Raw genomic sequence first — 57,671 nt, 5'->3', positions numbered from 1 at the left:
GGGCAGCTTGGCCACGGCTTTTTCCCACATGGGTAAGTCACCGTGACGTTTGCGATCAAGCCCATTGGCAAGTTGCTCGGGGAGTTTGGCAAGCCAATCGGTTAGCTCCTGATCAAGAAAAGCCTGGTAGAGCATGCGGTGGTCGTCGGGCAAAGGCGTATTGGAGTGTGCCACCTTAACTCTCCTTGAAGGCGATCATGGACGCAAAATTCAGGTACTGAAACCAGGTGAGCGAGCGCGCAAACCCGGCTTTTTTTAGCCGCGCGTGATGCGCTTCGAGCGTATCAGGCACGAGCACGTTCTCAAGCGCGGTGCGTTTCTGGCTGATTTCTAAATCGCTGTAGCCGTTAGCGCGTTTGAAATCATGATAGCGTTCGACGCGCCAGGCATTGTCGCGTTCGTCAAGGTCGACGGTCTTCTCCGAGAGTACCAGCACGCCGCCGGGTTCCAGAGCGTGATAGAGCGTGGCGAGGAGGGCGTCGCGATCTTCCGGGGGAAGAAACTGCAGCGTGAAGTTGAGAATGATCATGCCCGATGGCGCGTAATCAAGCTCCCGAATATCGGCTTCTTGCACCTGCATGGCGTGCTCAGGGCACTCTTCACGAAAGGTCTGCCGCGCGCGCTCGACCATGGCCGGGGAAAGGTCCACCCCGGTGTAGCGAAACGCCTCAGGCGGCAAAGCGCCCGCGAGTGCAAGGCCCGAGGCGCCCAGCGAACAGCCTAGATCATACACGTGCGCACCGTGGCGTAAATGGCGCTGCGCAATGAGGCTTAGCATGCCCAGAATTTGCCCGTAACCGGGCACTGAACGACGGATCATGTCAGGGAAACAGGCCACTACCTGCTCATCGAAGGAAAAGCGCGCGACACGATCAAGGGGTGTGGAAAAGATAGCGTCGCGGTAAGATGCATCACTCATGGGGCAAGCCGGGTTCATCGCAAAAAGAGGGCCATAGTTTACGCGCCCTGCGGGAAGCAGAACAGGCCCGGCCGCACAGCACGACGCCACAGGAGAGGGCACATGGCATCCGCAACATCCACCGCAACACCCACGACTCGCGATAGACTGCCGGCCTGGCAAGCGCTTAAGCGCCATGCCGAGACGCAAAAAAAAGTGCATGTAAAGACGCTTTTTGCGCGTGACCCTAATCGCTTTAACACCTTCACGCGTGATGTCGCGGGGCTGACGCTGGATCTTTCCAAGCAGCGGTGGGATGCAGAGACACTCCAGCAGTTGCTCGCGTTAGCAGAAGAGTCGGCGGTGCCAGAGGCGATCACTGCGTTACTTAGCGGCCAACGGGTGAATACCAGCGAAGACCGCCCGGCGCTGCATACGGCATTGCGCTTGCCTAAAGCGGCGACGCTCAAGGTAGACGGTGAGGACGTGGTGGCGGCGGTCCATGAAAGCCTTCAACAGATGGAAGCGTTGGTGGTCCGCCTTCACGCCGGGCAGTGGCGGGGAGCGACCGGCAAACCCATTAAGGATGTGGTGAACCTGGGGGTGGGCGGCTCGGACCTGGGGCCGCTGATGGTCACGCACGCGCTGGCGGATTTTCGCCCCGCCGATGTGTATCCGGTGGAAGTGCATTTTGCCTCGACCATGGACGGCTCGCAGCTGGCTGACTACTTAAGCCGCTTCAACCCCGAAACGACGCTCTTTGTGCTGTCGTCGAAATCGTTCACTACGATCGATACGCTTTCTAACGCCAACACGGCGCGGGACTGGCTATTGGCGCAGCTGACGCGCCAAGGCGCGACGCCGATTAGCGCCGAGCTGGTGGTGCGCCAGCACTTTATCGGCGTCTCCGCCTGCCCGGAAAAGATGAACGAATGGGGCATTGCCAGCGCGCATCAGCTCCGCTTTTGGGAGTGGGTCGGCGGGCGTTACTCGCTCTGGGGCACCATCGGCTTGCCGATTGCGCTGGTGATTGGTATGGCAAATTTCCGCGAACTGCTTGCCGGCGCCCATACCATGGATCGTCATTTCCAAGAGGCGCCACTTGCCGATAACGTGCCGGTGCTACTGGCCTTGGCGGGTATCTGGAATGTCAATTTTCTTGATATTCGCGCCCATTCGATTTTGCCTTATGACGGGCGACTGGAATATTTCGCCGCCTACCTTGAGCAGTTGGAAATGGAGTCCAACGGTAAGTCCGTGACGCGCCAGGGCCAAGCAATTGATTATTCCACCTGCCCGGTACTGTGGGGGCAACTCGGCCCTAACGCGCAGCACGCGTTCTATCAATTACTGCACCAAGGCACGCAACCGGTGGAATGCGATTTCATCGCGCCGCTTAAGCGTTACGATGACGTGGCAGACCCCGAAACCCGCCGGCATTTGAAATCACAGCATAAGCTTGCACTGGCCAACTGTTTTGCCCAGTCACGGGTGCTGATGTTGGGTGACGACGCGATAGACGACGATGGTCCACGCCCGGCTCACAAGCGTTATCGCGGCAACCAGCCGTCTTCCACGGTGCTGCTTGACCAGCTTACGCCCGCCACGCTCGGTGCGCTGATTGCGCTTTACGAGCACAAAGTCTTTGTGCAAGCGGTAATCTGGGACATCAACCCGTTCGATCAATGGGGCGTGGAGTTGGGTAAGAAAATCGCCACCGATACGCACAAAATCCTCGACCACGAAGGCAGCCTTGATCCCATGGACACCTCAACACGCGGCTTGATAGAAGCGTTTTGGGCGGTCGAGAAAGATAGTTGATAGCGCTGATTGATAATCTGAGTAGATAGTTCTGGTAGATAGCCCTGGTCGTCAGGGTGGGTGGATATACAGCTGTTTGCTTTTCCGCTATCCTATCTGCCTTTTGCTCGCTTTGACCCTTCAGGAAACGACGCGACATGAACCAGTTTGATGCCTCTCAGTATGGCGCCAGTTCCATCGAAGTCTTGTCGGGGCTTGAGCCGGTGCGCAAACGTCCCGGCATGTACACCGACACCTCGCGGCCTAACCACCTCGCGCAAGAAGTGATTGATAACAGTGTCGATGAGGCGCTGGCAGGCCACGCCAACGCCATTACGGTGGTGCTGTTAAGCGACGGTGCGATCGAAGTAGAGGATAACGGCCGCGGGATGCCCATCGACATGCACCCCGAGCACGGTGTGTCGGGCGTGGAGTTGATCTTTACCAAGCTTCACTCGGGAGGGAAATTCTCCGCCACCAGTTACCGTTTCTCCGGCGGCCTACACGGCGTCGGGGTGTCGGTGGTTAACGCGCTATCACGCCGGTTAGATGTCGAAGTCACCCGCGACGGTGCACGCCATGGCATGGCTTTCGAATTTGGTGAAAAAGTTGAAGAGTTGCACCCTATCGGCAAGGCGCCCAAGCGCACCACTGGCACGTTGGTGCGTTTCTGGCCCGATGAGAGCTACTTCGATAGCCCTAAACTCTCGATTAGCCGCTTAAAACACCTGCTCCGCGCCAAAGCGGTGCTGTGCCCCGGGCTTGCCGTCACGCTGGTGGAGACCGATGGTACCAAGACCGAATGGGCCTATGCTGATGGCTTGCGCGACTACCTGGCTGAATCGACCGATGGCTATGAGGTGCTGCCCAGCGAGCCGTTTGTCGGCCACTTTAGCGACGATGAACACGGCGTTGATTGGGCCATTCAGTGGCTGCCTGAAGGCGGCGAAGCGCTGATGGAAAGCTACGTCAACCTGATACCCACGCCGCAAGGCGGCACCCACGTCAACGGCTTTCGCGCCGGGCTCTTAGAGGCGCTGCGCGAGTTTTGCGAATACCGAAGCCTGTTACCTCGCGGGATCAAACTCACCGCTGATGACCTCTGGGAACGGGTATCATTCGTGCTCTCGGTGAAAATGCTTGACCCGCAGTTTGCCGGGCAAACCAAAGAGCGCCTCTCCTCGCGCACCATTGCCGGCTTTGTTTCCGGCGTGGTGAAAGATGCTTTCTCACTGTGGCTCAACCATCATATCGACCAGGCCGAAGCCTTGGCTGAACTGGTGATTAGCTCGGCCCAACAGCGCCAGAAAAAGGCCAAAAAAGTCGCCCGCAAGAAAGTGACCTCGGGGCCTGCGCTACCCGGTAAGCTTGCGGACTGCTCGGGCCAAGACCCGGCACAGAGCGAGCTATTCCTGGTGGAGGGTGATTCGGCAGGCGGCAGTGCCAAGCAGGCACGTAACCGCGAAACCCAGGCGATTTTGCCCCTGCGCGGTAAGATTCTGAACACCTGGGAAGTCGACTCCCACGATATCTACAGCTCCCAGGAAGTCCACGATATCGCCGTGGCTATTGGCGCCGACCCCGGTAGCGCAGATCTGGAGAAGCTGCGTTACCACAAGCTTTGTATTCTCGCCGATGCCGACTCTGACGGCCTGCATATTGCCACGCTCTTGTGCGCGCTGTTCGTCAAACACTTCCCAAGTCTCGTCGACGCGGGCCATGTGTATGTCGCCATGCCGCCGCTTTATCGCATCGACTTGGGTAAGGAAGTCCACTATGCCTTGGACGAGAGCGAGAAAGCGGCGATTCTTAAGCAGCTTGCCAAAAAGCGCGGCACGCCGAATGTTCAGCGTTTCAAAGGCCTGGGCGAAATGAGCCCGCTGCAGCTGCGTGAAACCACCATGGCGGTGGAAACCCGCCGCCTAGTGCAACTAACGCGTGATGAAGGCGACGGCACTCAAGAAATGATGGACATGCTGCTGGCCAAAAAGCGCGCCGGTGATCGCAAAAAGTGGCTGGAAGATTACGGCAATCTCGCGGATATCGAGGTGTAGTTAAAAGCTGACAAAACGTTAAAAGGCGTTGTTCAATAGATGTGTGCATTTGCCTAAAGTTGATTGTAAGTTTTCATACACAATAAAAACGCAATAAATATACATTCAAAGGGGGAGGGGTGTGATTAACACGATATCTCGACAGTTAACGCTGTCTGCGGTGGTGCTAACGCTATTAATGGGCATAGGCATTTACGGCGTCATGGCATGGAGAGGCCAGCCGCTCGTTATCGATGCAAGCGAGGCGTTGATAGAGCGTACTGGGGACTCGATTGTAAATGCGCTCAATGGGCAATTAGCCAGGGTCGAGGGCAATACCTCGAGCTTGGCGGCCTTGGCTGAGTCTCTACCGCGTGAAGAAGCCATTTACCATGAGGCTTTGCCCAACGTGGTTGATGATAATGGCAATGCAACGATTGCCGGCGGTGGTATTTGGCCAGAACCCGGTGCATTTTCACCGGATGTTGAGCGCTATAGCTTCTTCTGGGCACGCAATGCCCAGGGAGAGCTGGAGTTCTTGGATGATTATAACGCAAGCAATATGGCGCCTTATCACGATGAAGCATGGTATAGCAGTGCTCGCGATGCGACGCCGGGGCAGTGCGTATGGTCCGCCGCCTATCGTGACCCGACGACTGGCGTTGCGATGGTGACTTGTAGCGTGCCTTATTACATCGATAATGCTTTTGCAGGCGTGGCCACGATTGATATGCAGCTGGATGGTGTTGCCTCGTTTCTCGCTGAAAACGGCGCCAGCACGGGTGGCTATGCCTTTGTGCTGGATAAAGACAACAACGTGATTAATTTTCCTGGCGTAGAGCAAGCGTCGGACGAGATGCAGGGCCTGGGTGATGCCGTGCGTGACATGCCCTGGCTGCAGCCTGTTGTAGAGGCCGTTGAAGCTGGTCGGGAACAGGCTAGCGTAGAAACGGCAGGTGTATTAGACAAGCCTGCGGCAATTCGCTTGTTCGATATGCCGGACACAGGCTGGACGCTTGGTTTGGTAACGCCGAGCGAGCAGGTAACGGCCTTGGCGCGTACTTTAACGCGTGACTTGCTGGTCTTCATTTTACCGCTGTTGGCGCTACTACTTGCGCTGGGCTGGTGGGGCGGACGTATGTTGTTGCGCCAGATTCGCAGCACTACTAGGCAAATTGACCAACTGGGCCAGGGTGGATCCAGTCGTGAGCTGACCATTTACCGCGACGATGAAATCGGTGAACTCCGCAGGGCTGTTAACCGCTATGCAGATAAGTTGCAGCGCCTGTTTGGCGACGTGCGCGGTGTGGCGGAAGCCATCGCCAGCGAATCAACCGAAATTGCGGCGGGCAATACCGAGCTTTCTAGTCGTACCGAGCAGCAAGCGGCTTCTCTGCAAGAGACCTCTTCCACAATGGAAGAGATGGCCACTACGGTGAAGCAAAATGCTGATAATGCTCAAGAGGCGGATCAGCGAGTGAAAGAGTCAGCGGAAAAAGTGAGGCAAGGCGGAAAGCAAGTATCGCAACTCGCGCAATCCATGGAGGCGATCAACGAAAGTTCTGTTGAAGTCTCTTCGATTGTTGATGTGATTGAAAATATCGCCTTTCAAACCAATATCCTGGCGCTCAATGCCTCGGTAGAGGCAGCGCGTGCTGGTGAGCATGGGCGTGGCTTTGCCGTAGTGGCAAGCGAAGTGCGTGAGCTGGCGTCACGCAGCGCCACTTCTGCCAGAAACATTAATGGGCTGATTAAAACCACCTCCGAGCAGATCAAGACAGGCAGTGGCTACGCTCAAGCGGCTGAATCCGCCATGAAAGACATTGTGGTGGCGATAGAAGAGGTTACCGCGCGTATTAGCGAAATCAGCCAAGCGTCTGGCGAGCAGACCAACGGTATTGACGAGATCAACCGGGCGGTAACGCAGATGGATTCGGTGACGCAACAAAATTCTGGCTTGGTCAGTGAAGCGGCGAGTGCTACCAAGGAACTGTCGTTACAGGCTCAGCGCCTAAAAGGCCTCATTGATGAGTTTCACGGTAGCTCTCAAGAAGGGTCACCAGCGGCTGCCCTGTCTAATGCATCAAACGAATCGAACGCATCAAACGAAAGATATCAATTAACATAGTGAGCCATATTAAGTGGCCGCGTGTCCGCTTCTCAACCGCCCCGACTGGGGCGGTTTTGTTGTTAAGGTAGGATATGATCGACATGGACATTCAAGTTGCGGAGGGCGACGTCGAGCGCCTCTCCCTGCGTGATTACACCGAAAAAGCGTACCTTGACTACTCGATGTACGTGATTTTAGATCGCGCCTTGCCCAACATTGGTGATGGCATGAAACCCGTGCAGCGACGCATTGTTTACGCCATGCGGGAGCTGGCGCTGAATGCCAACGCCAAGTACAAAAAGTCAGCGCGCACCGTCGGCGACGTGCTGGGTAAATTCCACCCTCACGGCGACAGCGCCTGTTATGAAGCCATGGTGCTGATGGCACAGCCGTTTAGTTATCGTTACCCGCTGGTAGATGGCCAAGGTAACTGGGGTAGCCCCGACGACCCCAAATCATTTGCGGCCATGCGCTACACTGAGGCAAAGCTATCTAAGTTTGCTGAGGTGTTGTTAAGTGAGCTGGGCCAAGGCACCGTCGACTGGACGCCTAATTTTGACGGCACCATGCAAGAGCCCGTGGTGTTGCCCGCGCGTCTTCCCCATGTGTTACTCAACGGCGGTAGCGGGATTGCCGTGGGCATGGCCACCGATATCCCGCCCCACAATGTGGCGGAAGTGGTCGAAGCGACCTGCCATCTGCTTAGAAACCCCGATGCCACCACTGCTGATTTAATGGAATTTGTACCCGGGCCGGATTTCCCCACCGACGCGGAAATTATTACCCCGCCAGCGGATCTGCGTAAGCTCTACGAATCCGGCCGGGGGTCGGTCAAGATGCGCGCGCGCTACATACGCGAAGAAGCCAATATCGTGATTACCGCGCTGCCGTATCAGGTCAGCGGCGCTAAAGTGCTTGAGCAGATCGCCGCCCAAATGCAGGCCAAAAAGCTGCCCATGGTGGCCGATCTTCGCGATGAATCGACCCACGAAGAGCCTACGCGTCTCGTGATTGAGCCGCGCTCTAGCCGTGTGGATGTGGAATCGATGATGGCGCATCTGTTCGCCACCACAGATTTAGAGAAAAGCGCGCGCGTGAACATGAACGTGATCGGCCTGGATGGCCGCCCGCGCGTTATGCCGCTTCCCGACATGCTTAGCGAGTGGTTACGCTTTCGCCGCGCCACGGTGCGACGCCGCCTAGAGCACCGGCTAGGCAAGGTCGAAGACCGGCTGCATATCCTGGAAGGCTTACTGATCGCCTACCTTGATCTGGATGAAGTGATCCGCATCATCCGCGAAGAGGACGAACCCAAGCCGGCGCTTATTGCAGCCTTTGGGCTGTCTGATCGTCAAGCCGAGGCGATTTTAGAGCTGCGCCTGCGCCATCTTGCCAAGCTCGAAGAGATGAAAATTCGCGGCGAGCAGGACGAACTGGAGAAAGAACGCAAGCAGTTACAAAATCTATTAGGTAGCGAAGCGAAGCTCACCACCTTGATCGAGAAAGAAATTCGCGCGGCAGGCAAAGAGCACGGCGATGAGCGACGCTCACCGCTGGTCGAACGCCAAGAGTCCAAAGCGCTTTCCGAAGTAGAGCTTCTGGGCGCTGACCCGATTACCGTCGTGCTGTCGGAAAAAGGCTGGGTACGTGCCGCCAAAGGCCACGATATCGACCCCGAAGGGCTCTCCTATAAAGCCGGGGATCGTTTCCACCTCGCTACCCGGGGTAAAACCAATCAGCCGTTGGTACTGTTGGACGATACCGGGCGCGCTTATACGCTGAGCGCACATAATCTACCCAGCGCCAGAGGGCAGGGCGAGCCGGTCACCGGGCGTGTCAACGTGGCTGCTGGTGCAAAAATGGCGGGGGTAATGCTGGCTCCGCCTGAGAGTCGTTTTGTGCTTGCCTCAGACGGCGGCTACGGTTTTGTCGCCAAACTCGGCGAGCTGACGGGTAAGAATAAAGCCGGTAAAGGCGTGCTCTCAGTGCCCAAAGGGTGCAGCGTAATGGCGCCGGTGGCCGTGCCTGACGGCGATGATATATGGGTGGCCACGGTGTCCAACGAAGGACGCCTGCTACTCTTTGCCCTTGATCAACTGCCCGAAATGGCTAAGGGTAAAGGTAACAAAATGCTTGATATACCCGGCCCGCGGGCGGCCCGGCGAGAAGAATTTGTCCGCGATATGACCCTATTAAGCGGCGATAACGCGTTGGTGATTTACTCGGGCAAGCGCAAGCTCACCCTCAAAGCAAGCGATCTAGCCTACTATCGCAGCGAGCGTGGGCGGCGCGGTAGCAAACTGCCACGTGGTTTCCAGAAGGTTGATCGATTAGAGGCGGGAGAATAATCCATGAAACGCTGTTTAATTCGCGCCACCGGCGTGGCACGCCCAGGGCAGCTCGCTGCGCTTGGAAAAGCGCTGGCTAAAAGTGGTGCACGCCTTTTGGATATCAACCAGAGCGTGACGTTCGGCATGCTGTCGCTAGAAGCACTGGTGGGGCTGGATCACGACAGCGCCTTGGAAGCTACGCTGTCTGAGGCGGGTGATGCACTGGGGCTAGATGTGCAGGCGATCACCGTCAGCGCCGAGGATTACCACCGCTGGAGCGTAGAAGCGAGCCAACCACGTTTAATTTTGACGCTCTTAGCGCCGCGCCTGCCCGCAGGCATTCTCGCCGAAGTGGGCGGCCTAACCGCTGAATTCGGCTTGACCGTGGAGCTGATTCATCGCCTTTCTGGACGTGAACCCCTAGATGGCGAGGCACCCGTTCACGGCGCCTGCGTGGAGTGCTGGCTGCGCGGTGGAGAAACCAACCTGGAAGCACTGCGCGAAAAAGCCCTGGCGCTAGGCGCGCAGCACGGGGTGGATATCGCCCTGCAGGAAGACTCCATATGGCGCCGTCACCGCCGCTTAGTCTGCTTCGATATGGATTCGACGCTAATTCAAACCGAAGTGATTGACGAGCTGGCGCGTCGCCACGGCGTGGGCGAGGAAGTGGCCGAAGTGACGGAGCGAGCTATGCGCGGCGAACTTGATTTTCAGGAGAGCTTCCGCGAACGCATGAGCAAACTGGCAGGGCTGGATGAGTCGGTGCTGGCGGAGATCGCGGCTAACCTACCGCTGATGGATGGTGTTGAGCGGCTGATGGTGAACCTCAAACATCTGGGGTATCGCACGGCGATTATTTCCGGTGGCTTTACTTACTTTGCCCGCCATCTGCAAGAAACACTGGGCTTTGATGAAATTCATGCCAATGAGTTGGTGATCGAGAACGGCAAGGTGACTGGCGAGGTGCAAACGCCGATTATCGATGCTGAACGCAAAGCCGAGTTGCTGGAGCAGATCGCCCTGCGGGAAGGGCTCACGCTAGATCAAGCCATTGCCGTGGGCGATGGAGCCAACGATTTAAAAATGCTGGCCCAGGCAGGGCTTGGTATTGCCTTTCGCGCCAAGCCGATGGTGCGCGCCCAGGCGCGACAAGCGATCTCCACGCTGGGCATTGATGCCGTGCTGTATTTAATCGGCTATCGCCAGATCGATTTGCTGGATTAATACGCAACCGAGCGCTTCACTATCTTTGCCCAAGCGCTCATTTCAGGCCCTGCAGGTTCAACCGTGGCCTTTGTCGGGGTGCGGTACCGGTTTTTGGGCCACTTCTTCTTCGCGCAACTCCACTGGGTCGCCTTCGGTAATGTCAATATGATGTAACTGCATGTGCAGCCCGGCCTTGGAAAGCAAGTGCGCGCTCACTGGGGCGGTGATAAACAGAAATAGTGTGATCAACAATTCCTGAATATCGGGCTTGCCGTCCTGGCTCCAAAAAAAGAGCGTTGAGGCAATCAGCATGCAGCCGATCCCCAGCGTGGTGGCTTTTGTCGGGCCGTGAAGACGCATATAAAAATCGCGCAGGTGCACCATCCCCATTGAGCCAATAAACAGAAAAATTCCGCCGGCGATAAGCAGCACTGAGGCCAGCACTTCAACGAACCAAGACATAATTACTCCTGCATTTACTCGATGATGTCGCCGCGCAAAATGTATTTGCATACCGCTACCGTGCTGATAAAGCCCAGCATGGCGATTAAAAGCGCCGACTCAAAGTAGGTTTTAGTGTTTAGCCATAGCCCTAACAGTACGATAAGGGCGATGGAGTTGATGTACATGGTATCGAGTGCCAGCACGCGGTCGGGCAAATCAGGCCCTACCGTGAGCCGGTAAAGGTTAAACAGCAGCGCCATGATGACAAGTGCTAGCGTGATATAAAGCGCAACGGTCAGCATTCGTAAATCTCCTTCAGCGGTTGCTCATAGCGCTGACGGATATGCTGGATCAGCGTCTCTTCGTCGTCCACATCAAGGGCATGAATCAGAAGCGATTTACCGTCCATGCGCAAGTTGGCCGACACGGTGCCCGGCGTTAGGCTGATGGTGCTGGCCAGTAGCGTGATCGTGAAACGATCCTCCACCATCAGCGGGTACTCAATAAAGTGCGGGCGTAGTTTGCGCCACGGATTGGCGATTAAGTAAGCGACTTCAAAATTGGCAACCACAATATCTTTGAGGACGCGTAGAGCAAAACGCAGCAGCAATAACGGCTTGCGAATGTGAGGTCTCGCATCCCAAAAACGGTGAGTGAGAAGGGGGATCGCAATCGCCAGCGCACCGCCGAGTACGATTTGGCCAAACGCCGTACTGCGGACTAAAAGCAGCCAAACGAAAAGCAGCAACAGGGATAAAACCGGCGTAGGTAACCACGGGCGCGAGGCAATCATGGGGTATCTCCTGCGTCATGCAACAGCGTTTGAATCAGTGGCTGCGGGTCGGCAAGCTGAGCGGCAGTGGCTTGAGTGTATTCACTCACTGGCCCGGCAAAAATAACCATCAGTGGCGCTGCACTCATTAGCCAAATCACCGCAAACCATTGCTGGCGTGGGAGTACCTTGCCGCTTGCGTTACCGCGATGACTGCGCCAAAAAAGCGTTGAGCCTGCGCGGGAAAGGGCAATCAACGCGGCCAAACTGGACAGCAACACCAGTGGCCAGAGCCATAAGCGCTGATCTCCCTCGGCGGCATTGAGCATTAACGCTTTACCCAGAGCGCCGGAAAACGGCGGAACGCCTGCCACCGCAATGGCGCCGACGAAGAACATAAGCGCTAGCCCGGCGCCTTGTATCATCGGGCGTCCACGTACTAAGCGAGTGCTCGTTTTACCCCGCTGCTGGCCGATCATCTCCGCGAGCAGAAAGAGGGCACCGGTAATCAGCGTGGTATGGATCAGATAATAGAGCAGTGCTGATACCGCTTGCGGCGTTCGCATGCCGATACCAACGAGTAGGGTGCCCACCGAGACCAAGACAAGATACGCCACCAACAAGCGCAAATCTCGCGCGGCGAGGACGCTTACGCCGGCAATGGCAAGGGTTGCCAGCCCAAACCACCACACCCACGGCTGCTCTAGTGCGGAGAGACTCCCCGCTTGATCGCTGAAAATTAGCGAGTAGACGCGCAAAATAGCGTAAATGCCGACTTTTGTCATGACCGCAAACAGGGCTGCCACTGGTGCAGGGGCTGATGCGTAGGCGCGCGGCAGCCAGAAATAGAGCGGTAAAATGGCGGCTTTCAAACCAAAGACAACCAGCAGCATCAATGCGCCCGCTGTGACGAGCCCCTCACGCTCGGCAGGTAGATCGCCTATACGCTGAGCCATATCCGCCATATTGAGCGTACCAGTAGCGCCGTACAAAATACCTACCGCAATCAAAAATAGCGACGAGCCCGCTAGGTTTAAAACAACATAGTGCACGCTGGCTTGAATTCTGGCTTTGCCGCCGCCGTGCAGCAGCAGTGCGTAAGAGGCCAGCAATAGTACTTCAAAAAAGACAAACAGGTTAAACAAATCACCGGTTAAAAAGGCACCGTTGATGCCCATTAGCTGCCACTGAAACAGGCCGTGAAAATTGCTGCCCTTTTCGTCGTCACCCGCGCAGGCAAAGACGACGGCCCCAACGGCAAGAATCGAAGTAACCAGCAGCATTAAAGCGGATAAGCGATCCAGCACCAAAGCAATGCCAAACGGCGGTTGCCAATCACCCAATGCATAGTAGGTGATCTCGCCGCCGGCCGCTTTAGTGACCAGAGCGATGGAAGCGAGTAGCAAAAGCACGGTAGCAACAACGCTGACCCAACGCTTATAGCGCACTAAACCTTGGCGTTGATAGAGCAATAAAATGCCTGCGATTAGCGGTAAGACCACAGGGAGAACAATAAGGTGTTGAGTCATTCGCGAATTTCCTTTTTGCCGTCCACATGGTCATTGCCCGCTTCACTGCGCGCACGCATGGCCAAAATCACCACAAAGGCGGTCATGGCGAAGCCAATCACGATGGCGGTGAGCACAAGCGCTTGTGGTAAGGGGTCGGCAAAGTGGCCATCTCGGTTAGCTAGGGCGGCGCCATCGGTGGTTAAACCGCCCATGGAAAAGAGAAATAGGTTCACGGCATACGAGAGTAACGTAAGGCCAACAACAACGGGGAAGGTGCGCCCGCGCAAGGTGAGGTAAAGTCCGCAGGCAGTTAACACCCCAGTGGTTATGGCGTATAGCATTTCCATTAGCGCGCCTCCTTATTGGGCTTGGGTGTGTCTGCCTCTTTTTCAGATGGTTCAAGCATGGGGCGGTGTGGCGTGGTGACCTTGCCAAGATTGGCGAGGATCATCAGCGTGGCACCGACCACCGCGAGATACACCCCAAGATCAAATAGCAGCGCGCTCGCCAGCTCGAACGTACCAATCAACGGCAGTGTGACGTAGCTAAACGCTGAGGTTAGGAACGGATAGCCAAACAGCCAGCTACCCAGCCCGGTGAGCGTGGCAATGGCCACCCCGACAACGGCTACGGGTTGGAAGGGGAAGTTTAGCCTGTCTTGTGCCCATTCCACGCCACGAGCCATGTAAAGCAAAATGAGCGCCACGGCCGTGATAAGCCCGGCAATAAAGCCACCCCCCGGCAGGTTATGCCCACGCAGGAAAATAAACGCTGACACGAGCAGCGCCAAAGGCAATAGCGCCATGGAAATCGAGGTCAAAATTGCCGGGTAGCGATCCGGCGACCAAACGCGGCCTTCGCCGTCACTGTGCGGAATGAAAAGCCGTAAGCGGTTGAGTAGCTTGAATATCGCGAGGCCAGCCAGGGCCAGTACCGTAATCTCACCCAACGTATCGAAACCGCGGAAATCGACCAGGATCACGTTAACGACGTTATAGCCGCCGCCACCCGGTTTGCTATTTTCGATAAAGAAATCAGATATTGATAGCGTCTCACGGGTTAACACCGCGTAGTTGAGACTCGCCACGACAAGCCCAAGCGCGCTTGCGAGCAAAATATCGCGCACGTTACGCAGTGGGCTCGATTCCTGAGGGGTTTTTTGCGGCAGGAAAAAGAGCGCTAGCATCAGCAAAATCATCGTGACCACTTCCACTGACAGCTGTGTCAACGCCAGATCGGGAGCCGAGAAGCGGGCAAAGGTCAGTGCGACAAAAAGGCCAACGACCGATAGCATTAGCAGTGATATCAAGCGATAACGATGCGTCGCTGCGGTGGCGAGGCCGCCGAATATCAGCATGCCAGCGCCGAGCAGCGCCATTGCGTCTACGGGTTGATTACCCAATGTGCCGGTGAGGTCAGTGATTTGGGCAAGGCCGATCACCCCCATCACAAAGGCAGAAAATAGCAAGAGCCCCATGTAGCGCTGAAGGGAGTTACCCTCGACCACGGCAACACAGCGTTCGGCCCAGTAGCCCAATACCACGATCGCGCGCTCAAACGTACGGCGTGCATCGACGCCGACAAAAGTTTGCGTAAATTGGCGTAAATCGCTGTGGCGCCAGTACATAACGGTGCCGAATACCAGCGCCGCGATGCTCATCATCAAGGGCAGATTAACGCCATGCCAAATAGAGAGATAAAAATCAAACGACTCGCCGAGCACGGCTTGAGTCGCTAAATCGAGCAGGCCCGTGGCCATTAGGCCGGGTAATATCCCAACAACGACACAAAGTACTACCAAAATTTCGACCGGCAAGCGCATCAGGTGCGGCGGTTCGTGGGGCGTTTTTGGCGGCGCTTTGCGCGCGGGCTTGTAGAAGACGGCGTAAACCAAGCGCAGCGAGTAGGCAACCGACAAAATACCGCCGAGAGTTGCCAAAGCGGGCAGTAGCCAGCTGAGCCCGCCGAGGACCGGCGTGGCCACCGTCTCGGTGAAGAACATCTCTTTCGACAAAAAGCCGTTAAATAGCGGCACTCCCGCCATGGCGGCCGCGGCAAGCGTGGTTAAAAGGGCCGTGACGGGCATGGTTTTCTTCAAGCCGCCGAGCTGTTTCAGCTCGCGCGTGCCCGTTTCATGGTCGATGATACCCGCGCTCATAAAGAGAGCTGCTTTAAACGTGGCATGATTCAAGATATGAAACAGCGCGGCGACCACCGCCATGGGGCTGCCAATGCCGAGCAGGACAGTGATTAGCCCTAAATGGCTGACGGTGGAAAAGGCCAAAATGCCTTTAAGGTCGGTTTTAAACAGGGCAAACCAGGCCCCGTAAAGAAGCGTCGCAGTACCCACCAGGGACACAATCACGGTCCAGAGCTCGCTGCCGGCAATGGCCGGATGTAGGCGCGCCATCAAGAAAATACCGGCTTTCACCATGGTGGCAGAATGGAGGTACGCGGAAACAGGCGTGGGCGCTGCCATGGCATGAGGCAGCCAGAACTGAAAGGGGAACTGCGCGGATTTGGTAAAAGCCCCCAGCAGTACCAGAACAAGCATGACAGGGTAGCGCGGGTCGGCGAGAATAGCGTCGCCGCTGGCCAGCACCACATTCAGATCGAAACTCCCCGCGATATCGCCGAGCAGCAAAAAGCCGGCGAGCAGGGCAAGGCCACCCGCGCCGGTGACGGTGAGCGCCATCCTCGCACCTTTGCGTGCTTCGCTTAGGTGTGACCAAAAGCCAATCAGCAAGAATGAGGAGAGGCTGGTTAGTTCCCAGAAAAGCCAAAGCAGAATCAAGTTGTCGGACATCGCAATGCCGACCATGGACGCCATGAATAGCAGCAAGTACGCGTAGAAGCGACCATACGGCTCTTCAGGGCTTAAGTAGAAGTGGGCATAAAGTAAAATGAGTAGCCCAATACCTAATATCAGCAGATTGAAGAGCAGCGTGAGCCCATCAAGCCGCAAGGCAAGTTCGAGCCCGAGTTCAGGCAGCCAAGCGGCCGAGAACCGCAGCGTTTCGCCGTCCAGCAAGGCTGGAACTTGGCTTAGCGTTAGCAGCAGGGCAATCGCAGGTACAATGGCGGTCAGGCAAGTGCACAGTGCGCGCTCACGCTGTCCAAGTAGCGCCGGCACCACAACGCCCAGCAGAGGCAGTAAGGCTATCCACAGCAGTATCATGGGAGGCATCCAATGAAAATGTCTAAAGTCGCATTGCACCGCTTTCAAATGCGATGCAGCGAAGTAGGATACAGCAGTCAGGTTAAGAGAGTATCAGCTCTGTAGAGATTTTGAAGATTTCGCTATTTAACGCCGTTCCCCGGAGAAGAGACGTAAAAAACATGAGTGAACCGTTCAATACCTGGCAGTCGCGCCTAGAAGCGTTGCGTTCCAATAAGATTTTTGAAGGGGTGGTGATCGCGATTATCGTGATTTCTGCCTTGGTTATCGGCGCTAAAACTTATGAAGAGACGTCACGTTTTGAACAATGGCTGATGTATTTAGATGTCGGCGTGACGGTGTTCTTCTTGGTGGAAATATTGATCCGCATGGCGGCCGAGCGTGATCTGCGAAGCTTTTTTAAGCGCGGCTGGAACGTATTTGATTTCGTGATCGTCACGGCAAGCTTGATCCCTCTGGATGACTCGGAGATGGTGCTGCTGGCGCGACTGTTGCGTATTTTTCGTGTGCTGCGTTTGGTATCGATGATTCCTGAGCTTCAAATGCTGCTTGTCGCGCTGGTGAAGTCGATCCCGCGGATGGGGTATGTGGCGCTTTTGATGTTTATTATTTTCTATATATACGCCGCGTTCGGCAGTTTCTTGTTCGCTGAGGTGGATGAGTTTTTGTGGGGCAATATCGCGACCGCCATGCTCACTCTATTTCGTATTGCTACGTTTGAAGATTGGACGGACGTGATGTATGCCACGCAAGAGGTGTATGCGTGGAGCTGGATTTACTACCTCACTTTCATCTTTTTGACCGCCTTTATTTTTCTCAACATGATGATCGGTATTGTCCTGGACGTGATGCAAAAAGAGAGCGATAAGCAGGCGTTAGAAAATGGCGAAGGCGATACCGCAGAACTCCACAATATGCACGACGATATTCGCCGACTCCAAACCCAGTTGGATCGCATGGAAGCGTCACTGAGCGCCTCACAAACACACGAAACGCCAAAGAGCATTGACAAACAGAGCCCAGACTGATTTTCTAGAGACATGAAAACACCTTTGATGCACCTCGCACTAGACCTACGACTACTTAGCGCCCGCCTCTGAAATTTCAGGGTCGGGCAATGCTGAATGCTTCTGGCATTGTCGTGCGTTTATTATTGCGAGGTCGTCATGGTTTCAAACGTTATCTACCCCCAAACATCTCAGTGCTGCTGCCGTTGTGTATTTGACGCGACACGAAGCTGTGCGAGTATTATTTGCGCCCCTTGGCCGTTCACGGCAAAGGGGCGTTTTTTGTTCCAGGAGAGCCGCTATGATGTTGTCTGATCCCGCCCAAAAATACCGTCCCTTTGTGGCCGTTGACCTGCCTGATCGCCAATGGCCAAATCGTCGTATCGAGAAAGCACCGATCTGGACCAGCGTTGATCTGCGCGATGGCAATCAGTCGTTGATCGATCCGATGGATCACGAGCGCAAACAGCGGCTTTTCGACCTGTTAGTTAACGTCGGTTTTAAAGAGATTGAGGTGGGTTTTCCTTCTGCCTCGCAAACCGATTTTGACTTTGTGCGCGCGCTGATTGAGCAAGACAAAATTCCCGACGATGTGACCATTCAAGTGTTGACCCAAGCGCGTCCACACTTGATTGAGCGCACCTTCGAAGCGCTAAAGGGCGCCAAAAACGCGATTGTTCACGTTTATAATGCCACCGACCCGATGTTTCGCCGCGTGGTTTTCCAGGTGAACAAAGACGAATGTGTCAAAATTGCGATGGATGCCACACGCCAGATTCGTGAGCTGATGGATGCGAACCCGGAAACCAACTGGACGTTCCAGTACTCGCCGGAGCTTTTTACCACCACGGAGATGGATTTTGCCGTGGAAATCGTCGAAGCGGTAATGGATACCTATGCGCCGAGCGTTGATAACCGCATGATCGTCAATTTGCCCGCGACGGTAGAGGTGGCAACGCCCAATAACTATGCTGACCAGATCGAGTGGTTCTGCCGAAACGTCAAAAGCCGCGATACGCTGATCGTTAGCGTTCACCCGCACAATGACCGCGGGACTGGCGTGGCTGCTGCAGAACTGACGCTGATGGCTGGCGCTGATCGGGTAGAAGGCACGTTATTTGGCAATGGCGAGCGGACGGGGAACGTGGATATCGTCACCTTGGCGATGAATCTGTATACCCAAGGCGTGCCTCCGGAACTCGATTTCTCCAACATTACACCGGTTATGCGAGAAGTAGAGTACTGCAACCAGCTGCCTGTGCATCCGCGCCATCCTTACGTGGGCGATTTGGTGTTCACCGCCTTCTCCGGCTCCCACCAGGATGCGATCAAAAAAGGCATGGCGGATCGCCGCGCCAACCCTGATGCGGTGTGGGATGTGCCCTACCTTCCCATTGATCCGCTTGATGTAGGACGCAGCTACGAGGCGGTGATCCGAGTCAACAGTCAGTCGGGTAAAGGTGGCGTTTCCTACTTGTTAGAGCAAGAGCACGGCATTGAGCTGCCGCGCCGCCTGTCCATTGAGTTTAGCCAGGTCGTGCAGGAAGTGGCTGACCGTACCGGCAAAGAAATCACCTCGCAGATGATCTACCAAGCGTTTGCTGACGAGTACCTGGAGCAGACTTCGCCGTTTGCGCTGATCAACCACCGCCTCTCGTCCGAGCCGGATAGCCCCAAGGTGACTCTAGAAGCGGTGATTGAGGAGAATGGCGAGCGCCAAACCCTGCAAGGTGAAGGTAACGGCCCGTTGGCGGCGTTTATTAAAGCGCTGGCGGCCGCTGGCCACGATGTGGAAATTATCGACTACCACGAGCACTCTCGCGGCCAAGGTGCAGATGCGGAAGCCATCGCCTATGTGGAAGTACGCATTAATGGTGAAGCTATCTTTGGCGTTGGCACCGATGAGAGTATTACCAGTGCCTCCATGAAGGGCGTGCTCAGCGCTATTAATCGTCATCACTCTACCCAAGCGCCTGCAGCGAACGTGACGGCGGAGACGTTGGTTTAGACATCAATATGGCCAGCTAAGGTAACAATGGATAGTAGCCCCCAGCAGCGCACACGTCACTATATCGCTGCCCGCAAGCAGCACCCGGCCTGGCTGTTGCTGGCATCGCCCCGCGCCCCTTTGTTACTAGGGTGCCTGACGTCGCTGTTTGAGTTCAGCGAAGACGGTATTGCCGAGGCGGATGCCCTGGAGGCGCTCTCGCAGATGCTGGGGCGTTATGCCGAGCAGGATGAATACGCCATTGACCCCGACAATACGCGCCTGCAAGCCGGGCGCGAGCTGCGCGAGTGGATCCGGCGCGGCCTGGTCACTGAGCGTGGTCAGCGCTTGTATGCCACCGATGCGCTGTCATCGGCGATCCAGTTTATCGACTCGCTGGATAACCGCGTGATGACGTCTACCGCCTCGCGACTGTCGGTGGTACAGCGTGAAATCGAAAGCCTGGAAGTCGGCCTCAACCCCAATCCAGAAAGTCGTAAGGCATCGCTGCGTCGCAAGATCAAACAGTTGGAAGGTGAGCTGGCCGATGCCGAAGCCGGCCACGTGCCGGTGCTTTCGGAGGCGCAAGCCATTGAGCGCATTCGCGAAGTCTTTACGCTTGCCACTGGGCTGCGTGCCGACTTTCGTCGGGTGGAAGACTCCTGGCGGGAGGCTGACCGCCAGCTGCGCCAGTCGATCATGTCCGAAAAGTACCATCGGGGCGATATCGTGGATCGTTTACTGGATGGTCAGGAAGCGTTGCTGGATACGCCAGAAGGGCGTGTATTCGACAGCTTCCTTCAGCAACTGCGGCAGACCGCTGCGCTGGATATGATGCGCCAGCAGCTACGCACTATCCTCGTCCACCCTGCCGCCGAAAAAGCGCTGAATCGGTTACAGCGTCAGGATCTCAAACTGTTGCGCATGCGGCTGATACTGGAAAGCCAGGCGGTATTGCAGGCGCGTGCGCGCAGTGAAAAGGACGTCAAAGGGTTTATCAAGACCGGGCTGGCGGCCGAGCACCACCGCGTTGGCCAGTTGCTTAACGATATTCTCAATACGGCCCAGGAGCTGGACTGGCAGCGCCAGAAGGTGCGCCGGTCAGACGTGTCATCGCTGCCGCCGCTGGGGTTTGCCTTAGGTAACCTGTCGGTGGTAGAACGCTTACGGTTCAAAGCGTTGGAAAATGAACAGGACGAAGCGCTGGACTTTGCCCAACAGGCGAGTGACTTGAGGGATATCGAGGCTGAATTCTGGGACGCCCTGGATGGCCTGGATCGTGATGCCCTGGTGCACGAAACGCTGGCGCTGCTGGCAGAAGAAGGCCGTGGGCTGACACTGGCGGAGTTGGCCGAACACCTGCCGCCCACCCATGACCTGGAAACCTTGGCGCTATGGCTGGGGATGGCGCGGGAAGCTGGGATTGAGATCACCGGGCAGGACGTTCAAGACGTGGTCATCACTGATGATGAGCAGTGCGACTGGGTATTCCGGGTACCCGTCGTCTCTTTAAGTGAGCAGGCCTTGCGCGGCATTGAGTGGGAGTTTTAAGCATGGCAGGTGTGTTTGATCGGATTGTTAAGCAGCAGGACATGGATGAGACCAGCGAAGAAGGGCCTCCGAATCAGTTTCAGGAGCAGGCCCCTCAAGTGCAGGAAAATGAAGCACTAGACGCTGCTGGTGAGGAGATAAACACCGAAGCCACCGCTCGCACGGACGTCAAATTACGTGAAGTGGCTCAGGAACTGCTCCGTATGGGCTTGCTGGAAGAGACTCAAAGGCCGCATCTTTACCGCGCGGCTCTCGTCGCCATGGCGCGGCTCAATGCCACCTTAGAACCCTTGGATTTAATCGCCCGCGCCGATGAGGTCCGGGGGCTGGTGTTTCTGGCGGTGCGACCTGGGGATACTGACGAGCCCCAGGATGACTGGTCACACCCACTGGTGCGCAAGCAGCGGCTAAACCTGGAACAGACCTTGCTGGTGGCGATTTTGCGCCAGTATTTCATTGCCCACGAGCAGGACGCGGGCACCGGCGCCGGAGACGCCATGGTGGCGGTGGATGAGCTGATTCCACAGATGCAGGTGTACCTGGGGGAGAGTGGCAGCGAGGCCCGCGAGCGTACCCGGGCGCTACAGCTGCTGGATCAACTCAAAGGCCACGGCCTGGTGTCGGCACCGGATAGCCACGAGCGGGTGGCTATCCGACCGATGATTGCCCACCTGGCCAACCCGGAAAATCTCACCGCTTTGCTGTATGAGTTAAAGGCCAGGGTAGCTGCGGAGAGTAGTGACCACGGGGAGAACGCGCCATGATCACCACCACGCTTACCCAGCCTTCGTTATTTGAGGAAGGCCAAGAGAGCGGCTGGCAACTTGCGCCCACCTATATTTTGCAAACGCTGGAACTGTTCAACTGGGGCGGCTTTGGCGGTATGCACCGGGCCGATATCGACGCCCAGGGCAGTGCGATCATTGGCCCCACCGGCAGTGGCAAAACCACCCTGGTGGATGCACTAATGACCCTGCTCACGGCCAACCCCAAATACAACCTTGCCTCTACCGGTGGTCACGAAAGTGACCGAGATCTGGTCTCTTACGTGCGCGGGGTGAGTGGGCCAGGGGATGGCGGCGAAGGCCAGTCGCATATCGCTCGCCCCGGCAAAACCGTGACCGGCCTGGTGGCGACCCTCAGCAATGGCGAAAGCCTGGTTCGCATTGGCGCATTGCTTTGGTTTGACGGCACCAGCATGTCGCCTTCGGATATGAAAAAACTCTGGCTGTTCAGTACCGCCTCCGAGCACACCCTGTCGCGCTGGCTGACGCTGCAACAGGAAGGCGGTATGCGTGCTTTGCGCCAACTGGATAAGACCGAAACGGGTATCTGGACGTACCCTAGCAAAAAAGGCTTTCTAGCGCGGCTGCGGGATTTTTTTGAAGTGCGTGATAACGCCTTTAATCTGCTCAACCGAGCGGCAGGGCTGAAACAACTCAACAGTATTGATGACATTTTTCGCGAGCTGGTGCTGGATGACAACGCCCAGTTCCAGCGCGCACGAGAAGTAGCCGACAGTTTCGATGACCTCACCGCCATTCATGAAGAGCTTGAAATCGCCCGCCGTCAGCAGCGCTCCCTGGAGCCGATCAAGACCGGTTGGGAGAAGTACCTGCACAACCAAACGCAGCTTGATGACCAGGAAACACTCAGCCGGGTGCTGCCGGTGTGGTTTGGTGAGCAGGCGCATCGACTGTGGAAGGACGAGGCTACGCGCCTTCAGCAACACACTCAGCAGGCCGAGGCCGAGTGGGCGGCGGCCGAAGAACAGTACGCCCATCAGCACCAAAGCTGCGAGCGATTAAATGAGGCTTATCTACGTCTAGGCGGTTCAGACATCCAGACCCTGGAAGCGCTGGTCAGCGAGAAGCAAGCCAATCTGGAACGCTGCCGGCGCCATGCGGCCGAGTATCAGCGGCTAGCGCGCTCGCTCTCCTTTGACGATGCCCTGAGCCGTGAAGTAGTCGTCACCAACCAGATGCTGGCTGCCGAGCAGCGAGAGCAAACCGCACACGAGCTTGAAGCCGCCCAACAGGCCGCCTTTGAGCAGGGCAGCCAACGCTATCAGATGGAACGCGAATGCACGGAGCTGCACGAAGAGCTAGCTGAGGTAAAAGCGCGCCCAGGGTCGAATATTCCGGGCCGCTTTCAACAGTTCCGTGCCTTGCTGGCCGATGCCTTGTCGCTCACCGAAGACGACCTGCCATTTGCGGGCGAACTGGTGCAAGTGAAAGAGGGTGAGCAGGCCTGGCGCGGTGCCATTGAACGCGCCATTGGCAGCCACCGGTTGCGCATTCTGGTGCCGCCTGCTGCTACCCGCGAAGCACTCAACTGGATCAATAGCCGCCACAATGCCCTGCATGTGCGGATTCTGGAAGTGAAGCCCTCTCAAGGCCAAGCGCGCTTTTTTGAGGATGGCTTTACGCGCAAACTCGAGTACAAGGATCACCCCTACCGGGAAGCCGTCAAAGCGCTGTTGGCCGGGCTGGATAGACACTGCGTCGCGTCGCCAGAGGCGCTACAAGAAACGCCCCATGCCATGACGGTGGAAGGGCTGATGTCTGGTAAGGCGCGCTTTTTTGATAAGCAGGATCAAAAGCGGCTGAGTGACGATTGGCAAACCGGCTTTGATAACCGCGATCGGCTGGCAGCGTTAGGCGCGCAAATCACCCAGGCGGAAGAGCGGTTGCGCAGTGCCAAGGCGTCAGAGCAACAGGCGAAGGCTGCACAGACCCAACTTGAACAGCGGGCCGTGTCGCTAACAACCCTTGCAGAGTTGGACTATGCGCAGATCAACACGCCCCAAGCCGAGCGTGAATGGCAGCAGCAGCGGGATAAACTGGCGGCCCTGACGTCACCGGATTCCGATGCGTCGTTAGCCAAAAGCCAACTGGAAGATGCCCGGGCCGTCTTAGAGAAGCTGGAGCGGCAGAAACAGCACGCCATGAAGCATAGCCTTCAGTTGACTAACAGCTTGGAAGCGGCTCAAAAGGAACAAAACCGAGCGTTCCGCAGAGCAGAGATGGGCTTAAAGGAGGATGAGCGAGCGCTTGCCGACGCCCATTTTGCTAGCGTTCACCAACAGCAGCTGACGCAAATTGATGAGCTGGAGCGCCAAGCTGCCGCGCAGTTGCAACAGCAGCTCACTGCCCTTCGAAGCACCCAAAGCCGGTTGGAAAAAGAGCTGGTAAAAGCCATGTCGGATGCCCAGCGGGAAGACCGCGGGGCGTTATCTGAAGTCGGGCGGGAACTCGACGATGTGCCCGACTATCTGGAACGGCTCAAGGTGCTGACCGACGAAGCGCTGCCCGACAAGCAGAAGCGTTTTCAAGAATACCTGACCGACTCTTCCGACCAGGGTGTCTCGCAACTGCTGGCCACCATTGATGGGGAAGTCGAGCGTATCGAGGAGCGGTTGGAGGATCTCAATAACACCTTGCGGCGGGTGGATTTCCAGCGCGGGCGTTACCTGCAACTGGTGGCGAATAAGGTCGTCCATGAAAGCCTGCGGACGTTTACCCGAGCCAATACCGCGCTCGCTTCTTCGCGATTTGTGGAGGATGGCGGTGAAAGCCAGTATAAAGCGTTGCAACATATTATCGGTCTGCTGCGTGATGCCTGCGAACGCCACCGTACATTAGGGTCGCGCGCGTTGTTGGATCCGCGTTTTAGACTCGAGTTTAAAGTCGCCATGATCGACCGCGCCGACGGTCATGTGATTGAGACCCGCTCGGGTTCCCAGGGGGGAAGCGGCGGCGAAAAAGAGATTATCGCCTCCTACGTGCTCACCGCCTCGCTGAGTTACGCCCTGTGCCCGGATGGCAGCCCTCGGCCGCTGTTTGGCACTATCGTGCTGGATGAAGCCTTTGCGCGCAGTTCGAATGCGGTGGCGGGGCGCATTATTGCCGCGCTTAACGAATTTCACCTCCACGCGCTGTTTATTACCCCCAACAAAGAGATGCGCTTGCTGCGCAAGCACACCCGCTCGGCGGTGGTGGTGCACCGCCGTGGCAATGCTTCCAGCCTTACGCCGATCAGCTGGCAGGCGTTGGATGAAGTCCGGAAACAGCGGCGAGAAACCCACCATGAAGTCCCCGAGTGATATTGCTGCTCGTCTGGCCAAGCAATGGCAGCAAGCGTTCTGGCGGGTAGAGCGGTTGTTATCCCCGGAGAGTTGGCCGCTGGTGCTTGCGATTGGCAAACCCAGCGGCCGCCAGTTTGCCGATCAGACCGGGCTGGTGCAGGCCCATGTACAGCGTTGGCGGCAAGTCACCGTTGGCCGGGTTGTATTTCAGGACATCAACTTCCGCGCTGCGGCTGACCCGGTGTCCCTCCCGGTGCAGTGGGTGTTGCATACGCCGTCTGAGTGGGCCGCCGCCACGGCGGATGCCGAGGTGCAGCAAGAGTTTGCGCTGCTGGAAACCCTGGTAGGAAGCGTCAACCAGCGTTACCAGGAGTTGCTGGTTCGCGAACGTAGCCTGTGGCGAAACAAGGCCATCAGCGAGGTTATCGACGCAGCGACCCTGGCGGATTCACTGCAACCGGGGATAGCACAAGGCCGACCGTTAAGGCTGCTCAAAGGGCTAGGGGTAGATACCAAGTTTATCCAGCGCCATGCCGCGTTACTCACCCGCCTGCTGGATCAGCGCTACGACGGCATGGTCAGCCAACAAGGGTTAAGCGGCTTTCTGGATGCTCCCGACGATAAAGATCACTGGCTGCTGGTGGTGCCATTGGAGCAGGGACTGCTGCCCTTTCAGCGCCAGCGCATCACCGCCAGAGAGCTGGCGGGTACTTACCTGCCAGGCTCGCGGGTCATAGTGGTCGAGAATGAGCAGTGTGAGCACTTGCTACCAACCATGTCCGGCACCGTGGCGATTCTTGGTGCGGGGCTGGATTTACACTGGCTGGCAGGTGGGGCACTCAACGCCAAAGCGGTCGCCTATTGGGGCGACATGGATACCTGGGGGCTAGTGATGCTGGCCAGAGCCAGGCAGTCGTTGCCCAGCATTACCCCATTAATGATGAGCGAGGCTCACTTCAAGGCATTTTGCCGCGACTGCGCAGTGCCGGAGCCGGTTCAAGCCGAGCTGCCGACCAGCGGCCTGAATCAACGCGAAGAGGCTTTTTTTCATTTTCTCAAAGCACAACCACAAGGGCGCCTGGAGCAGGAGTATCTGCCTGCCCAAGACGTACAGCGTGAGCTGCTGGGGTGGTTGGGAGGTTTTAGCTAATCGCTTGGTTTGCCGTGAACGATTGTGAGCGCCAGCTAGAATAAATAGATAAATGGTATAAATAGCCTGATGAAGCGCCACAGCGGAGAGAGCAATGCGTATTGGGTGGCTGATACGTAGTGGGTGGTCTAATCGGACGGGATGGTTGATCGTCGCAACCGCTATGTTGGTGGCGGGGGTATTAACCGCTGTCGCTTCCCATGAGCCATTCGAGGACAAACTGGTGCGTTTGGAAGCCCAGCGGGCGCTGCCCTCTATGGAGCCATCGCTACAGCAGGAGTCGCCGGAGATCAACGCGCTCTTTCTCAGCTATGCCGCCGATCAGGCGCTATGGATGAGCGCCTCGCTGGCGATTTTGCGTTACGGCGATGTGGCTCGCGAGGTGTTGCTGGAATACGGCCTATTACCCGAATTTCAGCAGGTGCTGATGCGCTATGGCGCCGACGCCGTACAGCCCATTAGCTACTTTCGCACCCACGATGTGGCCACGCTTCGGGCGCAACATTGGATTGACGAGCGTTATCAGGAGATTAGCCGTTGGTGGAGCGAAGAAAGTGCCAACACCAATGCGGCGTTCACCCCTTACCGCCGAGGGCAGATGGGTATCGCTCTGCTAGATGCCAATGGCCACGCGCTGCTCAACCAGTTTGTGGTCAGTGACCAAGGCGAGGTGGAGTGGCTGCAGGGTGAACGAGTGGTCGCGGGCCTGGGCGATTTCTTTACCAGCGGCCTACGCGATTTGGAGAGCCAGTGGCGGCGGGGCGATGATATTGGCGCCGCCGATTTAGGCTGGGCCGGTGTGGATCTACTCGTGATGGCCAGCACCGTCAAAGTGCTGCGGGCAGGCAGGGCCGCCCGTGCCGCCCGGGTAGGTAGCGTGGAAGTACAGGGCGCCCGTACTGGCTTGCGCCAGGGCGTACTAGTGAGTGGTGGGCGTTTTGCGGCCTTGCCTCGGATGGCCAAAGTTGCCGTGGTAGCGGGCACCGCCTATGTGGTCGTGCGCCATCCCAGCTTGGTGAGCGCGCTGGGCGCCAACCTCTCTACCTGGCTTGGCTGGCCGGTATGGGTTGGCCAGTTTCTCATTTGGCTGATCGTATTATTGCCGCTATTGATCATGGCGCGTTTTGTTTATCGCTGGCTACTGCTGCCGCTGTTGTGGTTACTGGTGCCGTTGATGCAACTGTGCTTTAAAGCCGCTAACAAGACGTTAACCGAACGTGCCAAGAGCAGAGCCGGTGAGCTTGGTTAAAAGAGTGGTTTTTACAATCACCAGTAACGCAAATGGGGCGGCCTTAAAGGCCGCCCCATTTGTTACCTGATGACTAATTGCGACGTTTATTCCGGCAGGGCATAGACCGCGATTTGATCGCCGACCTCAGCTTTTAGGATAGTATTGCCACCACCAATAAAGGCAACGTATTCGCGACCGTTGTACTCATAGACCGCGGGGTTTGATACCGAGGGCGCCTCGAGCTGGTCTTCCCATAGCTCCTCGCCGGTTTCAAGGGAGTAAGCGCGTACCTTGGCATCCATGGAAGCGCCAATGAATACAATACCTCCAGCCGTCACTGCCGGGCCACCGATGGTAGGCGAACCCCAGCTTTCGGGCATGAAGAAGCCATACTGCTGCGATGCCCCCACTGGGCGACGCCATTTCACGTCACCAGTGGTCATATCGAGGGCGACAAGCTCACCGAAGGGCGGTTCCCAACAGGGCATACCGAGCCAGTTCTGAGCGATTTCAAGGCGTATCCCGTAAGGGGCGCCTTCTTGGGGCGCAAAGCCGCTTTCGTTGCCCGAACCGCTATCCGCCTCTTCATAAGCCTCGCGATTATAGAGCTTCAGGTACTGGACAATATGAGAGGTGTTCACTACGGCAGTTTGGCTTTCAGGATCAAACGCTACGCCGCCCCACTGTACGCCCCCGGCAGTGATGGGGTAGCCAAGTGCCCCTTCGCCTTGGGTGGTGGGTGGGGTGTACATGCCTTCGTAGCTCAAGTCCTCCCACAGCGCCGAGCATTCACCGAAACCCACGGCATCGGCCAGTGCCCAGACATTGGGTTTTTCAGACTGATCAAGCAGCGGCGCCGGTTTGGTGGGGAAGGGTTGGGTTGGGGCGTAAACTTCGCCGTCGACGCTGCCGTCGCCACTGGGTACCGGACGTTCTTCAATTGGCCAGATGTCTTCACCGGTTTCGCGATTAACCACGAACAGAAAGCCCATCTTGGTTGCTTGGAGCAGTGCAGGTACCTCCTCGCCGTCCACCGTGATATCCATCAGGGTGGGAGCGGCAACCGTATCGTAGTCCCAGATATCATGATGAACCCACTGCCGTGACCAGACGACATCGCCGGTCTCGATATCTAGGGCAGTCGTTGAGGTTGCCAATGGCACCTCTTCGGTGCGATTGCCACCCCAGAAGTTCGGCGAGGGGGAAGAGACCGGCAGATAAACCAAGCCCCGCTCTTCGTCGGCGGACATATGCGTCCAAACATTGGCGGTACCGCTTTGCTCGCGCATCTGATCGGACAGTGCCTGGAACGTCCATTCGAGTTCGCCGGTACGGGCATTGAGGGCAAACACGGAACCGGGGGGAGCTTGTTCGTAAGCCCAGTCCATCCCCGCCCAGCCAAGGATCAAGCGATCACCGACGACTGTCGGTGGCTGCAGCAGCGATAACGGCCACTTGTCATGGGTATCATTCCACTGGTTGACGTCGAGCACGCCGTTATTGGCAAAGCTTGTGCACGGTTCGCCGCTATCGGCGTCGACTGCAAACAGCTGCGCGTCCATGGTGCCCATATAAACGATTTTCTGGCAGGCTTCGCCGTCTACCGGATCGTCCGCTTCCCAGTAGGCGACACCACGATTCTTCAAGGCGGGCTGGGTCAGGGCTTCAAGAGACGATTGGGTATCGAAACTCCACTTCTCTTCACCACTGGCAGGGTCAAGGGCGAGGATCCGATAGAACGGCGTGCCGATATACAGGGTATCGTTGGCAAACACTGGGGTCGCGGACCAAACGGTTGCGGGTAATTCGCCCGAACCATCTGCGACATCACCGGTGTGGACTTCCCAAACTTTCTCCAGTTCGCCGACGTTGTCGGCATTGATCTGATCGAGCGGGCTATATTTCTGGGCGTTGAGCTGGCCGTGAAAACTATCCCAGGTGGGTTCTCCAGGCACCAGCGGAATGGGGGCGGCGTCAGTCGCTTCTTCCTGCTCGGTGTTCTCCTGCTCATCTGGCTGATCCTGGGCCAGCAGCGGCATGGGTGTGAGACAAAGTGCCAGGGCGGAGAGCGTGCCCAAGCGTTGTGCGGCGGATATAAAAGTCGGCATGGGCGGCTCCTCAGGCTTGGGTGGGATGGACTTGTGATGATGGGCGAACCATATCGAGAATCAGGCCTATTAGACCGACAACCATCGCGACGCCAATCCACCACTGATGCAGAAGCAGCCCAGCGAGAAACGTACCGGCGAGACCCAGCAGAATAAGTACCCGTAGTGCGATGGAAGCACCACGACTTTTTATGACAGCGAGAAGCAGTGCCATTACCACAAGGGCAAGACAGGCCACAGTGGCCACAAGTGCACCAAGTGTCCCTGTGACCCCGGTCAATGGCGTGAAGTAGGCGTAGAGAGCGATAGCCAGCCCGGCAAGCGAAGCTATTAGCAGCACGATAGCGCCCAGTCGAGACGAGCGTGTTGTCGACATGGCATTATTCCCTCCTTGAAAATATTGGCATGACAATAAGACAAAAGCCTAAGAAAATGATTAACCCTATAACGGTAGCAGAGAACGTGATTTTTTCGACTCAGGCGCCGTATTTAGCTGTAAAAAGCGATCATTAAATCGGCGTTTTACTCCCTTCGCCGGGGATTTCACGTACTAGGCGCGGCATTAAAAACCCCGGTAAGTGATTGCGAAGCTCAGCAACTAGCTCTCGTGCTTCGCTATCCGGCACATCAAAATGTGCGGCGCCTTGAACGGGGTCTAAGACATGCAAGTAGTAGGGCAGCACCCCTGCTTCGAAAAGTCGTTCAGAAAGCGCGGCCAGGGTAGTGACGCTATCGTTCACATCGCGCAGCAGCACGCTTTGGTTGAGTAGCGTCGCACCGGCTTGTGTCAGGCGCGTGCAAGCATCCACCACTGCTTGGTCGATCTCGTTAGCGTGGTTGATATGCAGCACCACGACCTTTTGCAGGCGAGTGCTTTTCAGCCAGTCGAGCAGCAAGGTATCGACGCGGTCGGGAATCACCACCGGTAGCCGGGTGTGAATACGCAGCCGCTTAAGATGAGGGATCTGCTCTAACTCGCCGACAAGCCAGGCCAGTTGACGATCATTGGCGGCAAGCGGGTCGCCGCCGGAAAGAATCGCCTCCTGTATGGTGGTGTCGGCGCGCAGATAGTCAAGCGCTTGTTGCCACTGGGCCCGGGAAGGCGAGTTGTCGCTGTAGGGGAAATGGCGGCGAAAGCAGTAGCGGCAGTTGATGGCACAGTTAGGGCTGGCGATCAGTAGTACCCGGCCAGCATACTTGTGAATCAGGCCGCTGGCCGGCTGATGGTCGGCTTCCTCAAGCGGGTCGGCGACGTACCCCGGCAGGATGAGGGCTTCGTCGTCGAGCGGTAGCACCTGGCTCAGCAGTGGGTCCCCGGTGTCGCCTGGCGCTATACGCGACAAATAGGCGTCGGGCACGCAAACCTCGAACAGCTGATGCCCGGTGCGAGCGCCGGGCAGCCATTTATCGCTGAGCCCCAGGCGCTGGCAAAGGACCGCTGGGTCGCGAACCGCTTGCGAGAGCTGTTGTTGCCAGGACCCTGTTTGGCTCGTGGGGCCCTTGTCAGCAATAATGATGTTCTCCTGCAAAAAGCCCTCCTTCGGGTTATTATGCGCGCACTTATTCCAAAACGATCATTAGAGGCAAAGCGACACGTGGCGCCTCACGTTACTGAAACGCATCATTGAGAGGCAATATGGCGAACTATTCTACCAACGAATTCAAGGGCGGTTTGAAAGTAATGCTCGACGGCGATCCTTGCTCGATCATAGAGAATGAGCTGGTTAAGCCGGGCAAAGGCCAAGCCTTTAACCGCGTTAAGCTGCGTAATCTGATGACCGGCCGCGTAGGGGAGCGCACCTTTAAATCGGGTGATTCGTTAGAGGGTGCCGACGTCATGGAGTTGGAGATGGAATATCTCTACAACGATAGCGAAATGTGGTACTTCATGAAAACCGACGGTTCCTTCGAGCAGTATGCGGTGGAAAAGAAAGCGCTCGGCGACACCGAGAAGTGGCTGAAAGAGCAAGCGCCTTACACGGTAACGCTGTGGAACGATAACGCGATTCAGGTATCACCACCGAATTTTATCGAGCTTGAAGTGGTCGAAACCGATCCCGGCTTGAAGGGAGACACTGCCCAAGGCGGGTCCAAACCAGCAACGTTGTCTTCCGGGGCGGTGGTGCGTGTGCCACTGTTTATCAACGAGGGGGAAGTCCTCAAGATTGATACGCGCAGTGGTGAATACGTCTCGCGTGCCTAAGCGGCTCCAAGGACGCTTTATATTGACAGCCACGCCACTGCGCGTGGCTTTATATTTGGAGAGTAGCCAATGAAGGAAAATTGGCGACCGACGGCAGATATCGAGACATTGCGTGAGCGAGCCCGTTTACTGGCTAGCGTGCGCCGTTTTTTCTCTGCGCGCGAAGTACTTGAGGTGGAAACGCCGGTGCTGGGTCAGGGCGGTAGCACCGATGTCCATCTGGTCTCGCTTTCAACGATGGCGCGTACCGATAGAGGCCAGCGTCGGCTGTGGCTGCAAACCTCGCCGGAATTTCATATGAAGCGGCTGCTTGCTGCGGGCAGCGGTCCGATTTTCCAATTGGCAAAGAGTTTCCGCGACGGTGAAGTGGGTGCTCGGCACAACATTGAATTCACTATGCTGGAGTGGTACCGCCCGGGGTGTTCTTTGGCTGAAATGATCGATGAAACCGCCACGCTAGTAGCTACTATTCTGCCGCGTTTTCACGGTCCGGTGGTGCATTACCGTTACCGGGCGCTGTTTCACACCCATTTAGCGCTCGATCCGTTTACTACCTCGCTTGAAACGCTGAGAAGGCTGGCGGCGGAGCACGGCCAAATGTCGGCCCATACCTTGGCGGATGAAGGGCGCGATACCTGCCTGGACTTGTTGATGAGCATGGTGATTGAGCCCCATCTTGGGCGCAATGAATTAAGCGTGGTCGTCGACTACCCGGCGAGCCAGGCGGCGCTGGCGCGTCGCCATCAGGATGCTGACGGCGAGTGGGTCGCATCGCGCTTTGAGCTGTACCTGGACGGCATTGAGCTGGCGAACGGCTACGATGAATTGACCGACGCCGCCGAGCAGCGTGCCCGTTTCGTTGAGGACAACGCCGAGCGGCGTCACCTGGGGCTTGGCGAAGTAGATATGGATGAGCGGTTGCTTAGTGCTCTGGAGCACGGAATGCCGGAAAGCGCTGGCGTGGCGCTGGGCATTGATCGCCTGATTCAGCTGGCGCTGGGTAAAGCACGCCTGGAAGACGTGCTGACGTTCTCGACGCCGAACTGCTAGCGATTAAACATCGCCCAGCGCTTGGCCCATCTGCACCATACTGCCAGTTCGGGTATCTTCAAAATTGACCGGCTTGGCGAAGACCATGACCACCGTCGATCCAAGTTTGAAGCGCCCCATTTCGGCGCCTTTTTCCAGCGTGATCGGCTTATCGAAACATGTACGCTGCGGGGCGCCGGAAAGCGGCGTGATTTGCCCCGCCCATACGGTCTCAATAGCAGCCACAATCATCGCGCCGACCAGCACCATGGCAAGCGGGCCGCACTCGGTATCAAAGATACACACTAGACGCTCGTTGCGGGCGAAGAGATAGGGCACGTGCTTGGCGGTTGCTTCATTGACAGAAAAAAGCCGCCCCGGTACGTAAATCATCTCGCGCAACGTGCCGGTTATCGGCATGTGTACGCGGTGATAATCCTTAGGTGATAGATACACTGTGGCAAAACTTCCGCCGAGAAAGGTTTCTGCCAATTCGGCATCGCCGCCGAGCAGTGTCTGGGCCGAGAAGGTGTGGCCCTTGGCCTGCACCAGCTGCCCGGCGCGAAGAGCGCCGTATTGCGATAGCGTGCCGTCGGCGGGGCTAATGATGCCTTCCCCCATAGGGCGGGCATCTGCTTTCAGCGGGCGAGTGAAAAAGTCGTTGAATGTCGCATAAGCGGTGGGGTCGGGCTCCAGCGCTTGGCTCATGTCTACGTTAAAACGCCGGATAAAGGCGTTGATCAGCGTGTTTTTAAGCCACGGGTTGTCGCACTCGGCAAATTTACCCACTAGTCGGGAGAGGCCGTGGTGGGGCAATGGGTATTGCATCAACGCAAAGACTTTTTGGGAAACGGTCACGGTCGTGTTATCACTTTTTTTGATTGGTTCACTTCTCGATCAGGGTATCGTCGCGGTTGCCCCACTCGCCCCAGGAGCCAGCATAGCCGCGCATGTTATAACCCAGCGCCTTGCCCACCAACCAGGTGAAGCTGCTGCGGTGGTGGCTCTGGCAGTGGGTGGCAATTTCCATTTCCGCGGTTAACCCCATCGCTTCAAGCTCGGTGACAAGCTCGGCGTAGTCGCGGATGCGCAGATTGCGTTCGCGGTCCATCGCGTTGAGCCAATCCATATTGACCGCGCCCGGGATGTGACCTAAGTGCTTGTTGTTGCCCATTTCGCCGTTGTACTCGCCGCTTGAGCGCGCATCCCAGATGGCGAACTGTCTGTCGTCGAGCCGCTCTTTGATTTCGTCACAGGTAATAAGCACCTGCGGGTTAAGTATCTCGGCGTGATACTCGTTCGGCGTTGGGGCGCTGGGAGAAGTGCTTTCAGGAAGGCCTTCACCGCGCCACGCGTGAATGCCGCCGTTTAAGTAGGAGTAACGGGTATGGCCTATCAGTTCTAGTGTCCACAAAAGCCTCGCCGCCCAGCCGCCGCCTTCGTCGTCGTAGGCTACCACGTGGGTATCACGGGTGAGACCTAAAGCACTAAACAGCCGTGAGAGCGCTTCCACTTCGGGTACGTCATTGGGTACTGGCCCAGCACCATGCATCAGATGACGAAAATCGAGAAAAATCGCGCCAGGGACATGGCCTTCACCGTAGCTTTCAGCATTAGCTGGCACATCGATAATCAACAGCTCCGGTTGGTCAAGGTGTGCGTAAAGCTGCTCGGGCTCGACAATCAGCGGTAATAGGTTGGCTTCTGAGCCGTGCTGAGCAGAGGGGGAGGTGGCTGACATGGCGGAGCTCCTTTAGCGATCAGTGTCCAAGCTGGCGAGAATACGCCGGTAGCTGGCAAAACGTTGTGGATGAATCTTGCCTGCCTCCACGGCATTTAGTAAAGCACAGCCCGGCTCGTTGATATGGCGGCAGTCACGAAAGCGGCAGTGGCCCAGGAAAGGGCGAAACTCAATAAACCCGTCGGTCACCGTCTCTTCGTCAAGGTGCGTTAGCCCGAATTCGCGAATACCCGGGGAATCGATCAACTCGCCGTTGACCTTGTTTTCGTTGACCTTGTTTTCGTTGGCGCTGTTCTCGTTGTCCATGTTGGATTCATACAGGGTGTAGAGTCGGGCGGTGGTCGTAGTGTGCGTGCCTTTGCGTGATTCTTCAGAGAGCGCCCCTATGCGGAGGGTCTCCTCCGGTAGAAGGCGGTCAATTAGCGAGGATTTGCCTACGCCACTTTGCCCCACGAACACCGACGTTCGCCCGGCGAGCTGCTCGCGAAGAGCTGTCAAACCGGCCTCGGTGGCGGTTGTGGTGCGCACCACGGGGTAGCCAAGCGCTTGGTAGCGCGCTAGCAGCTCGCCTAGCTCGCCGTCGCCTTCCGGCAGCAGGTCAACCTTGTTGAGCACCAGCACCGGGGCAATGCCCGTGGCTTCGGCGGCGACAAGATAGCGATCAATCAGGTTGGCGTGGGGGGTTGGCTCCGTCGCGAAGACGATCAGGATTTGATCGATATTCGCGGCGACCGGTTTGAGCTGACCGCGCGCGTCGGGGCGTGTTAGCACGCTGTCGCGTTCGGTGCGCGCGACCACAACCCCTGAGCCATCTTGGCCAGCGCGCCAAATTACCCAATCGCCGGTCACCATCCCCTCAAGGTTGGCGCGTAGGTGGCAGCGCACGGGCGTACGCTCGGCATCTTGCACCTCTAAGGTGCGACCAAAGTGGGCGATCACGCGGCCGGGCTGCTCGGCGCCATACTCCCCGGCGGCGAGTTTCTCGGATTCTTCTACCCCGCGCTTTTCAGCCCGTTTTTCGCGTTCGGCTTGAATCTTTTCGACCCGCCAGCGCTGCTGCCGGCTTAATTTACGTTTGCTCATGGCCACCTGGTCGTCGGTACCGCTTATCAGTAAACGTGTCGATGAACACGTATTCAAACGGGTATTCATAGGTACAATAACGCGTATTGTACGGATTTTTATTTTGTTGGTGGGGCTATTTGGCCGCTATCGAGTGAAAGGGGAGTTGAGCATGAGCGAAACGCGCGCGCCACGCAAAGATTTGCTGGTTTGGATCGACCTGGAAATGACCGGCCTCGACCCACAGAAAGAGCGCATCATCGAGGTGGCCACGCTGATCACCGATGCTGAATTAAATGTCGTGGCAGAAGGCCCGGTCATCGCAGTAAAACAGCCTGACAACCTGCTGGACAGTATGGATGAGTGGTGCACCAAAACGCACGGAGAGTCGGGACTCACGGCGCGCGTTAAGGCGAGCCAAACCGATACCGCAAGGGCAGAGCGCGAAACGCTGGCGTTTTTGCAGCAGTACGCGGTGCCAGGCTCATCGCCCATGTGCGGCAACAGCATTCATCAGGACCGGCGTTTTTTAGAGCGCGAAATGCCCGAGCTGTTGGCCTTTTTTCACTACCGCAACTTGGATGTGTCGACTCTTAAAGAGCTTGCTAAGCGCTGGAATCCCGGCGCCACTGCCGGCTTTAAAAAACGCAATGTGCACTTGGCGATGGACGATATTAAAGAGTCTATCGATGAGCTGGCGCACTATCGCAATACTTTTTTGCGCGTGGATGTTACCTCCGACGAGGAGGAGTGAGCGCTAGGCTGTCGCGATGCGTGCGTGACGTTTTTGGCGCTGCTCGGCCAGCGCCCAGGCGACGTGCTCGCGCACTAAGGCATTGGGGAAGCTTCGGCGTGCCCAGAGTGCGGCGTCCACTGCCTCACTCCATGGGGCATTGCCCAACGCCACGGCGAGATTGCGCAGCCAACGAGGATAGCCGATGCGGCGGATCGCGCTGCCGGCGGTTTTGTCCAGAAATTCCTTTTCGCTCCAAGCGAAAAGGGTGAGGAGCTCAGCGCGGTCAAGATCGTGGCGCGGGTGAAAATCTGCTTCTTGCGTTGGTTGGGTAAAGCGGGTGAAGGGACAAAAGAGTTGGCAGTCGTCACAGCCGTATATGCGATTGCCCATAGCACGGCGGTATTCGAGTGGAATCGCGCCGTGAAGCTCAATGGTGAGATACGAGATGCACTTGCGCGAATCGACGACTTTATCCGCCACGATTGCCCCGGTGGGGCAAACGCGCTGGCAGGCATCGCAGCTGCCGCAGTGTTCGTGGGTGAAAGGTGGGTCAATCGGCAGCGGTAGGTCGGTGTAGAGCTCACCGAGGAAAAACAGTGATCCTGCTTTTGGGGTCAGCAGCATGGCATTTTTGCCAAACCAGCCGATGCCAGCTTTTTGCGCCAAGGCGCGCTCCATTACCGGAGCAGAGTCGACAAAGGCGCGGTAACCGAAGGAGCCGACCGCTTGTTCAATTTTTTTTGCGAGATAGGCTAAGCGTTTGCGCATCAATTTGTGATAATCGCGCCCTAAGGCATAACGTGAAATATAGGCACGCTCAGGCGTTTGGAGTTGCTTGACGTTTTCAACGTCAGCCGGGAGATAATCCATGCGAACGCTAATCACACGTTGTGTGCCAGGTTCCAACTCAGCAGGGCGAGTCCGCTTAGTACCATGTTTGGCCATAAACCCCATTTCGCCGTGGTAGCCGTGATCCAGCCACGTATTGAGGTACTGCTCGTGGTCGGCAAGCTCGGTGTCGGTAATACCGACCTGCTGAAAACCTAGTTCGCCACCCCAACGTTTGATGTCATCGGCAAGACCTGCAAGCGTCTCGGTTGAAAGCGCCTCAGGCTGGCTTGGCAAAGAAGGTTGATTGGCGCTGCTTTTGGGTTTAGCAGAATGAGATGCGCTAGGGTTGAGCATAATAGCGGTACAGCCGTAAACATGAGCACGCTATGCTAACGCTAACGTCACAGCATGCGAAAGGAGATTCCGTGAGCCTATTAAGATCCTCAACGCTCAGGCCGCTCTACACGGCCGAGCAGGTAGGTGAGTTAGACCGTCGCACCATCGCCAGTGGTATCGATGGCTTTGCTCTGATGCAGCGCGCGGCATCGAGTGCTTGGCATAGTTTTCGCGCTCGCTGGCCGCAAGCGCGCACGGTGAGCGTGTTGTGTGGCGGTGGTAATAATGGTGGCGATGGCCATGTGTTTGCCGCGCTTGCCGCACAGTCGGGGCTAAAGGTGCAGCGCGTCACGCTCAAGCCGATAAATGAACTCAAAGATGATGCGCTAAAAGCCGCTGAGCTAGCCACTGCCGCAGGCGTGGGCGATGATCCGTGGCACACCGATCTCGTGCTAAGCGGCGAAGTGATTGTCGATGCGCTGTTAGGCACTGGTTTGAACGGCGAGGTGGCCGGCCGCTTTCGCGACGCCATTCAGGCGTTGAACGCCGCCGCAAAGCCGGTGTTGGCGATTGATATCCCTTCAGGGCTTGCCGCTGATACCGGGGCGGTGCTTGGGGTGGCCGTTCAGGCCGCGTGCACGGTGACCTTTATTGGTGACAAAATCGGCCTCCATACGGGCGATGCACCGGCGTATATTGGCGAGATTGACTTTCGCCCGCTGGGAGTGAAGTCGCAGGCCTATTTTGATATCCCGCCGACGGCTTGGCGCTTAAACGAAAGCCTGCTGGCAGAGGCGTTTAAGCCGCGCCTGCGTACAGCACACAAGGGTGATATGGGCCATGTGTTGGTGCTGGGTGGCGCGCCGGGGTTTGGCGGTGCGGCGTTATTAGCGTCTCAGGCGGCCGCGCGGCTTGGAGCGGGTAAGGTCAGCCTGGCGACAGCGCCCGAGCATGTGGTGGCAAGCCTGATGCGTTGCCCCGAGGTGATGGCTCACGGCGTACGGGGTGCGGCAGAGCTAGGTGAGCTGCCTGAGCAAAGCGATGTCGTGGTGGTAGGGCCTGGCCTTGGCCAAGGGGCATGGGGGCAGGCGATGTTGCAAAGCGCACTGAATACCGACAAGTCACTCGTGATCGATGCCGATGGGCTTAACCTTTTAGCCAGCCACTGGGCGGATACCCGTCGCGAAAACTGGGTGCTAACGCCGCACCCGGGCGAGGCCGCCCGGCTACTCGGTATCAGCCCTACAGAGGTGCAGGCTGATCGGCCCGCTGCGGCACGCGCGCTGCAGCAACAGCGCGGCGGCACGGTCATCTTAAAAGGCGCCGGTACGCTGATCGCAGGGCCGAGTGGCCTTTTGGTTTGCCCGTATGGCAACCCGGGAATGGCCAGTGGCGGCATGGGCGATGTGCTAAGCGGTATGCTGGGGGCGCTAATAGCGCAACGACACGAGAATGAAGAGAGCGTTTGGCTGGCGACGCTAGTCCATGCGTTAGCCGCCGATGCAGGTGCTGCAAAACACGGTGAGCGTGGCTTGCTGGCCAGTGATCTGGCATCCTATGCATGCTCATTAATCAATCCATGAGGTCTGCTCTCATGCAGGTGACGCTGCCCAATGAAGATGCTCAGGTTGCCTTTGGTGAAACGCTTGGCCGCGTGCTTCAAGGGCGTGGGCGCGTTTACTTAGAAGGTGATTTGGGCGCGGGTAAAACCACCCTGACTCGAGGGGTATTGCGGGCGTATGGCTATCAAGGGGCGGTCAAAAGCCCAACCTATACGCTGATTGAGCCTTACGAACTTAACGACCAGCGGCTTTATCACCTGGATTTATACCGCCTAGGGGACCCTGAAGAGTTGGAATTTATCGGCGGGCGCGATGTATTAGATGATGAGGCCTTGTGTCTGGTTGAGTGGCCAAGTCGCGGCGAGGGCTGGCTCCCTGAGGGGGATTTGCACATTCACTTGTCAGTGGCAGATATTGGCCGCGTGGCGAGCGTTAGTGCCGAAACAGAGCGTGGGCAGCAGTGGCTTTCCGCGTTGGAAAAAGCATGGGAGTCACCGGTTGGCACAAAATAGCGAGCAGTTATGACAAGGCGACTTGCAAATAGCCCATCCCGCGTATGGCGCAAGGCGCTAGCCTTGGTGGTGCTTATCACCGTTAGTGCCGCAAGCCTTAGCGTAAAGGCGGCTAACGTTGAGAGTATGCGCCTTTGGGCGGCACCCGATCACGCACGGCTTGTATTTGACCTTTCTGGGGCCGTTGAGGCGAATGTCTTTAGCCTTGATTCGCCCTCTCGGCTGGTGATCGATATAGACTCGAGCCGGCTAGCTACCGATGCCAGCACGTTGCCGCTAGATGGCAGTGCAATTTCTGCCGTAAGGACGGGTAAGCGTAACGGCGATGATTTGCGCGTTGTGCTCGAACTTAATCGGAAGGTTGAACCACGTCACTTTACGTTGCCTCCCAACGATCAGTATGGTCACCGCTTGGTGGTGGATTTGGAATACCCCGGGGAAAATGCCATAGAAAATCCCATCGACCCGATTGAGTCGATGATTCGCGAGCAGGAAATTGCGGCCCAACGCGCTAGTGCCCAGCGCGACATCAACGGTAATACGTCAACCGCACCTGAAGACACCACGGTGCAAAAAGCACAACCGCACCCCAAACGCGATATTATTATCGCCATTGACGCTGGCCACGGAGGCGAAGACCCCGGGGCGATTGGGCCTAGCGGCACCCGCGAAAAAGATATCGTGTTAGAAATCAGCCGACGCTTGGCCGATAAGGTCAATGCGACGCCCGGCTTTAAAGCGGTACTGATTCGCGACGGTGACTACTACATTGGCTTGCGTCAGCGCACCCAACTTGCCCGCGAGCAAAAAGCCGACTTTTTTGTTTCCATTCACGCCGATGCGTTTTCCAGCCCGCGCCCGCAAGGGAGTTCCGTTTACGCGCTGTCTCAACGAGGGGCTACTTCCGAGACGGCTCAGTGGTTGGCTAACAGCGAAAACCGTGCTGATCTGATCGGGGGTGTCGATGGAAACCTTTCTCTGCGCGATAAAGACCAGGTGCTCCGCGGTGTGTTATTGGATTTGACCATGACCGCTACGCTTAACGATTCGCTATCGATTGGCGGCCAAGTACTGGATCAACTCGGCCGGGTTAATCGGCTGCATAAATCTCGCGTTGAGCAGGCGGGCTTTATGGTATTGAAATCACCCGATATCCCCTCATTACTGGTGGAAACAGGGTTTATTTCCAATCCGGGTGAAGAGCGTCGTTTGAAAAGTGCGAGCCATCAAGAGCATATCGCTAAGGCAATTCTTAATGGTGTGAAAGGGCACTTTGAGCGTCATCCACCGCCGACGAGCCTGCTCGCCTGGCAGCGCGACAACCAGCGTGGCCCACTCGGCGACGAGTATCGTATTCAATCCGGTGATACGCTCTCAGCGATTGCGGTGCAGCACGGCGTGCCGGTGAGCCATCTGAAACAGGCCAACGACCTTAATGGCGATGTAATTCGTGTTGGTCAGGTGTTACGCATCCCCAACTCTTAAGGAAATGCGCGTTTTTTTGTTAACCGTTTTGAGGTAACCGTGTCCGAAACGACCGCCACTCACGCGTCCCGTATCCATGTTCTCGACCCGCGCCTGACCAACCAAATTGCCGCTGGCGAAGTGGTCGAGCGTCCGGCATCGGTAACCAAAGAGTTGCTGGAAAACGCCATTGACGCCGGTAGCCGGCGAATTGAACTAGACGTTGAGCAGGGTGGTGCACGCTTGCTTAAAGTGCGCGACGACGGCGTGGGTATCGGGGAGGAAGATTTACCCTTGGCGCTTGCACGTCATGCAACCAGTAAAATTGAAAGCCTGGAAGATTTAGAGGGCGTTAGTTCGCTGGGCTTTCGCGGTGAGGCGCTCGCGTCGATTAGCTCGGTGTCGCGCTTGGAGTTGATCTCCAACGCCTCAGACGACCCACGCGATGGCTGGCGCGTGGTAGCGGAAGGACGCGGAATGGAAGCGCGCGTTACCCCCGCACCGCATCCGCGAGGGACTAGCGTGAGCGTGCGGGATCTTTTCTTTAATACGCCCGCAAGGCGCAAGTTTCTGCGAACGGAAAAGACCGAATTCGCCCATGTCGAAGAGGCATTTCGGCGCCAGGCGCTTTCTCGCTACGATATTGCCTGGGTGCTGCGTCACAACCAAAAAACCGTGCATCAGTTACCCCCCGGAGATTCCCCAGCGGCCCGCGAGCGGCGCATTGCGTCACTGTTAGGTAAAAACTTTATTGAGCATGCCCGCTTTATCGAGCGCGAAGCGGGGGCGCTGCGGCTTTCCGGTTGGGTGGGGTTACCCACGCATTCGCGCGCCCAGGCGGATCAGCAGTACTTTTTTGTTAACGGTCGCGTGGTGCGTGATCGCTTAGTGGCGCACGCGGTACGCCAGGCTTACCGGGATGTGCTCTACAACGGACGCCACCCGGTGTTTGTACTCTATTTGGACTTGGACCCCGACGTGGTCGACGTTAACGTACACCCGACCAAGCATGAAGTGCGCTTTCGCGATGGGCGCATGGTGCATGACTTTTTGTACTCCAGTTTGCACCACTGTTTGGCGCATACACAGCCGGTTGCTGAGAATTTCGTAGGCGAAGAAAATGACTCATCCTCCGCTGCCGAGCAGGCTCAAGAAAACAGTACGCTAGCGGCTGAGCCATTAGCGGCAGCTCATCGCTGGGAGCAGCAGGGTATCGCGCTAACGCCTGAGTCAGATCGAAATCCGGGGGCGGCGCGGGTTCGCCGTTTTATGCAGGGCTATCAGGCACTTCATCCCGATCACGAAGAGACACTGCTCACGCCTCAAGCAACGGCCGAAGCCGCTTCTCCGAACGCTGTGCGCGAGGTGGCGGTAGCCCCCAACATGCCGGCGCACGATCCTGCGGCTGCGCCGCCACTCGGCTACGCGTTAGGGCAGCTGCACGGAGTGTATATTCTGGCGCAAAATCGTGACGGCCTGGTGCTGGTGGATATGCACGCGGCTCATGAACGCATCGTATACGAGCGGATGAAGCACCAGTGGGTGCAAAACGGCATAGACACCCAGCCACTGCTTGTTCCAGTGTCGCTAGCGGCTAGTCTTGCGGAGGTGGCAACGGTAGAGAATGAGCACGAATCCATCGCTAAGCTCGGTGTGGAGCTTGATATCGCCGGACCCGAAACGCTGTTGGTGAGGCAACTTCCAGCGCTTCTGGCACAAGCCGATCCTGAGCCGCTTGTGCGTGAGCTTTTAGAAGAGCTGGCACACTTTGGTCGCTCCCAGCAGGTAGAAGTGCGTATCCATACGCTGCTTTCCACCATGGCGTGCCACGGAAGCGTCAGAGCGAACCGCCGTCTCACACTTGATGAAATGAACGCTTTACTGCGCGATATGGAGCGCACTGAGCGTAGTGACCAGTGCAACCATGGCCGCCCAACCTGGACGCAAATGGATATGAAAGCGCTGGATAAACTGTTCTTACGTGGGCAATGACCCAGGAGTCGCGTTTAGCATGAGCGATTCTCGCCCTTTGGCCGTTTTTCTCATGGGGCCGACCGCTGCGGGTAAAACCGATGCGGCCATTGCGCTATACGAGCGTTTAGGCTGTGAGCTGATCAGCGTCGATTCCGCCATGGTGTATCGCGGCATGGATATTGGCAGTGCCAAGCCTAGCGCTTTGGAACTTAAGCGCGCGCCGCACCGTCTGATCGATATCCGTGACCCGGCCAACCCGTATTCAGCGGCAGATTTTCGACAAGATGCGCTCTGTGAGATGCGACAAATTAGCCAGTCAGGGAAAGTACCGCTGCTCGTGGGTGGTACCATGCTCTACTTCAAGCAGCTAGTAGACGGTGTGGCGAACCTGCCGGCCGCATCCCCTGAGATTCGCACGCAGCTCGACAAGCGTTGGCGGGAGGAGGGGCTTTTGGCGCTTCATCGCACCTTGGCGGAGGTTGATCCCGAAGCGGGGAAGCGAATACACCCTAATGACCCGCAGCGTACCCTGCGTGCGTTAGAGGTGTATTACGCCAGCGGGCGACCAATGAGCGAACTCTGGGCCGAGCAAGAGGCTTCGACTTTTCCGTGGCGTGTGGTATCGATTGCTCTGGCGCCGGAAAATCGTGGGGTGCTGCATCAACGCATTGCGCAGCGCTTTGCCTTAATGCTAGAAGAGGGCTTAATTGACGAGGTGGCCGCCCTTAAGCAGCGTGATGACTTGCATTTGGGGTTGCCGGCAATGAAAAGTGTTGGCTATCGTCAAGTGTGGGAATACTTAGATGGCGAGATAGACCACACAGCGCTTTTAGAGCGTGGCGTTATCGCCACTCGCCAGCTGGCTAAGCGCCAGCTTACTTGGCTAAGGCGTTGGAAAGAGCTGCACTGGGTTGATTCACAACACACCCATGCGTTAGATAACGTACTGAAACTCGTGCGTGAAAGCGGTGCTTAGCGTAAGATAGTCTGTTCATAGCAAATGTTTTCGAGCGGCCGGCTTTGCCGACCTTTCGGGTAACAAGATCAACCAACCCCAACGACAGTTTTAGGGAGAGTAACATGTCCAAAGGGCAGTCCCTTCAAGACCCATACTTGAATATTTTGCGCAAGGAGCGCATTCCGGTCTCCATCTTTTTGGTGAACGGCATTAAGCTGCAGGGCCAAATTGAGTCATTTGACCAGTTTGTGATCCTGCTCCGTAACACCGTCAGTCAGATGGTTTACAAACATGCCATTTCGACCGTGGTCCCATCTCGCAACGTTCGCTTGCCTGCTCAAGACCCGGCAGCAGCGGATGCCGAGATTTAATGCCACACGAAGTAGGCAAACAGTCCATGAGGTATTGATTGTTTTTTGAGCGCCCCGACGCCGGTGAAACGGCTGTACTCGTGCATGTCGATTTTCATGATGAGCGCGAGCGTGAAGATGCCGGTGAGTTTCTTGAGCTCGTTCGTTCTGCTGGTGCAGTGCCAGCGACGCTGCTCACCGCTAGCCGTCAACGCCCCGATTCGAGAACGTTTATCGGTTCAGGAAAGCTTGAAGAGCTGCGAGCGATGCTTGCGGCTCATCAAGCTGAGCTGGTGATTTTTAATCACGGTTTAAGCCCCTCGCAACAGCGTAACCTGGAGCACGAGTTAAAGTGTCGGGTGCTGGATCGCACGGGATTGATCCTGGACATCTTTGCGCAGCGGGCTCGAACACACGAAGGCAAGCTGCAGGTCGAGCTTGCTCAGTTAGAGTACATGTCCACGCGCCTTGTGCGAGGGTGGACACACCTTGAGCGGCAAAAAGGCGGGATTGGTCTTCGCGGCCCGGGTGAAACGCAGCTGGAAACTGACCGTCGCCTGTTGCGCGCGCGGATCAAAGCGATTCATAAGCGCCTGGATAAAGTACGTAGCCAGCGCGAGCAGAGTCGCCGCGCCCGTTCTCGTGCTGAGATTCCCAGTATTTCACTCGTGGGTTATACCAACGCGGGCAAGTCAACGCTGTTTAATTCTCTTACCGATTCAACGGTGTATGCAGCAGACCAACTTTTTGCCACGCTAGATCCCACACTTAGGCGCTTGGAAATCGACGATGTCGGTCCGGTGGTTATGGCTGATACGGTGGGATTTATCCGTCATTTGCCCCACAAGTTGGTAGAGGCCTTTCAAGCCACGCTGCAGGAAGCTGCAGATGCTACGCTTTTGGTGCATGTGATTGATGCCGCCGATCCTGATCGTGACGTTAACGTAGAGCAGGTCGAGCGCGTGCTGAAAGAAATTGGCGCCGACGACGTGCCCATGCTCAAGGTCATGAATAAAATTGACCAGTTGGACAGCGCGCCGCGTATTGAGCGCGACGGCAACGGTATGCCAGAAGTGGTGTGGGTGTCGGCGCAAGAACGGCGCGGATTAGATCTGCTGGAGCAAGCGTTTAGTGAGCGTCTTGCCGATGATGTCATTGATTTTTCTATGACACTGGACCCCGAGCAGGGCAAGTTGCGTGCGAGGCTGCATGAGCTAAATGCCGTTCGAGAAGAGTTCTTTGACGAGCAGGGGCGTTCGGTGTTGGAAGTGCGCTTGCCTCGACGTGACTTTAATCAGCTAATGGCGCAGCTTGGCGAACGCGCCAACACCTATTTACCTGAAATATTGCAAGAACCCATAGAGTGGTAAGTCACATTTACATAGTATTTTGTAATGAATTTGTATAAGTTTTTGCAGCAACAATGGCGATTTGCACAGCGGCGTATTACGTCGCAGGTGCAGCTGAATACCTAGTGGAGAGAATATATGGCCTGGAATGAGCCCGGTGGTGGCAACCAGCACGACCCTTGGAGTGGCGGTGGCCGACGCGGTAGCGGAAGCGACGGCGACGGCAATCGTGGTGGCAACAACGGAGGGAACAACCAAGGACCTCCGGATCTTGATGAGGCGTTGAAAAAGTTTCAGGACAAACTCAACGGCATGTTGGGTGGCAAGGGTAAGAAAGGTAACGGTGGTGGCGGTAAAAAAGGCGGTGGTGGCAACAAACCGCGTAACGTCTTTGCCTTGCCGGGCCTTCTTATTGTGGTCGCGCTAGCGATTTGGGCGGCTTCTGGTTTCTACTTGGTGGATCAATCAGAACGCGGTGTGGTACTGCGTTTTGGTAAGTACCAAGAAACCGTAATGCCCGGTTTGCAGTGGAATCCGCCGTTGATCGATGACGTGCGCATGGTGAACGTCACCCGTGTGCGTTCGTTAACGCAAACTAAGTCGATGCTGACCCGCGATGAGAACATTGTTGAAGTGGAGATCTCGGCACAATACAGAGTGGCTGATCCACGTAATTATGTTCTTAACGTACGTGATCCGAGTCTCTCTATCGCAAATGCGCTCGATTCCTCGCTGCGCCACGTCGTAGGGGGAACGGACATGATTGAGATACTAACCTCCGGGCGTGAAGTGCTAGGTAGCTCGGTGGCGAGTCGACTGCAAAACTATCTCAACACTTACGGCATCGGCATTGCGCTGCAAACGATCAATATTGAGTCAACGGCTGCGCCTGATCCTGTTATTGATGCCTTCGACGATGTTATTCGCGCGCGTGAAGACAGACAGCGGATCATTAACGAAGCCATCGCGTATGCCAACTCGGTAATCCCCGAAGCACAAGGTCAAGCGCAGCGCATCATTGAGCAAGGCCAAGGGTATCGCGAATCCGTCGTGGCAGAAGCACAAGGTCAAGCCAACCGCTTTAATTCGCTGCTTGGCGAGTATCAGAATTCCCCCGAGATCATGCGTGAGCGTATGTACCTTGACTCTCTTCAAGAAGTCTACGAAGGAACACCGAAAGTCCTTATGGACGTAAGCGAAAATGCGCCGCTGATGTATCTGCCGCTGAATCAAATAAATGGCGGCAGTAGTGGTGTTCCGTCTAACCAAGGCAGCAGTAACAGTCTCGATCCGCGTGTGCTAGAGCGCTTAAGCAGTGGCCAAAGCAGCCAAAATAGTAGCAGTGGATCATCTTCGAACAGCAGTAACTCTATTCGCAGGGAGGGCCGGTAAATGATTAATAATCGTTCCCTGCTGATCGTTGGTGGCTTGGCTGCGGTCGCCTGGTTAGCCAGCAACAGTTTGTACGTCGTGGATGAAACCGAACGCGCGGTGAAGTTGCGCTTTGGCGAAATCATCGAAGAGAACATCCAGCCGGGTCTGCATGTGAAAGTGCCGATTACGCAAACGGTGCGTACATTTGATACGCGCTTGTTGACGCTGGATACCGATACAAGCCGTTATCTCACGCAAGAGCAGAAAGCGGTAATTGTGGACTCCTACGTTAAGTGGCAGATTGTTAATCCGACGCGTTACTACGAGGCCACCTCTGGCGACGAAATGGTCGCTGAGCGTCTGATTCAGCCGCGTGTTGATGAGGGTTTGCGTAATGAGTTTGGCCGCTTGAATTTGCAGCAAATTATCGCTGAGCGTCGCGATGACCTAATGACAGGGCCGACCGAAGAACTCGACGAGCTCATGCGTGAGGAGCTGGGCGTTGCGATACGCGATATCCGCATCAAACGGATTGACCTGCCCGATGATGTGACCTCCGCGGTATTCGAGCGAATGCGCTCTGAGCGTGAACGGGAGGCGCGTGAATGGCGTGCGCAAGGCCGAGAAGAGTCTGAACGCATTCGCGCTAATGCGGATCGCCGTCGTCAAGTCCTTCTTGCCCAGGCTAACGAACGCTCCGAAACGTTGCGCGGTGAAGGGGATGCACAAGCTGCGTCTATCTTTTCACAGGCGTACAGCCAAGATCCCGAGTTTTTCTCTTTCTGGCGCAGCTTAGAAGCGTATCGTGAGAGTTTCTCGGGCGATGACAGCTTGTTGGTGCTAGAACCAGATAGCGAGTTTTTCCGCTACCTTAACAGCCCTTCGTCTAGCAGTGATGCAGAGTAGGACTGTGTAACGCAGTCTGTACCGGGTGGGCCTTGAATGCGGGGTTCATCCGGGCGCCAAACATGATAGACTTTGTCAACCGGGCGTCGCCCGGTTTTTTTGTGGCCCGGTTTCTGTGACTCAGGCTTTACGACGCAGCCTTTTTTTGGCCCGTTTTTTTGTCGTCTGATTTTTGTCGCTAGTACCGTAAGCTTTTATTGTCGTCTCGCAGGATTGTTCATATGACCATCGCTGACCGCTGGCTATTGCCCGACGGCATGGATGAGGTGTTACCGCCTCAGGCAAGCCGTATGGAAGAGCTGCGCCGTACGCTGCTGGATCTCTATCATGGCTGGGGGTACGATCAAGTCATGCCGCCTCCCGTGGAGTTTCTAGATTCGCTGCTAACGGGCACCGGTACCGACCTGGATTTGCAAACCTTTAAGCTCACCGACCAGCTGACAGGTCGCATGATGGGTGCAAGCGCCGATGTGACGCCCCAAGTGGCGCGTATGGACGCCCACTCGCTGCGCCGCCAAGGGCCGGTACGGCTTTGCTATTGTACCAATGTGCTACGCGCAAAAGCGGATCAGCATCAAGGCGGTCGTAGCCCGGTACAGGTCGGCGTTGAGCTTTTTGGCCACGCAGGCTTAGAGGCGGATAGTGAAATTATTCATCTCGCGCTGACGAGTTTAACCGCCTCAGGCGCGTGCGAAATTCACCTCGCCCTGGGTCATATTGGCATCTACCGTAGTCTGGTCGAAGCGGCGGAACTTAATCACGACCAAGAGCGTGCTCTATTTGACGCCCTGGCGTTAAAATCGCCGGGGGCGCTCGCTGAACAAGTAAGCGCAAGTGTTGCCGACCCGGCCTTGGCCGCCATGTTTAATGCCTTGGGCGAGCTGCACGGGGATATCGGCGTATTACAACAGGCGCGCGATGTTTTTGCTGGTGCGCCGGTGTCGGTCAAAACCGCACTTGACGAGTTAGATGCCCTCTACCAGAGCGTGTTGGCGAATTTTGAGGTGGATATCTACGTGGATCTGGCTGAGCTACGTGGCTACGAATACCACACGGGTATGATGTTTGCTGCTTACGTGCCAGGCTACGGCAAAGCACTGGCGAAAGGCGGCCGCTACGACGATACAGGTAGAGCCTTTGGGCGAGCACGTCCTGCAACGGGGTTTTCGATGGATCTTAAGCAGCTTGCTTCCCTCGCCCAGGCTTCGCCGACAAAGGGCGCCATCTGGGCGCCATCACAAGCGGATGAAGCATTAAGCTTAGCGATTGCCTCATTACGTGAGCAGGGTGAACGTGTAGTACAGGCGCTGCCAGGGCAGCGTACCGGGCCGGCGGAGCACGGGTGTAACCGCCGACTTGAGTTTATCGACGGTCGTTGGCTGCCAACGACACTGGCACAAGAGACGAGAGCATAATGGGCAAGAATGTCGTAGTACTAGGTACCCAATGGGGTGACGAAGGTAAAGGCAAAATTGTTGACCTGCTGACAGAGTCGGCGTCAGCGGTTGTCCGCTTTCAAGGGGGGCACAATGCCGGTCATACACTGGTGATCGACGGGGAGAAAACCGTTCTCCACTTGATTCCTTCCGGTATCTTGCGCCCTGATAAAACCTGCGTTATTGGCAATGGTGTGGTGCTCTCACCAGAAGCGCTGATTAAAGAGATCCGCGAGTTGGAAGACAAGGGCGTACCCGTACGCAAGCGATTGCGCCTGTCGCCCGCATGCCCTTTGATTTTGCCTTACCACGTGCGTCTTGACCAGGCGCGGGAAAAAGCCCGCGGCGTGGCGAAGATTGGAACAACCGGCCGCGGCATTGGCCCTGCTTATGAAGATAAAGTGGCGCGTCGTGGCTTGCGCCTGGGCGACATGATGCACCGTGAGCGTTTTGCTTCGAAGCTAGGTGAGGTGCTGGACTACCATAACTTCGTGTTGACTAATTATCACGGCGAAGCCGCGGTAGACTTCCAAGAAGTGCTCGATAGCGCCATGCAAATGGCGGAAGAGCTACGTCCAATGGTGGGCGATACCGTGGGGCTTGTGCACAACCTGCGCAAAGAGGGTGAAAATATCCTGTTTGAGGGCGCGCAAGGTTCGCTACTTGATATCGACCACGGCACATATCCTTTTGTGACCAGTTCCAATACTACTGCCGGCGGTACTGCGACAGGCTCAGGTGTTGGGCCGCTTTATCTGGACTACGTGCTGGGTATCACCAAAGCGTATACCACGCGCGTGGGATCTGGCCCGTTCCCGACCGAACTCTTTGACGAGCATGGTCGCCACTTAGCAGAGAAAGGCCATGAATTCGGCGCTACTACGGGGCGTCCACGTCGTTGTGGCTGGTTCGATGCCGTGGCACTGCGCCATGCGGTGCAGATTAACTCGGTTTCTGGGATATGTTTGACCAAGCTTGACGTGCTTGATGGTCTAGAAAATATACGCGTTTGTATCGGTTATCGCAGCAAAGACGGTGATGTGCTGGATACGCCGGTGGATTCTGAAGGTTACGAAGCGATTGAGCCGCTTTACCAAGATTTACCCGGGTGGAAAGAATCCACCCTGGGAATCAAGCGTGTGGAAGATCTGCCCGCTAATGCGCGCTCTTATATCAGTTTCCTAGAGGAGCAGGTGGGTACCAGTATCGATATTATTTCCACCGGCCCGGACCGTATGGAAACCATCGTGCTACGCAATCCATTCGACTAGCGTCTGCTCGTCGTACGCTAGCCTTTCCTCAATAGTCGATACCGCGCCGTGCCTGAATCCCGTTATTAAAGGCATGGCGCACTTCCTGCATTTCCGTCACGGTATCGGCCATCGCCACCAGGTCCCGGTGGGCGTTACGCCCGGTAATGATGACTGTCTGCTCGTGTGGGCGGTTCTCTAGTGCTTGCTTGACTGTCTCAATATCCAAATAGCCAAACTTCAGCATGTAGGTGATCTCATCGAGTACCACGAGATAAACGTTGGGGTCTGACAGCATGCGGGCGGCCTCTTGCCAAACCTCTTGGCAAGCGCGGGTGTCTTCTTCGCGATTTTGTGTATCCCAGGTAAAGCCCGTTGCCATGATCGCGACCTGAAGATTGGCATCGTCTTCTAGGCGATTACGTTCACCACACTCCCACAAGCCTTTAATGAACTGCACTACGCCCACCTTGTAGTCATAACCTAGCGCGCGCGTAACGGTCCCCCAAGCAGCAGTGGTTTTGCCTTTCCCATTGCCGGTATTAATGAGTAGCAACCCGCGCTGCTCGGTGGCGCTGGCGACTTTTTCATCGACGCGGGTTTTGAGTTTTTGCATTGACGCTTTATGGCGCGAATCGCGATCACTCATATGTTTGACTCCTGGATGTGAAAATTGGCAGCTAGTATGCATCAGGGTACGATGGAAATGCATCCTGCAAGATAGGTTTTGTATAGAAAATTTTCTTCTCTACGCCTTATTTATAAAATATTTGTCCAATAAAACTGTTTTCATTATCAAGACGGTGAATGAGAAGATTGGCAGGTAAGCGGGTAGCTGCTCTAGAATGGTGGGCTATCTTTATCCAGGAATTGTCATATGCCCTCGTTTGATATTGTGTCCGAGTTCGATCAACACGAAGCCACCAATGCGGTTGACCAAGCTAACCGCGAGATCCAGTCGCGTTTCGATTTCAAAGGTGTTGATGCCAGCTTTCGTCTTGAGGGCGATAGCGTCCACCTTGAAGCCGAAGTCGATTTCCAGCTTAAGCAGATGCTCGATGTTCTTCGCAACCGCTTGATTGCCCGCGGTATTGATGCACGATGCATGAATGTCAAAGAGCCGGAGCTTTCCGGTGTCAAAGCACGTCAAACGGTGACGCTTAAGCAAGGGCTAGATGCAGCGGAAGCGAAAGATGTCGTTAAGCGCATCAAAGCGAGCAAAGCCAAGGTACAAGCGCAAATTCAAGGTGAAAAAGTCCGCGTGACGGGTAAAAAACGTGACGATCTGCAAGGCATCATGGCGCTACTGAGAAGTGAAGAAGGGCCCGATTTGCCGCTGCAGTTTGATAATTTTCGCGATTAACGCGTCTCTTGCGCGATTGCGCGATTGCGCGATTGCGCGATTGCGCCATTGGCCTATGTCGCGCCACTATTTCACGCTTATATCTAATCGTTGTCTCTAACAAGGAGTCATGCATCATGTCCGCCCCCCAGCCGGTTTATCTTAGTGACTACCAGCCGCCCGCCTATTGGGTTACCCATACCGAGCTGACGTTTGATCTTGACCCCGCCCAAACGCGTGTTAAAGCGCGTTTATCCCTTGAGCGTCACCCGGACGTTGACGCCGCCACGCCGCTTTTCCTTAACGGCGAACAGCTGACGCTCACGTCACTTGCTATTGACGGTAAAACGCTGGATGAGAGCGCCTATCGCGTTGATGGGCAAGGCCTGACCATCTATAACCCTCCTTCAGCGTTTACCTTGGAGAGCGACGTCACGCTCGCACCTGAAGCCAATACGGCGTTAGAAGGGCTGTACCAATCTAGCGGCATGTACTGCACTCAGTGTGAGGCGGAAGGGTTTCGCCGCATCACCTACTATCCGGATCGCCCCGATGTCATGGCGACATTTCGCGTCACGGTGATCGGCGATAAAACCCGCGAACCGGTGCTGTTGGCCAATGGCAACCCGGTAGAGCAGGGCGAACTGGAAGGCAACCGTCACTTTGTTACCTGGGAAGACCCGCACCCTAAACCCTGCTATCTCTTTGCCCTGGTGGCTGGTGATTTAAAGAAAATTGAGGATCACTTCACTACCATGAACGGCCGTAAGGTGACGCTGCAGCTATGGGTGGAAGCGGAAAACGTAGCCAAGACCGATCACGCCATGGCGTCCCTCAAGCGCGCAATGACATGGGATGAAGAGACGTACGGTCGCGAGTATGACCTGGACCTTTTCATGATCGTCGCCGTAAACGACTTCAACATGGGCGCGATGGAAAATAAGGGGCTCAACATTTTTAACTCGGCGGCAGTTTTGACTCATCCGGATACCGCCACCGATGCGGCTTTTCAGCAGGTAGAAGGCATCGTTGCGCACGAGTACTTTCACAACTGGTCGGGTAATCGCGTGACCTGCCGCGACTGGTTCCAGCTCTCATTAAAAGAGGGCTTTACGGTCTTTCGCGATCAGTGTTTCACCGCGGATACCAACTCGGCGCCGGTCAAGCGTATCCAAGACGTGTCGTTCTTTCGTACCGCGCAGTTCGCCGAAGACGCCGGCCCCACCGCGCACCCGGTAAGGCCGGATCATTACATCGAGATCACCAACTTCTACACGCTTACGGTCTACGAAAAGGGCGCCGAGATCGTGCGGATGCTTCGCAATCTGGTTGGTTGGGAGGCTTTTCGCCGCGGTAGCGACCTCTATTTCTCGCGCTTTGACGGTCAGGCGGTGACTATTGAAGACTTCGTTATCTGTATGGAAGAGGTCTCGGGTGTGGACCTTGGCCAGTTTATGCGCTGGTATGAACAGGCCGGTACGCCGGAAATCGACGCCCAAGGCGAGTACGATTACGCCCATGCGGAATATCACTTAACATTGCGTCAGCGCACGCCTGCGACGCCAGGCCAAACGGATAAAGAATCGCTGCATATACCGGTGCGCATGGGGCTTGTCGGCACTAAATCGGGCCAAGATTTAACACTGACGCTTGACGGCGAAAAGCAAGGTAAAGATACCGTCGTGCATCTGCGCGAAGATGAGCAGACCTTTGTCTTTACTGAGGTTGCAGAGGCGCCAGTGCCGTCGCTACTGCGCCACTTCTCCGCGCCGGTTAAGATGCACTTCCCGTACTCGCGGGAAGATTTGGCCTTTTTGTTGACCCATGATAGCGACGGGTTCAACCGTTGGGATGCTGGTCAGCGATTGGCGATGCTTGCTTTGGATGATTTGATTGCGGCCCACCGTAACGGTGTGGAAAAAGTGATGGATAGCCGCGTGACCGACGCCTATCGCGCGCTGCTCGCCACTCCTACCGATGACAAAGCGGTGCTTGCTGAGATGTTGGCGCTGCCCACTGAGGCCTATATCGCTGAGCAGCAGCCGCTGGTGGATATCGATGCCATTCATGCCGCCCGGGAGTTTGTGCGGCAATCGCTTGCCATGGCGCTACGCGATGAGTTTATCGCCGTTTATGAGGCGAATCAGTCAAATGAACGTTACGCGCCAACGCCTGAGCAGATCGGCCAGCGCAGCCTTAAAAACGTGGCGTTGTCATATCTCATGTCGATTGAGGATGAGCAAGCGATTACGTTCTGCCAAACGCAGTTTGAGGCCGAGCATAACATGACCGACGTGCGCCACGCTTTGACCTTGCTGGTCCATAGCGACCGTGATGATCTCGCTTCGCCAGCGCTGAAAGCATTTGGTGAAAAGTGGTCGCACGACCCGCTGGTGATGGATCAGTGGTTTACCATTCAGGTCACGCGCCCCCAAGAGGATGCGCTGGAGCGGGTGAAGCACCTGATGCAGCACCCTGCCTTCTCGCTCAAGAACCCTAACAAGGTGCGCGCCTTGATCGGGTCATTTGCACAAAATCGCATTAATTTTCATCGTCTGGATGGTGCCGGTTACGCGCTATTGGCAGACGTGGTCATTGAGCTTAACCGCTTAAACCCGGAAATTGCCGCTCGCTTGATTACACCGCTGACTCGCTGGCAGCGCTTTGATGAAACACGCCAGGCGTTAATGCACGAGCAGCTAGAACGAATCAAAGCGCAGCCGTTGTCGTCAAATGTTTATGAAGTGGTGGAAAAGGCGCTCGCATAGGCGGCTAGCGACGAGCAGGTAATATCGATCTCGATCCCTACTAAGGAAGCTTAAGGTGAGTGATGCAGCACCGCGTTATTGTCTCGTCGTGAATGGCAAATCCTCGGGCGAGCCCGCGTTAAGAGACGCCGTGACCAAGCAGCGTGATGCTGGCATGGCGCTGACGGTATTTGTCACCTGGGAGGCGGGTGACGCCGCCGATTTTGCCGAACGTGCTGCTATTGATGGCTTTACGCATGTTATCGCTGGTGGCGGCGACGGAACAGTCAATGAGGTGGTTAACGGGTTGATGCGGCTGCCCAAGGCTAAACGACCGGTGCTGGGTATTGTGCCGCTGGGTAGCGCCAATGACTTTGCCACCTCCATTGGCGTGCCATTGGAGCCTGAAGCCGCACTGAAAGCGGTGTGCAAGTGGGATGGGCAGGTCGTCGATGTGGTCCGCGTTAGCGCCACAGTAGAAAATCCGCAGGGCGATGAGCAGTACGCTGATCAGTACTATATCAATATGACCACAGGTGGATTCGGCGCTGAAATTACCTCTTCAACACCGAAACGGTTGAAGCGCTTGTTTGGCGGTGGCGCTTACTCGGTGATGGGCGCGTTGAAAGCCTGGCGTCATTATAGCTATCACGGCACCTTGGATTGGGGGGAAGGCGATGAGCAGACATCGTTATTGCTGTTAGCGTTAGGCAATGCGCGTCAAGCTGGCGGAGGGCAAGTGTTAGCCCCTAAGGCGACGCTCAATGATGGCTACATCGATGTATTGTTAGTGAAGGATTTTTCCTCCATCAAAGTGCTTTCTCAGCTGTTGGAAGAGCTGCGTCAGTTCCCACGGGAAGGACAGTTTGTGCGCTATTTTACCACCACCAAAATGCGCGTGACGACGCGTTCGGGGGGGCCTGCTTGGCCAGTCACGCTTGATGGCGAACCTCGCCACTTTAAAGCATTTAGTGCGGAAGTAGAGCCCCTGGCTATCACGGTAGCGATGCCCGCGGATTCACCGCTACTGGTTTCACAAAATCCAGAGGGTAAAGAGAGCGCTTGAACATAATGCAGGCAAATATTGTGACGCGGGAACATCGCGTGACCTAATGCGGAAGGAGACAAGAGCAATGGCAAACCGGTTTTGGATCCCCACGCTCATGGCAGCGGCACTGCTGCTAAGTGCGTGTGGAGAGAGTGAAGAAGTGGCAGATTCTGCCCCGGAAGATGACGTCACCGTAAGTGAGACAGCGGAGCAAGACAGCGCCGCGACGCCGAATAACGAAGCGCCTGAAGAGTCTTCCGAGCAGCCGACGCAAGTTGAGCAGTCGTCACAAGCGGAACAAGAAAACGAGGTTAGCGAAGAGGCGGAAGCAACGGCTGCTGAAGATGTCCAGGCAGATGAAGATACGCTATCCGCTGATCCTTCAGAAGCGCTAGAGGAAGAAGGTGGGCTACCAGGTGAGGTCACATCTTCAGACGTGGATGACGTCATTGCTGAGACCGAGCGCCGTTTTGACGAGGCGCAGCAGCGCTTAGACGAGCAGTTCAAAGAAGTCGAAAACCAAACGGAGGCACTGAACCCTGAAGAATTAGATCTCGATGAGCTGGAGGAGGATGTCTCCGCGGATTGGGATGCCGAGATGGACCTACCAGACAGCAGTCTTCCTGACTCCACCCAGCAGGAGGGCGAATTAGGCGAAGATGACGTTCAGGCTATGATCGAAGAAACCGAACGTCGTTTTGAAGAGGCGCAGCAGCGCTTAGATGAGCAGTTTCAAAAGTTAGAAGAGGAAAGCCCAGCAACCCAAGAGGCGATGGAAGAAAGTAGCACTGATACCACGGCTGAAAGCGGAAAGGCCTCTGCCGAACGCGAGTCGCCATAAATGGGGTGAAGTTAAAAAGCCTGAAGGTAAATTTAAACGTAAACAGGCCCGCGAATGCGGGCCTGAGCACTTTTTCTTCCACAGACGCAGATTTTTTATTCTGCAAATCCTACGGAGGATTAATATCCGTGCTTATTCAGGGCGGATATTAGAGGCCTGAAGGCCTTTTTTGCCTTGGGTGACTTCAAACGTCACTTTTTGGCCATCTTGTAAAGACTTAAAGCCTTCAGCCTGAATTTCGGAAAAGTGGGCAAACAGATCGTCACCGCCGTCATCGGGTGAGATGAAGCCGTAACCTTTCGTGTCGTTAAACCACTTAACTGTGCCAGTTGCCATTATCGAGTTCCTTACTTGCTTGATAGTAATGCGAGCAATGCGTTTGCCTGCTCGCTACCTTCAATGTAGATGCAAAAAAAACAGACGTCCAGCGCTGAGTACATGAATTTTGCGTTAGGAGAAAGCTGCTTTCATCAATCGAAAGCGGTATGTTGGCAGCAGCAAAAATATCATCCAACCGTCAACCAAGTGGGGTAGCAAGATGGTCGAGTGGGGCTTTATCGATAGCCAGTTTTGGCCTTTTTTGATCGCAATTACGCTGCTTTCATTAAGCCCCGGTGTGGATACGTTACTGGTGATTCGCAATACGGCTCGCGGTGGCGTGGCGGACGGTGTAGCAACAAGCGTAGCCATCTGTTGTGGGCTGTTTGTTCATGCCACGATTTCAGCGCTGGGCATTTCGCTCATTCTGCTGCAATCCGCATGGGCGTTCCATGTGCTCAAACTGCTGGGGGCGGCCTATTTGATTTGGTTAGGCATCAAAAGCCTGGCGGCGGCGAGGAGCGGGCAGAGGTTGCCGGTAGAGGGCATGCTGCACTCAAGCTCGCCGGTGCCTCGGTGGCAGCCCATGAAAGAGGGGCTGCTCTCCAATGTGCTCAACCCGAAAACGGTTATCTTTTATATGGCGTTTTTGCCGCAATTTATCGCCCCAAGCGACCCGGCACTGCTTAAATCGTTGTGGCTTGCCAGTATTCACTTTGTGATCGCCAACCTGTGGCAAATCAGCGTGGTGATAATGGTCGGCGGGGCGAGTAAGTGGCTTGCCAGTGCGCGCTTTGCCCAGTGGCTTAATGGGCTCACAGGCGGCGTGTTGGTACTGTTTGGCATCAAATTGGCGCTGGAGCAGCGCCCGACTTAGGCGCTGTCGTGAAAACGCCTAG

49 protein-coding genes (2 of these 49 cut by a window edge) are annotated in these 57,671 nt (G+C 56.3%); 31 read left to right on the top strand and 18 right to left on the bottom strand.

Annotated elements, in window-relative coordinates; translation table 11 throughout:
• Positions 1–135, bottom strand: partial view of a tRNA 5-methoxyuridine(34)/uridine 5-oxyacetic acid(34) synthase CmoB gene (gene cmoB, locus HZS81_RS00800; RefSeq protein WP_179929008.1) — the 5' portion only. Its footprint begins 834 nt before the window's first position; only the first 135 of its 969 coding nucleotides appear in the window; the start codon lies at positions 133–135; its stop codon lies off the left edge, out of view.
• A 40-nt stretch (positions 136–175) separates the two neighbouring features.
• Complete coding sequence (gene cmoA, locus HZS81_RS00795) at positions 176–919, bottom strand: carboxy-S-adenosyl-L-methionine synthase CmoA (protein WP_179928656.1); 744 nt, start codon at positions 917–919, stop codon at positions 176–178.
• Positions 920–1,021: 102 nt separating this feature from the next.
• Between cmoA and pgi the strand changes: the two genes are divergently transcribed.
• The 5 genes from pgi to serB all read left to right on the top strand — a co-directional run bounded on the left by pgi (position 1,022) and on the right by serB (position 10,395).
• Positions 1,022–2,719 (top strand): glucose-6-phosphate isomerase, encoded by a 1,698-nt coding sequence (pgi, locus tag HZS81_RS00790; RefSeq protein WP_179928655.1) that lies wholly within the window; start codon positions 1,022–1,024, stop codon positions 2,717–2,719.
• A 137-nt stretch (positions 2,720–2,856) separates the two neighbouring features.
• Positions 2,857–4,752 carry a DNA topoisomerase IV subunit B gene (gene parE, locus HZS81_RS00785; RefSeq protein ID WP_179928654.1) on the top strand — a complete coding sequence of 632 codons (1,896 nt, stop codon included), beginning with the start codon at positions 2,857–2,859 and terminating at the stop codon, positions 4,750–4,752.
• A 121-nt stretch (positions 4,753–4,873) separates the two neighbouring features.
• A complete protein-coding gene (locus tag HZS81_RS00780) occupies positions 4,874–6,859 on the top strand; it encodes a methyl-accepting chemotaxis protein (RefSeq protein WP_179928653.1) in 1,986 nt (661 codons plus the stop codon).
• Positions 6,860–6,933: 74 nt separating this feature from the next.
• Positions 6,934–9,189, top strand: coding sequence for a DNA topoisomerase IV subunit A (gene parC / locus HZS81_RS00775; RefSeq protein WP_194249241.1), 2,256 nt, complete (start codon positions 6,934–6,936; stop codon positions 9,187–9,189).
• Positions 9,190–9,192: 3 nt separating this feature from the next.
• Positions 9,193–10,395 carry a phosphoserine phosphatase SerB gene (gene serB, locus HZS81_RS00770; RefSeq protein WP_179928652.1) on the top strand — a complete coding sequence of 401 codons (1,203 nt, stop codon included), beginning with the start codon at positions 9,193–9,195 and terminating at the stop codon, positions 10,393–10,395.
• Between the two features lie 57 nt (positions 10,396–10,452).
• On the opposite strand, the gene HZS81_RS00765 is transcribed toward serB, so the two are convergent.
• The 6 genes from HZS81_RS00765 to HZS81_RS00740 are packed head-to-tail and all read right to left on the bottom strand — an operon-like array spanning position 10,453 to position 16,282.
• Positions 10,453–10,839, bottom strand: coding sequence for a Na+/H+ antiporter subunit G (locus tag HZS81_RS00765; protein ID WP_179928651.1), 387 nt, complete (start codon positions 10,837–10,839; stop codon positions 10,453–10,455).
• 14 nt (positions 10,840–10,853) lie between these two features.
• Positions 10,854–11,123, bottom strand: coding sequence for a K+/H+ antiporter subunit F (locus HZS81_RS00760; protein WP_075879069.1), 270 nt, complete (start codon positions 11,121–11,123; stop codon positions 10,854–10,856).
• Positions 11,117–11,614 (bottom strand): Na+/H+ antiporter subunit E, encoded by a 498-nt coding sequence (locus tag HZS81_RS00755; protein ID WP_179928650.1) that lies wholly within the window; start codon positions 11,612–11,614, stop codon positions 11,117–11,119. Before HZS81_RS00755 ends, HZS81_RS00760 begins: the two co-directional genes overlap by 7 nt.
• Positions 11,611–13,122 (bottom strand): monovalent cation/H+ antiporter subunit D, encoded by a 1,512-nt coding sequence (locus HZS81_RS00750; RefSeq protein WP_179928649.1) that lies wholly within the window; start codon positions 13,120–13,122, stop codon positions 11,611–11,613. The genes HZS81_RS00755 and HZS81_RS00750 overlap by 4 nt, the downstream gene beginning before the upstream one ends.
• A complete protein-coding gene (locus HZS81_RS00745; RefSeq protein ID WP_179928648.1) occupies positions 13,119–13,451 on the bottom strand; it encodes a Na+/H+ antiporter subunit C in 333 nt (110 codons plus the stop codon). Before HZS81_RS00745 ends, HZS81_RS00750 begins: the two co-directional genes overlap by 4 nt.
• Complete coding sequence (locus tag HZS81_RS00740) at positions 13,451–16,282, bottom strand: monovalent cation/H+ antiporter subunit A (protein ID WP_179928647.1); 2,832 nt, start codon at positions 16,280–16,282, stop codon at positions 13,451–13,453. Before HZS81_RS00740 ends, HZS81_RS00745 begins: the two co-directional genes overlap by 1 nt.
• Positions 16,283–16,443: 161 nt before the next feature.
• Between HZS81_RS00740 and HZS81_RS00735 the strand changes: the two genes are divergently transcribed.
• The 7 genes from HZS81_RS00735 (at position 16,444) to HZS81_RS00705 (ending at position 27,313) form a co-directional block, all read left to right on the top strand.
• Positions 16,444–17,310 (top strand): ion transporter, encoded by an 867-nt coding sequence (locus tag HZS81_RS00735; protein WP_179928646.1) that lies wholly within the window; start codon positions 16,444–16,446, stop codon positions 17,308–17,310.
• Between the two features lie 280 nt (positions 17,311–17,590).
• Complete coding sequence (leuA, locus tag HZS81_RS00730; RefSeq protein WP_179928645.1) at positions 17,591–19,297, top strand: 2-isopropylmalate synthase; 1,707 nt, start codon at positions 17,591–17,593, stop codon at positions 19,295–19,297.
• A gap of 27 nt (positions 19,298–19,324) precedes the next feature.
• Entirely contained in the window at positions 19,325–20,827 is a 1,503-nt protein-coding gene (locus HZS81_RS00725; protein ID WP_179928644.1) for a DUF3375 domain-containing protein, read from the top strand.
• Positions 20,828–20,829: 2 nt separating this feature from the next.
• Positions 20,830–21,591 (top strand): DUF4194 domain-containing protein, encoded by a 762-nt coding sequence (locus tag HZS81_RS00720; RefSeq protein ID WP_179928643.1) that lies wholly within the window; start codon positions 20,830–20,832, stop codon positions 21,589–21,591.
• A complete protein-coding gene (locus HZS81_RS00715; RefSeq protein ID WP_179928642.1) occupies positions 21,588–24,932 on the top strand; it encodes an ATP-binding protein in 3,345 nt (1,114 codons plus the stop codon). Before HZS81_RS00720 ends, HZS81_RS00715 begins: the two co-directional genes overlap by 4 nt.
• Positions 24,916–26,064 (top strand): Wadjet anti-phage system protein JetD domain-containing protein, encoded by a 1,149-nt coding sequence (locus tag HZS81_RS00710; protein ID WP_179928641.1) that lies wholly within the window; start codon positions 24,916–24,918, stop codon positions 26,062–26,064. The genes HZS81_RS00715 and HZS81_RS00710 overlap by 17 nt, the downstream gene beginning before the upstream one ends.
• Positions 26,065–26,158: 94 nt before the next feature.
• The gene (locus tag HZS81_RS00705; protein ID WP_179928640.1) at positions 26,159–27,313 is read left to right on the top strand and encodes a hypothetical protein; all 1,155 of its coding nucleotides are present in this window, start codon (positions 26,159–26,161) and stop codon (positions 27,311–27,313) included.
• Between the two features lie 86 nt (positions 27,314–27,399).
• Here the strand turns inward: HZS81_RS00705 and HZS81_RS00700 are convergent, their stop codons facing one another.
• The 3 genes from HZS81_RS00700 to epmB all read right to left on the bottom strand — a co-directional run bounded on the left by HZS81_RS00700 (position 27,400) and on the right by epmB (position 30,932).
• Entirely contained in the window at positions 27,400–29,403 is a 2,004-nt protein-coding gene (locus tag HZS81_RS00700; RefSeq protein ID WP_179928639.1) for a pyrroloquinoline quinone-dependent dehydrogenase, read from the bottom strand.
• Between the two features lie 10 nt (positions 29,404–29,413).
• On the bottom strand, positions 29,414–29,779 hold the full coding sequence (locus HZS81_RS00695; protein ID WP_179928638.1) for a hypothetical protein: 366 nt from the start codon (positions 29,777–29,779) through the stop codon (positions 29,414–29,416).
• 133 nt (positions 29,780–29,912) lie between these two features.
• Positions 29,913–30,932, bottom strand: coding sequence for an EF-P beta-lysylation protein EpmB (gene epmB / locus HZS81_RS00690; protein WP_179928637.1), 1,020 nt, complete (start codon positions 30,930–30,932; stop codon positions 29,913–29,915).
• Between the two features lie 107 nt (positions 30,933–31,039).
• Here epmB and efp point away from each other — a divergent pair, with 107 nt between their 5' ends.
• Together efp and epmA are read left to right on the top strand one after the other, a co-directional pair.
• A complete protein-coding gene (efp, locus tag HZS81_RS00685) occupies positions 31,040–31,606 on the top strand; it encodes an elongation factor P (RefSeq protein WP_179928636.1) in 567 nt (188 codons plus the stop codon).
• Between the two features lie 69 nt (positions 31,607–31,675).
• Positions 31,676–32,656 (top strand): EF-P lysine aminoacylase EpmA, encoded by a 981-nt coding sequence (gene epmA, locus HZS81_RS00680; RefSeq protein WP_179928635.1) that lies wholly within the window; start codon positions 31,676–31,678, stop codon positions 32,654–32,656.
• Positions 32,657–32,659: 3 nt separating this feature from the next.
• On the opposite strand, the gene asd is transcribed toward epmA, so the two are convergent.
• From asd to rsgA, 3 genes are read right to left on the bottom strand one after another with little or no spacing between them, the layout of a single operon-like run.
• Positions 32,660–33,493, bottom strand: coding sequence for an archaetidylserine decarboxylase (asd, locus tag HZS81_RS00675; RefSeq protein WP_179928634.1), 834 nt, complete (start codon positions 33,491–33,493; stop codon positions 32,660–32,662).
• Positions 33,494–33,521: 28 nt separating this feature from the next.
• Positions 33,522–34,376 (bottom strand): sulfurtransferase, encoded by an 855-nt coding sequence (locus tag HZS81_RS00670; RefSeq protein ID WP_179928633.1) that lies wholly within the window; start codon positions 34,374–34,376, stop codon positions 33,522–33,524.
• 12 nt (positions 34,377–34,388) lie between these two features.
• Positions 34,389–35,459 (bottom strand): ribosome small subunit-dependent GTPase A, encoded by a 1,071-nt coding sequence (gene rsgA / locus HZS81_RS00665; RefSeq protein WP_179928632.1) that lies wholly within the window; start codon positions 35,457–35,459, stop codon positions 34,389–34,391.
• A 151-nt stretch (positions 35,460–35,610) separates the two neighbouring features.
• Here rsgA and orn point away from each other — a divergent pair, with 151 nt between their 5' ends.
• Positions 35,611–36,192, top strand: coding sequence for an oligoribonuclease (gene orn, locus HZS81_RS00660; protein ID WP_179928631.1), 582 nt, complete (start codon positions 35,611–35,613; stop codon positions 36,190–36,192).
• 3 nt (positions 36,193–36,195) lie between these two features.
• Here the strand turns inward: orn and queG are convergent, their stop codons facing one another.
• The gene (gene queG, locus HZS81_RS00655; RefSeq protein ID WP_241697327.1) at positions 36,196–37,299 is read right to left on the bottom strand and encodes a tRNA epoxyqueuosine(34) reductase QueG; all 1,104 of its coding nucleotides are present in this window, start codon (positions 37,297–37,299) and stop codon (positions 36,196–36,198) included.
• 92 nt (positions 37,300–37,391) lie between these two features.
• Between queG and HZS81_RS00650 the strand changes: the two genes are divergently transcribed.
• The 11 genes from HZS81_RS00650 (at position 37,392) to HZS81_RS00600 (ending at position 50,497) form a co-directional block, all read left to right on the top strand.
• Complete coding sequence (locus HZS81_RS00650; protein ID WP_179928629.1) at positions 37,392–38,924, top strand: NAD(P)H-hydrate dehydratase; 1,533 nt, start codon at positions 37,392–37,394, stop codon at positions 38,922–38,924.
• An 11-nt stretch (positions 38,925–38,935) separates the two neighbouring features.
• A complete protein-coding gene (tsaE, locus tag HZS81_RS00645; RefSeq protein ID WP_179928628.1) occupies positions 38,936–39,415 on the top strand; it encodes a tRNA (adenosine(37)-N6)-threonylcarbamoyltransferase complex ATPase subunit type 1 TsaE in 480 nt (159 codons plus the stop codon).
• A gap of 9 nt (positions 39,416–39,424) precedes the next feature.
• Positions 39,425–40,900 carry an N-acetylmuramoyl-L-alanine amidase gene (locus HZS81_RS00640; protein ID WP_179928627.1) on the top strand — a complete coding sequence of 492 codons (1,476 nt, stop codon included), beginning with the start codon at positions 39,425–39,427 and terminating at the stop codon, positions 40,898–40,900.
• 39 nt (positions 40,901–40,939) lie between these two features.
• Positions 40,940–42,871 (top strand): DNA mismatch repair endonuclease MutL, encoded by a 1,932-nt coding sequence (gene mutL, locus HZS81_RS00635; RefSeq protein WP_179928626.1) that lies wholly within the window; start codon positions 40,940–40,942, stop codon positions 42,869–42,871.
• Positions 42,872–42,890: 19 nt separating this feature from the next.
• On the top strand, positions 42,891–43,829 hold the full coding sequence (gene miaA, locus HZS81_RS00630) for a tRNA (adenosine(37)-N6)-dimethylallyltransferase MiaA (protein ID WP_179928625.1): 939 nt from the start codon (positions 42,891–42,893) through the stop codon (positions 43,827–43,829).
• A gap of 104 nt (positions 43,830–43,933) precedes the next feature.
• Complete coding sequence (hfq, locus tag HZS81_RS00625; RefSeq protein WP_179928624.1) at positions 43,934–44,182, top strand: RNA chaperone Hfq; 249 nt, start codon at positions 43,934–43,936, stop codon at positions 44,180–44,182.
• A 38-nt stretch (positions 44,183–44,220) separates the two neighbouring features.
• Positions 44,221–45,531 (top strand): ribosome rescue GTPase HflX, encoded by a 1,311-nt coding sequence (gene hflX / locus HZS81_RS00620; protein WP_179928623.1) that lies wholly within the window; start codon positions 44,221–44,223, stop codon positions 45,529–45,531.
• Positions 45,532–45,648: 117 nt separating this feature from the next.
• Positions 45,649–46,902: an FtsH protease activity modulator HflK gene (gene hflK, locus HZS81_RS00615; protein WP_179928622.1), complete on the top strand. Its 1,254-nt coding sequence runs from the start codon at positions 45,649–45,651 to the stop codon at positions 46,900–46,902.
• Positions 46,903–47,790 (top strand): protease modulator HflC, encoded by an 888-nt coding sequence (gene hflC / locus HZS81_RS00610; protein ID WP_179928621.1) that lies wholly within the window; start codon positions 46,903–46,905, stop codon positions 47,788–47,790. It abuts the gene before it with no gap.
• 221 nt (positions 47,791–48,011) lie between these two features.
• Positions 48,012–49,205, top strand: coding sequence for an ATP phosphoribosyltransferase regulatory subunit (locus HZS81_RS00605; RefSeq protein WP_179928620.1), 1,194 nt, complete (start codon positions 48,012–48,014; stop codon positions 49,203–49,205).
• Positions 49,205–50,497, top strand: a complete 1,293-nt coding sequence (locus HZS81_RS00600) for an adenylosuccinate synthase (RefSeq protein WP_179928619.1) — start codon at positions 49,205–49,207, stop codon at positions 50,495–50,497. The genes HZS81_RS00605 and HZS81_RS00600 overlap by 1 nt, the downstream gene beginning before the upstream one ends.
• A gap of 28 nt (positions 50,498–50,525) precedes the next feature.
• Here the strand turns inward: HZS81_RS00600 and cobO are convergent, their stop codons facing one another.
• On the bottom strand, positions 50,526–51,125 hold the full coding sequence (gene cobO, locus HZS81_RS00595; RefSeq protein ID WP_179928618.1) for a cob(I)yrinic acid a,c-diamide adenosyltransferase: 600 nt from the start codon (positions 51,123–51,125) through the stop codon (positions 50,526–50,528).
• Positions 51,126–51,353: 228 nt separating this feature from the next.
• On the opposite strand from cobO, the gene HZS81_RS00590 reads away from it, so the two are divergent.
• The 4 genes from HZS81_RS00590 to HZS81_RS00575 all read left to right on the top strand — a co-directional run bounded on the left by HZS81_RS00590 (position 51,354) and on the right by HZS81_RS00575 (position 56,454).
• Entirely contained in the window at positions 51,354–51,839 is a 486-nt protein-coding gene (locus HZS81_RS00590) for a YajQ family cyclic di-GMP-binding protein (protein ID WP_179928617.1), read from the top strand.
• Positions 51,840–51,955: 116 nt separating this feature from the next.
• Positions 51,956–54,586, top strand: a complete 2,631-nt coding sequence (gene pepN / locus HZS81_RS00585) for an aminopeptidase N (RefSeq protein WP_179928616.1) — start codon at positions 51,956–51,958, stop codon at positions 54,584–54,586.
• 55 nt (positions 54,587–54,641) lie between these two features.
• Positions 54,642–55,631: a lipid kinase YegS gene (yegS, locus tag HZS81_RS00580; protein ID WP_179928615.1), complete on the top strand. Its 990-nt coding sequence runs from the start codon at positions 54,642–54,644 to the stop codon at positions 55,629–55,631.
• A gap of 67 nt (positions 55,632–55,698) precedes the next feature.
• On the top strand, positions 55,699–56,454 hold the full coding sequence (locus tag HZS81_RS00575; RefSeq protein ID WP_179928614.1) for a hypothetical protein: 756 nt from the start codon (positions 55,699–55,701) through the stop codon (positions 56,452–56,454).
• Positions 56,455–56,586: 132 nt separating this feature from the next.
• On the opposite strand, the gene HZS81_RS00570 is transcribed toward HZS81_RS00575, so the two are convergent.
• Entirely contained in the window at positions 56,587–56,790 is a 204-nt protein-coding gene (locus HZS81_RS00570) for a cold-shock protein (RefSeq protein WP_179928613.1), read from the bottom strand.
• A 202-nt stretch (positions 56,791–56,992) separates the two neighbouring features.
• Here HZS81_RS00570 and HZS81_RS00565 point away from each other — a divergent pair, with 202 nt between their 5' ends.
• The gene (locus HZS81_RS00565) at positions 56,993–57,649 is read left to right on the top strand and encodes a LysE family translocator (RefSeq protein WP_179928612.1); all 657 of its coding nucleotides are present in this window, start codon (positions 56,993–56,995) and stop codon (positions 57,647–57,649) included.
• A gap of 18 nt (positions 57,650–57,667) precedes the next feature.
• Here HZS81_RS00565 and HZS81_RS00560 read toward each other — a convergent pair whose 3' ends face one another.
• Positions 57,668–57,671, bottom strand: the final stretch of a protein-coding gene (locus HZS81_RS00560) for a transglycosylase SLT domain-containing protein (protein WP_179928611.1). It continues 1,973 nt past the right edge of the window; only the last 4 of its 1,977 coding nucleotides appear in the window; its start codon lies beyond the right edge, outside the window — the gene reads right to left on this strand; it ends in the stop codon at positions 57,668–57,670.

Origin of the sequence: Vreelandella salicampi (assembly GCF_013415105.1) — a bacterium.
GTDB classification, from domain to species: Bacteria; Pseudomonadota; Gammaproteobacteria; order Pseudomonadales; family Halomonadaceae; genus Vreelandella; species Vreelandella salicampi.
The sequence above is the reverse complement of the archived record's forward strand: the minus strand, read 5'-3'. Positions and strand labels throughout refer to the sequence as shown.

Coding starts and splice junctions, on each gene's coding strand:
- cmoA (WP_179928656.1), bottom strand. CDS start 919: ATGAGTGATGCATCTTACCGCGACGCTATCTTTTCCACACCCCTTGAT.
- pgi (WP_179928655.1), top strand. CDS start 1,022: ATGGCATCCGCAACATCCACCGCAACACCCACGACTCGCGATAGACTG.
- parE (WP_179928654.1), top strand. CDS start 2,857: ATGAACCAGTTTGATGCCTCTCAGTATGGCGCCAGTTCCATCGAAGTC.
- parC (WP_194249241.1), top strand. CDS start 6,934: ATGATCGACATGGACATTCAAGTTGCGGAGGGCGACGTCGAGCGCCTC.
- serB (WP_179928652.1), top strand. CDS start 9,193: ATGAAACGCTGTTTAATTCGCGCCACCGGCGTGGCACGCCCAGGGCAG.
- HZS81_RS00765 (WP_179928651.1), bottom strand. CDS start 10,839: ATGTCTTGGTTCGTTGAAGTGCTGGCCTCAGTGCTGCTTATCGCCGGC.
- HZS81_RS00760 (WP_075879069.1), bottom strand. CDS start 11,123: ATGCTGACCGTTGCGCTTTATATCACGCTAGCACTTGTCATCATGGCG.
- HZS81_RS00755 (WP_179928650.1), bottom strand. CDS start 11,614: ATGATTGCCTCGCGCCCGTGGTTACCTACGCCGGTTTTATCCCTGTTG.
- HZS81_RS00750 (WP_179928649.1), bottom strand. CDS start 13,122: ATGACTCAACACCTTATTGTTCTCCCTGTGGTCTTACCGCTAATCGCA.
- HZS81_RS00745 (WP_179928648.1), bottom strand. CDS start 13,451: ATGGAAATGCTATACGCCATAACCACTGGGGTGTTAACTGCCTGCGGA.
- HZS81_RS00740 (WP_179928647.1), bottom strand. CDS start 16,282: ATGATACTGCTGTGGATAGCCTTACTGCCTCTGCTGGGCGTTGTGGTG.
- HZS81_RS00735 (WP_179928646.1), top strand. CDS start 16,444: ATGAGTGAACCGTTCAATACCTGGCAGTCGCGCCTAGAAGCGTTGCGT.
- leuA (WP_179928645.1), top strand. CDS start 17,591: ATGATGTTGTCTGATCCCGCCCAAAAATACCGTCCCTTTGTGGCCGTT.
- HZS81_RS00725 (WP_179928644.1), top strand. CDS start 19,325: ATGGATAGTAGCCCCCAGCAGCGCACACGTCACTATATCGCTGCCCGC.
- HZS81_RS00720 (WP_179928643.1), top strand. CDS start 20,830: ATGGCAGGTGTGTTTGATCGGATTGTTAAGCAGCAGGACATGGATGAG.
- HZS81_RS00715 (WP_179928642.1), top strand. CDS start 21,588: ATGATCACCACCACGCTTACCCAGCCTTCGTTATTTGAGGAAGGCCAA.
- HZS81_RS00710 (WP_179928641.1), top strand. CDS start 24,916: ATGAAGTCCCCGAGTGATATTGCTGCTCGTCTGGCCAAGCAATGGCAG.
- HZS81_RS00705 (WP_179928640.1), top strand. CDS start 26,159: ATGCGTATTGGGTGGCTGATACGTAGTGGGTGGTCTAATCGGACGGGA.
- HZS81_RS00700 (WP_179928639.1), bottom strand. CDS start 29,403: ATGCCGACTTTTATATCCGCCGCACAACGCTTGGGCACGCTCTCCGCC.
- HZS81_RS00695 (WP_179928638.1), bottom strand. CDS start 29,779: ATGTCGACAACACGCTCGTCTCGACTGGGCGCTATCGTGCTGCTAATA.
- efp (WP_179928636.1), top strand. CDS start 31,040: ATGGCGAACTATTCTACCAACGAATTCAAGGGCGGTTTGAAAGTAATG.
- epmA (WP_179928635.1), top strand. CDS start 31,676: ATGAAGGAAAATTGGCGACCGACGGCAGATATCGAGACATTGCGTGAG.
- HZS81_RS00670 (WP_179928633.1), bottom strand. CDS start 34,376: ATGTCAGCCACCTCCCCCTCTGCTCAGCACGGCTCAGAAGCCAACCTA.
- rsgA (WP_179928632.1), bottom strand. CDS start 35,459: ATGAGCAAACGTAAATTAAGCCGGCAGCAGCGCTGGCGGGTCGAAAAG.
- orn (WP_179928631.1), top strand. CDS start 35,611: ATGAGCGAAACGCGCGCGCCACGCAAAGATTTGCTGGTTTGGATCGAC.
- HZS81_RS00650 (WP_179928629.1), top strand. CDS start 37,392: ATGCTAACGCTAACGTCACAGCATGCGAAAGGAGATTCCGTGAGCCTA.
- tsaE (WP_179928628.1), top strand. CDS start 38,936: ATGCAGGTGACGCTGCCCAATGAAGATGCTCAGGTTGCCTTTGGTGAA.
- HZS81_RS00640 (WP_179928627.1), top strand. CDS start 39,425: ATGACAAGGCGACTTGCAAATAGCCCATCCCGCGTATGGCGCAAGGCG.
- miaA (WP_179928625.1), top strand. CDS start 42,891: ATGAGCGATTCTCGCCCTTTGGCCGTTTTTCTCATGGGGCCGACCGCT.
- hfq (WP_179928624.1), top strand. CDS start 43,934: ATGTCCAAAGGGCAGTCCCTTCAAGACCCATACTTGAATATTTTGCGC.
- hflK (WP_179928622.1), top strand. CDS start 45,649: ATGGCCTGGAATGAGCCCGGTGGTGGCAACCAGCACGACCCTTGGAGT.
- hflC (WP_179928621.1), top strand. CDS start 46,903: ATGATTAATAATCGTTCCCTGCTGATCGTTGGTGGCTTGGCTGCGGTC.
- HZS81_RS00605 (WP_179928620.1), top strand. CDS start 48,012: ATGACCATCGCTGACCGCTGGCTATTGCCCGACGGCATGGATGAGGTG.
- HZS81_RS00600 (WP_179928619.1), top strand. CDS start 49,205: ATGGGCAAGAATGTCGTAGTACTAGGTACCCAATGGGGTGACGAAGGT.
- cobO (WP_179928618.1), bottom strand. CDS start 51,125: ATGAGTGATCGCGATTCGCGCCATAAAGCGTCAATGCAAAAACTCAAA.
- HZS81_RS00590 (WP_179928617.1), top strand. CDS start 51,354: ATGCCCTCGTTTGATATTGTGTCCGAGTTCGATCAACACGAAGCCACC.
- pepN (WP_179928616.1), top strand. CDS start 51,956: ATGTCCGCCCCCCAGCCGGTTTATCTTAGTGACTACCAGCCGCCCGCC.
- HZS81_RS00575 (WP_179928614.1), top strand. CDS start 55,699: ATGGCAAACCGGTTTTGGATCCCCACGCTCATGGCAGCGGCACTGCTG.
- HZS81_RS00570 (WP_179928613.1), bottom strand. CDS start 56,790: ATGGCAACTGGCACAGTTAAGTGGTTTAACGACACGAAAGGTTACGGC.
- HZS81_RS00565 (WP_179928612.1), top strand. CDS start 56,993: ATGGTCGAGTGGGGCTTTATCGATAGCCAGTTTTGGCCTTTTTTGATC.